Source organism: Salipiger sp. PrR003, from assembly GCF_010500785.1.
Lineage (GTDB): Bacteria > Pseudomonadota > Alphaproteobacteria > Rhodobacterales > Rhodobacteraceae > Salipiger > Salipiger pacificus_A.
The window spans coordinates 1-53,953 of sequence record NZ_JAAGOV010000065.1 but is presented as its reverse complement, the minus strand read 5'-3'; the positions used below and the strand labels follow the sequence as shown (position 1 = coordinate 53,953).

At 67.2% G+C, this 53,953-nt stretch carries 57 protein-coding genes, 1 tRNA gene and 2 pseudogenes (1 of these 60 cut by a window edge); 40 read left to right on the top strand and 20 right to left on the bottom strand.

Annotated elements, in window-relative coordinates:
- The 3 genes from ppk2 to G0D83_RS22715 all read left to right on the top strand — a co-directional run.
- A protein-coding gene (gene ppk2 / locus G0D83_RS22725; RefSeq protein WP_164196912.1) for a polyphosphate kinase 2 crosses the window boundary here: on the top strand, positions 1–539 show its 3' portion. Its footprint begins 331 nt before the window's first position; only the last 539 of its 870 coding nucleotides appear in the window; its start codon lies off the left edge, out of view; its stop codon occupies positions 537–539.
- On the top strand, positions 532–1,149 hold the full coding sequence (locus tag G0D83_RS22720) for a TetR/AcrR family transcriptional regulator (protein ID WP_108965857.1): 618 nt from the start codon (positions 532–534) through the stop codon (positions 1,147–1,149). Before ppk2 ends, G0D83_RS22720 begins: the two co-directional genes overlap by 8 nt.
- An 88-nt stretch (positions 1,150–1,237) precedes the next feature.
- The gene (locus G0D83_RS22715; protein ID WP_164196911.1) at positions 1,238–2,101 is read left to right on the top strand and encodes a sulfotransferase; all 864 of its coding nucleotides are present in this window, start codon (positions 1,238–1,240) and stop codon (positions 2,099–2,101) included.
- On the opposite strand, the gene G0D83_RS22710 is transcribed toward G0D83_RS22715, so the two are convergent.
- From G0D83_RS22710 to G0D83_RS22695, 4 genes are all read right to left on the bottom strand, one after another.
- Positions 2,088–3,122 carry a glycosyltransferase family 2 protein gene (locus G0D83_RS22710; RefSeq protein ID WP_164196910.1) on the bottom strand — a complete coding sequence of 345 codons (1,035 nt, stop codon included), beginning with the start codon at positions 3,120–3,122 and terminating at the stop codon, positions 2,088–2,090. The genes G0D83_RS22715 and G0D83_RS22710 overlap by 14 nt on opposite strands.
- A 155-nt stretch (positions 3,123–3,277) precedes the next feature.
- Complete coding sequence (gene rpsI / locus G0D83_RS22705; RefSeq protein ID WP_095883698.1) at positions 3,278–3,766, bottom strand: 30S ribosomal protein S9; 489 nt, start codon at positions 3,764–3,766, stop codon at positions 3,278–3,280.
- 2 nt (positions 3,767–3,768) lie between these two features.
- Positions 3,769–4,227 (bottom strand): 50S ribosomal protein L13, encoded by a 459-nt coding sequence (gene rplM, locus G0D83_RS22700; RefSeq protein ID WP_108965864.1) that lies wholly within the window; start codon positions 4,225–4,227, stop codon positions 3,769–3,771.
- 190 nt (positions 4,228–4,417) lie between these two features.
- On the bottom strand, positions 4,418–5,845 hold the full coding sequence (locus tag G0D83_RS22695; protein ID WP_164196909.1) for a PLP-dependent aminotransferase family protein: 1,428 nt from the start codon (positions 5,843–5,845) through the stop codon (positions 4,418–4,420).
- Positions 5,846–5,915: 70 nt separating this feature from the next.
- Between G0D83_RS22695 and G0D83_RS22690 the strand changes: the two genes are divergently transcribed.
- Positions 5,916–6,143 carry a DUF1127 domain-containing protein gene (locus G0D83_RS22690; RefSeq protein WP_108965868.1) on the top strand — a complete coding sequence of 76 codons (228 nt, stop codon included), beginning with the start codon at positions 5,916–5,918 and terminating at the stop codon, positions 6,141–6,143.
- Positions 6,144–6,338: 195 nt separating this feature from the next.
- Here the strand turns inward: G0D83_RS22690 and aroB are convergent, their stop codons facing one another.
- Both aroB and G0D83_RS22680 read right to left on the bottom strand, forming a co-directional pair.
- On the bottom strand, positions 6,339–7,469 hold the full coding sequence (gene aroB, locus G0D83_RS22685) for a 3-dehydroquinate synthase (protein WP_235939438.1): 1,131 nt from the start codon (positions 7,467–7,469) through the stop codon (positions 6,339–6,341).
- On the bottom strand, positions 7,469–8,038 hold the full coding sequence (locus G0D83_RS22680; protein ID WP_108965870.1) for a shikimate kinase: 570 nt from the start codon (positions 8,036–8,038) through the stop codon (positions 7,469–7,471). The genes aroB and G0D83_RS22680 overlap by 1 nt, the downstream gene beginning before the upstream one ends.
- 94 nt (positions 8,039–8,132) lie before the next feature.
- Here G0D83_RS22680 and G0D83_RS31940 point away from each other — a divergent pair, with 94 nt between their 5' ends.
- Genes G0D83_RS31940 through G0D83_RS22670 form a run of 3 tightly spaced genes read left to right on the top strand, consistent with a single transcriptional unit; the run spans position 8,133 to position 10,778 of the window.
- On the top strand, positions 8,133–8,282 hold the full coding sequence (locus G0D83_RS31940) for a hypothetical protein (RefSeq protein WP_176476714.1): 150 nt from the start codon (positions 8,133–8,135) through the stop codon (positions 8,280–8,282).
- A complete protein-coding gene (locus G0D83_RS22675; RefSeq protein ID WP_164196908.1) occupies positions 8,272–9,855 on the top strand; it encodes a hypothetical protein in 1,584 nt (527 codons plus the stop codon). The genes G0D83_RS31940 and G0D83_RS22675 overlap by 11 nt, the downstream gene beginning before the upstream one ends.
- The gene (locus G0D83_RS22670) at positions 9,852–10,778 is read left to right on the top strand and encodes a site-specific tyrosine recombinase XerD (protein WP_164196907.1); all 927 of its coding nucleotides are present in this window, start codon (positions 9,852–9,854) and stop codon (positions 10,776–10,778) included. Before G0D83_RS22675 ends, G0D83_RS22670 begins: the two co-directional genes overlap by 4 nt.
- Before the next feature lie 117 nt (positions 10,779–10,895).
- Here the strand turns inward: G0D83_RS22670 and pyrH are convergent, their stop codons facing one another.
- Positions 10,896–11,621, bottom strand: a complete 726-nt coding sequence (pyrH, locus tag G0D83_RS22665) for a UMP kinase (RefSeq protein ID WP_095883193.1) — start codon at positions 11,619–11,621, stop codon at positions 10,896–10,898.
- Between the two features lie 97 nt (positions 11,622–11,718).
- Here pyrH and miaA point away from each other — a divergent pair, with 97 nt between their 5' ends.
- From miaA to G0D83_RS22650, 3 genes are all read left to right on the top strand, one after another.
- Complete coding sequence (gene miaA / locus G0D83_RS22660) at positions 11,719–12,612, top strand: tRNA (adenosine(37)-N6)-dimethylallyltransferase MiaA (RefSeq protein ID WP_370457301.1); 894 nt, start codon at positions 11,719–11,721, stop codon at positions 12,610–12,612.
- 141 nt (positions 12,613–12,753) lie between these two features.
- Positions 12,754–14,424, top strand: a complete 1,671-nt coding sequence (locus G0D83_RS22655) for an ABC transporter substrate-binding protein (RefSeq protein WP_164196905.1) — start codon at positions 12,754–12,756, stop codon at positions 14,422–14,424.
- 112 nt (positions 14,425–14,536) lie between these two features.
- A complete protein-coding gene (locus G0D83_RS22650; RefSeq protein WP_164196904.1) occupies positions 14,537–15,136 on the top strand; it encodes a glutathione S-transferase family protein in 600 nt (199 codons plus the stop codon).
- Positions 15,137–15,140: 4 nt separating this feature from the next.
- Here the strand turns inward: G0D83_RS22650 and G0D83_RS22645 are convergent, their stop codons facing one another.
- Both G0D83_RS22645 and G0D83_RS22640 read right to left on the bottom strand, forming a co-directional pair.
- A complete protein-coding gene (locus G0D83_RS22645; protein ID WP_164196903.1) occupies positions 15,141–16,307 on the bottom strand; it encodes a cytochrome-c peroxidase in 1,167 nt (388 codons plus the stop codon).
- 179 nt (positions 16,308–16,486) lie between these two features.
- Positions 16,487–17,107, bottom strand: coding sequence for a lytic transglycosylase domain-containing protein (locus tag G0D83_RS22640; RefSeq protein ID WP_164196902.1), 621 nt, complete (start codon positions 17,105–17,107; stop codon positions 16,487–16,489).
- Between the two features lie 278 nt (positions 17,108–17,385).
- On the opposite strand from G0D83_RS22640, the gene ssb reads away from it, so the two are divergent.
- Positions 17,386–17,916: a single-stranded DNA-binding protein gene (gene ssb / locus G0D83_RS22635; protein WP_164196901.1), complete on the top strand. Its 531-nt coding sequence runs from the start codon at positions 17,386–17,388 to the stop codon at positions 17,914–17,916.
- A 117-nt stretch (positions 17,917–18,033) separates the two neighbouring features.
- Here the strand turns inward: ssb and G0D83_RS22630 are convergent, their stop codons facing one another.
- A complete protein-coding gene (locus tag G0D83_RS22630; protein ID WP_164196900.1) occupies positions 18,034–20,145 on the bottom strand; it encodes a PAS domain-containing sensor histidine kinase in 2,112 nt (703 codons plus the stop codon).
- Positions 20,146–20,445: 300 nt separating this feature from the next.
- Here G0D83_RS22630 and G0D83_RS22625 point away from each other — a divergent pair, with 300 nt between their 5' ends.
- Both G0D83_RS22625 and G0D83_RS22620 read left to right on the top strand, forming a co-directional pair.
- On the top strand, positions 20,446–20,754 hold the full coding sequence (locus tag G0D83_RS22625) for a hypothetical protein (protein ID WP_164196899.1): 309 nt from the start codon (positions 20,446–20,448) through the stop codon (positions 20,752–20,754).
- A 252-nt stretch (positions 20,755–21,006) separates the two neighbouring features.
- Complete coding sequence (locus G0D83_RS22620; protein WP_108965892.1) at positions 21,007–22,335, top strand: HlyC/CorC family transporter; 1,329 nt, start codon at positions 21,007–21,009, stop codon at positions 22,333–22,335.
- Here the strand turns inward: G0D83_RS22620 and G0D83_RS22615 are convergent.
- The gene (locus tag G0D83_RS22615) at positions 22,292–23,458 is read right to left on the bottom strand and encodes a histidine kinase dimerization/phosphoacceptor domain -containing protein (protein ID WP_164196898.1); all 1,167 of its coding nucleotides are present in this window, start codon (positions 23,456–23,458) and stop codon (positions 22,292–22,294) included. The two genes, G0D83_RS22620 and G0D83_RS22615, sit on opposite strands and share 44 nt — an antisense overlap.
- 316 nt (positions 23,459–23,774) lie before the next feature.
- Here G0D83_RS22615 and G0D83_RS22610 point away from each other — a divergent pair, with 316 nt between their 5' ends.
- Positions 23,775–24,389 (top strand): NTP transferase domain-containing protein, encoded by a 615-nt coding sequence (locus G0D83_RS22610; RefSeq protein WP_164196897.1) that lies wholly within the window; start codon positions 23,775–23,777, stop codon positions 24,387–24,389.
- Positions 24,390–24,539: 150 nt separating this feature from the next.
- Here the strand turns inward: G0D83_RS22610 and G0D83_RS22605 are convergent, their stop codons facing one another.
- The 4 genes from G0D83_RS22605 to purC all read right to left on the bottom strand — a co-directional run bounded on the left by G0D83_RS22605 (position 24,540) and on the right by purC (position 28,520).
- On the bottom strand, positions 24,540–26,051 hold the full coding sequence (locus tag G0D83_RS22605) for an Ig-like domain-containing protein (RefSeq protein ID WP_370457305.1): 1,512 nt from the start codon (positions 26,049–26,051) through the stop codon (positions 24,540–24,542).
- Positions 25,948–26,637, bottom strand: a complete 690-nt coding sequence (locus G0D83_RS32335; RefSeq protein WP_235958169.1) for a hypothetical protein — start codon at positions 26,635–26,637, stop codon at positions 25,948–25,950. Before G0D83_RS32335 ends, G0D83_RS22605 begins: the two co-directional genes overlap by 104 nt.
- Positions 26,638–27,439: 802 nt before the next feature.
- Positions 27,440–27,670: a phosphoribosylformylglycinamidine synthase subunit PurS gene (gene purS / locus G0D83_RS22600; RefSeq protein WP_095881779.1), complete on the bottom strand. Its 231-nt coding sequence runs from the start codon at positions 27,668–27,670 to the stop codon at positions 27,440–27,442.
- An 88-nt stretch (positions 27,671–27,758) separates the two neighbouring features.
- The gene (purC, locus tag G0D83_RS22595) at positions 27,759–28,520 is read right to left on the bottom strand and encodes a phosphoribosylaminoimidazolesuccinocarboxamide synthase (protein ID WP_108965900.1); all 762 of its coding nucleotides are present in this window, start codon (positions 28,518–28,520) and stop codon (positions 27,759–27,761) included.
- A gap of 162 nt (positions 28,521–28,682) precedes the next feature.
- On the opposite strand from purC, the gene G0D83_RS22590 reads away from it, so the two are divergent.
- Positions 28,683–28,994 carry a DUF1476 domain-containing protein gene (locus tag G0D83_RS22590; protein ID WP_108965902.1) on the top strand — a complete coding sequence of 104 codons (312 nt, stop codon included), beginning with the start codon at positions 28,683–28,685 and terminating at the stop codon, positions 28,992–28,994.
- A 46-nt stretch (positions 28,995–29,040) separates the two neighbouring features.
- Here G0D83_RS22590 and G0D83_RS22585 read toward each other — a convergent pair whose 3' ends face one another.
- On the bottom strand, positions 29,041–30,324 hold the full coding sequence (locus tag G0D83_RS22585; RefSeq protein WP_164196896.1) for an ATP-binding protein: 1,284 nt from the start codon (positions 30,322–30,324) through the stop codon (positions 29,041–29,043).
- 54 nt (positions 30,325–30,378) lie between these two features.
- On the opposite strand from G0D83_RS22585, the gene G0D83_RS22580 reads away from it, so the two are divergent.
- Positions 30,379–31,293 carry an MBL fold metallo-hydrolase gene (locus G0D83_RS22580; RefSeq protein ID WP_164196895.1) on the top strand — a complete coding sequence of 305 codons (915 nt, stop codon included), beginning with the start codon at positions 30,379–30,381 and terminating at the stop codon, positions 31,291–31,293.
- Between the two features lie 80 nt (positions 31,294–31,373).
- Positions 31,374–31,448: transfer RNA gene (locus tag G0D83_RS22575), tRNA-Asn, on the top strand.
- A 782-nt stretch (positions 31,449–32,230) separates the two neighbouring features.
- Here the strand turns inward: G0D83_RS22575 and G0D83_RS22570 are convergent.
- Complete coding sequence (locus tag G0D83_RS22570; protein WP_164196894.1) at positions 32,231–33,187, bottom strand: helix-turn-helix domain-containing protein; 957 nt, start codon at positions 33,185–33,187, stop codon at positions 32,231–32,233.
- 156 nt (positions 33,188–33,343) lie between these two features.
- On the opposite strand from G0D83_RS22570, the gene G0D83_RS22565 reads away from it, so the two are divergent.
- Positions 33,344–34,354, top strand: a complete 1,011-nt coding sequence (locus G0D83_RS22565; RefSeq protein WP_164196893.1) for a carbon-nitrogen hydrolase family protein — start codon at positions 33,344–33,346, stop codon at positions 34,352–34,354.
- A 460-nt stretch (positions 34,355–34,814) separates the two neighbouring features.
- Here the strand turns inward: G0D83_RS22565 and G0D83_RS22555 are convergent.
- The 3 genes and pseudogenes from G0D83_RS22555 to G0D83_RS22545 all read right to left on the bottom strand — a co-directional run.
- Positions 34,815–35,716, bottom strand: a pseudogene (locus tag G0D83_RS22555) (IS5 family transposase); the annotation flags it as partial.
- A 203-nt stretch (positions 35,717–35,919) separates the two neighbouring features.
- A complete protein-coding gene (locus G0D83_RS32330) occupies positions 35,920–36,675 on the bottom strand; it encodes a hypothetical protein (RefSeq protein WP_235939445.1) in 756 nt (251 codons plus the stop codon).
- On the bottom strand, positions 36,672–37,157 hold the full coding sequence (locus G0D83_RS22545) for a hypothetical protein (protein ID WP_164196892.1): 486 nt from the start codon (positions 37,155–37,157) through the stop codon (positions 36,672–36,674). Before G0D83_RS22545 ends, G0D83_RS32330 begins: the two co-directional genes overlap by 4 nt.
- A gap of 214 nt (positions 37,158–37,371) precedes the next feature.
- On the opposite strand from G0D83_RS22545, the gene G0D83_RS22540 reads away from it, so the two are divergent.
- The 22 genes and pseudogenes from G0D83_RS22540 (at position 37,372) to G0D83_RS22435 (ending at position 53,814) form a co-directional block, all read left to right on the top strand.
- On the top strand, positions 37,372–37,806 hold the full coding sequence (locus G0D83_RS22540; RefSeq protein ID WP_108965939.1) for a hypothetical protein: 435 nt from the start codon (positions 37,372–37,374) through the stop codon (positions 37,804–37,806).
- Positions 37,807–37,824: 18 nt separating this feature from the next.
- Positions 37,825–38,199 carry a photoactive yellow protein gene (gene pyp / locus G0D83_RS22535; protein WP_095880866.1) on the top strand — a complete coding sequence of 125 codons (375 nt, stop codon included), beginning with the start codon at positions 37,825–37,827 and terminating at the stop codon, positions 38,197–38,199.
- A gap of 646 nt (positions 38,200–38,845) precedes the next feature.
- Positions 38,846–39,334: a hypothetical protein gene (locus G0D83_RS22530; protein WP_164196891.1), complete on the top strand. Its 489-nt coding sequence runs from the start codon at positions 38,846–38,848 to the stop codon at positions 39,332–39,334.
- Between the two features lie 27 nt (positions 39,335–39,361).
- Positions 39,362–40,531: a 4-coumarate--CoA ligase gene (gene pcl, locus G0D83_RS22525; RefSeq protein ID WP_164196890.1), complete on the top strand. Its 1,170-nt coding sequence runs from the start codon at positions 39,362–39,364 to the stop codon at positions 40,529–40,531.
- 112 nt (positions 40,532–40,643) lie between these two features.
- Complete coding sequence (locus tag G0D83_RS22520; RefSeq protein ID WP_164196889.1) at positions 40,644–41,597, top strand: AAA family ATPase; 954 nt, start codon at positions 40,644–40,646, stop codon at positions 41,595–41,597.
- A complete protein-coding gene (locus G0D83_RS22515; RefSeq protein ID WP_164196888.1) occupies positions 41,594–41,839 on the top strand; it encodes a hypothetical protein in 246 nt (81 codons plus the stop codon). Before G0D83_RS22520 ends, G0D83_RS22515 begins: the two co-directional genes overlap by 4 nt.
- Positions 41,830–42,165, top strand: coding sequence for a gas vesicle protein GvpO (gvpO, locus tag G0D83_RS22510; protein WP_164196887.1), 336 nt, complete (start codon positions 41,830–41,832; stop codon positions 42,163–42,165). The genes G0D83_RS22515 and gvpO overlap by 10 nt, the downstream gene beginning before the upstream one ends.
- Before the next feature lie 26 nt (positions 42,166–42,191).
- A pseudogene (gene gvpJ, locus G0D83_RS32860) lies at positions 42,192–42,329 on the top strand (gas vesicle protein GvpJ); the annotation flags it as partial.
- 152 nt (positions 42,330–42,481) lie between these two features.
- A complete protein-coding gene (locus tag G0D83_RS22500) occupies positions 42,482–42,982 on the top strand; it encodes an Hsp20/alpha crystallin family protein (RefSeq protein ID WP_164196885.1) in 501 nt (166 codons plus the stop codon).
- Positions 42,979–43,752: a GvpL/GvpF family gas vesicle protein gene (locus G0D83_RS22495; protein ID WP_164196884.1), complete on the top strand. Its 774-nt coding sequence runs from the start codon at positions 42,979–42,981 to the stop codon at positions 43,750–43,752. Before G0D83_RS22500 ends, G0D83_RS22495 begins: the two co-directional genes overlap by 4 nt.
- The gene (locus tag G0D83_RS22490; protein WP_164196883.1) at positions 43,752–43,997 is read left to right on the top strand and encodes a gas vesicle protein GvpG; all 246 of its coding nucleotides are present in this window, start codon (positions 43,752–43,754) and stop codon (positions 43,995–43,997) included. The genes G0D83_RS22495 and G0D83_RS22490 overlap by 1 nt, the downstream gene beginning before the upstream one ends.
- A complete protein-coding gene (locus G0D83_RS22485; protein WP_164196882.1) occupies positions 43,994–44,905 on the top strand; it encodes a GvpL/GvpF family gas vesicle protein in 912 nt (303 codons plus the stop codon). The genes G0D83_RS22490 and G0D83_RS22485 overlap by 4 nt, the downstream gene beginning before the upstream one ends.
- The gene (locus G0D83_RS22480; protein WP_164196881.1) at positions 44,902–45,594 is read left to right on the top strand and encodes a GvpL/GvpF family gas vesicle protein; all 693 of its coding nucleotides are present in this window, start codon (positions 44,902–44,904) and stop codon (positions 45,592–45,594) included. Before G0D83_RS22485 ends, G0D83_RS22480 begins: the two co-directional genes overlap by 4 nt.
- The gene (locus tag G0D83_RS22475) at positions 45,587–45,790 is read left to right on the top strand and encodes a gas vesicle protein (RefSeq protein WP_164196880.1); all 204 of its coding nucleotides are present in this window, start codon (positions 45,587–45,589) and stop codon (positions 45,788–45,790) included. The genes G0D83_RS22480 and G0D83_RS22475 overlap by 8 nt, the downstream gene beginning before the upstream one ends.
- Complete coding sequence (locus tag G0D83_RS22470; protein WP_164196879.1) at positions 45,787–46,401, top strand: hypothetical protein; 615 nt, start codon at positions 45,787–45,789, stop codon at positions 46,399–46,401. Before G0D83_RS22475 ends, G0D83_RS22470 begins: the two co-directional genes overlap by 4 nt.
- Positions 46,401–46,730, top strand: a complete 330-nt coding sequence (locus G0D83_RS22465) for a gas vesicle protein K (RefSeq protein ID WP_108965971.1) — start codon at positions 46,401–46,403, stop codon at positions 46,728–46,730. The genes G0D83_RS22470 and G0D83_RS22465 overlap by 1 nt, the downstream gene beginning before the upstream one ends.
- Before the next feature lie 67 nt (positions 46,731–46,797).
- Complete coding sequence (locus tag G0D83_RS22460; protein ID WP_164196878.1) at positions 46,798–48,717, top strand: chemotaxis protein CheW; 1,920 nt, start codon at positions 46,798–46,800, stop codon at positions 48,715–48,717.
- Positions 48,714–49,628, top strand: a complete 915-nt coding sequence (locus tag G0D83_RS22455; protein ID WP_164196877.1) for a hypothetical protein — start codon at positions 48,714–48,716, stop codon at positions 49,626–49,628. The genes G0D83_RS22460 and G0D83_RS22455 overlap by 4 nt, the downstream gene beginning before the upstream one ends.
- 258 nt (positions 49,629–49,886) lie before the next feature.
- Entirely contained in the window at positions 49,887–50,099 is a 213-nt protein-coding gene (gene gvpA, locus G0D83_RS22450; protein WP_095882104.1) for a gas vesicle structural protein GvpA, read from the top strand.
- A gap of 163 nt (positions 50,100–50,262) precedes the next feature.
- The gene (locus tag G0D83_RS22445) at positions 50,263–53,013 is read left to right on the top strand and encodes a PAS domain-containing methyl-accepting chemotaxis protein (RefSeq protein WP_164196876.1); all 2,751 of its coding nucleotides are present in this window, start codon (positions 50,263–50,265) and stop codon (positions 53,011–53,013) included.
- Positions 53,003–53,440: a hypothetical protein gene (locus tag G0D83_RS22440; protein WP_164196875.1), complete on the top strand. Its 438-nt coding sequence runs from the start codon at positions 53,003–53,005 to the stop codon at positions 53,438–53,440. The genes G0D83_RS22445 and G0D83_RS22440 overlap by 11 nt, the downstream gene beginning before the upstream one ends.
- A complete protein-coding gene (locus tag G0D83_RS22435) occupies positions 53,437–53,814 on the top strand; it encodes a hypothetical protein (RefSeq protein ID WP_235940326.1) in 378 nt (125 codons plus the stop codon). Before G0D83_RS22440 ends, G0D83_RS22435 begins: the two co-directional genes overlap by 4 nt.
- Positions 53,815–53,953: the final 139 nt, after the last annotated feature.

Genomic DNA, 53,953 nt, shown 5'->3' with positions numbered 1-53,953 from the left:
CGGACACCGAGGCGACGCAATGGTACCTGCAGCGCTACATCGACCACCTGCCCTCTGGGGGCGAGATCGTCTTCTTCGACCGCAGCTGGTACAACCGCGGCGTGGTGGAAAAGGTCTTCGGCTTCTGCACCGAGGCGCAGCGCGAGCATTTCTTTGCCCAGGTGCCGGACTTCGAGAAGATGCTGGTCGAGGAGGGCATCAAGCTCTTCAAGTTTTGGCTCAACGTCGGCCGCGCCGAGCAGCTGCGGCGCTTCCTCGCGCGGGAAAAGGACCCGCTGAAGCAGTGGAAGCTCTCGTCGATCGATGTGGAGGGGCTGAAGCTCTGGGACGAGTACGGCGCGGCGATTCAGGAAACCCTGTCGCGCAGCCATACCGCCGCCGCCCCTTGGACGGTGATCCGCTCGGACGACAAGAAGCGCGCCCGGATCGAAGCGATCCGCCACGTGCTCACCGATCTCGACTACGACAGCAAGGACGAGCGCAACGTCGGCGCGCCCGATCCCAAGATCGCCGGAGGTCCCGAAGTCTGGGATGGCTAAACGCGGCTACCACCACGGCAATCTCCGTCAGGCGCTGGTCGAGGCGGCGCTTGAACTGATCGAGGAAAAGGGCCCCACGGGCTTTACCCTCTCGGAGGCGGCGAAACGCGCCGGGGTCACCCCGGCCGCGGTCTACCGGCATTTCTCGGGGCGCGAGGATCTGATCGCCGAGGCGGCGCGGCAGGGCTACGAGATCTTCGGCGATCTCATGCAGTTCGCCTACGACAGCGGCCAGCCCTCGGCGCTCGCGGCCTTCGAGGCCACGGGCCGCGCCTACCTCGCCTTCGCCCGCCGCTATCCGGGCCACTACATCGCGATGTTCGAAAGCGGCGTGTCGGTGAACCATTCGCCCGAGCTTGCCAGCGCCTCGCGCCATGCCCGCGGCGTGCTCGAGAAAGCCGCCTCGGACCTCTCCCAGCACATCCCTCCGGAAAAGCGGCCACCCGCCGCGATGTTCTCGGCCCATATCTGGGCAATGAGCCACGGCGTCGTGGAGCTCTTCGCGCGCAACTCGCCCGGCACGCAGTCGCCCTTCCCCGCCGACGAACTGCTGGAAAGCGGCATCGGCATTTACCTGCGCGGCCTCGGCCTCATCCCGCCCGACGCCTGAGCATATTTCGAGCCAGAAACATCCGGGGGATCCGCGCTGTGCGCGGTAGGGGCAGCGCCGCCTCTCATCCCGCCTCAAGGACCGCGACATGACCCAAAAGACCTTTTACCTCGGCCTCGGCGGCCAGAAATGCGGCTCGACCTGGATCCAGGCTTACCTGAACCGGCAAGAGGGCAGCGACTTCGGCCGGCTCGGCGAGTACCAGGTCTGGGAGCCCCAGCTTGGCGGCGTCTTCGCCCGCTACAAGGTGCCCACGCCGCCGCTGAAGGAGCGGCTGCGGGCGCGGCTCAAGACCGCCGTGGGCGCCGACGAGCCGGCGCAGCATCTGCGCTGGCGGCTGCAGTCCGACCCCGAGGCGTATTTCGACTATTTTGCCGGGCTGCTGGCGCGTCCCGGCATCGTCTGCACCGGCGACATCACCCCCTCCTACGCCGCGCTGCCGCCCGAAAGGCTGGCGCGCATCCGCGAGGCGTTCGCCGAACGCGGCATCGCAGTGAAGGCAATCTTCTCGATGCGCGATCCGGTGGACCGGCTGCGCTCACACATGCGCATGGAAATGGCCAAGGACCGGCTTTCGGCGGAAGAGACCAACGCCGCACCGCTGCGGGCCTTCTATGCCACCGAAGAGGCCGAGGCCCGCAGCCGCTACGACCGCACGATCGCCGCGATCGAGCAGGTCTTCGCCCCCGAGGATCGCTTCCTGTGCCTCTTCGAGGATCTCTTTACCCCCGAGGGGATCGCCGCGCTGTCGGATTTCGCGCAGGTCCCGTCCGATCCATCGCAGGGCGGACAAGCGGTCAACGCGCGGGCCAAGGGCTCGGGCAGCCTCCCCGAGGATCTTCTGGCCGAGATCGCGGCGCATTACCGGCCTGCCTACGAGGCCGCGGCCGAGCGCCTGCCGCGGGTACGCGCGCTCTGGCCTTCGGCCCCCTACGCGCTCACCAGCGCATGAGGCCAAGCTCGACGAGCTGCTCCGGCCCCTCGTAGCGCACGGAATTCTCGTCGAGAAAGCCGTCCTCCACCCCGTCCATCTTCTCCAGAAGCTCGGCGTAGTAGCGATACTTGGCGGCGCCATTGGCATGTGCCCCCCAGGAGATTGCCCGCTCGATCTTTGCCGCGAATTCTGACGTATAGACAAAATGTGCCAGCGTCAGCAGGACGGTCTGCGAGGGCGGCTGGTTGGCGTTGTGGGTGTCGATCATGCCGCTGTGCTTGCTGCGCAGGACCATCGGGGTCTTGTGCCGGGCAGCCTTCTGGAAGCTCTGCGCCTTGCGCACCCGCGAGGGCATGTAGATGCGGTGCCAGCCGCGCCGCTCGACTTTCGGCTTGACCGAGTAGCGCTCGAACAACCGGGCGGTCTTGCTCTCGCCGACCAACTCCGCGCCCTGCGGCGACAGCTCCACCAGGCGCTCCGCCTGGAAATAGGGATAGGCCTCGAGCAGCCCGGCGAAGCTCTGCGGCAAAGGCCCCGCGAGCCCGCCCACCGAAGCCGGAAAGAACTCCACCACCGAGGCCACCGCCGCGGCCGCGCCCTCGGCCTTCAGCCGCGCGGCGATCTCCTGCAGCGAGCTCACCCCCGGAGGCAGGAAGAGGAACTCGTCGGCGTCGACATAGGTGACATAGCCGCCGTCCATCCACAGGTGCGGCAGGGCGATCTTGTAGAAGGTGCCGGCGCGCTGCATCCGCGGCGCCGCCCCCTCGAGCTGGATTTCGATCTCGTCGCCATAGGGCAGCCACATGCTCACGACGCAGCAGTCGGGCTGCGCCTCGAGCCACGCGTGCGTGCCGTCGTCGGAGCGGTCGTCGATGATCAGGAACTGCTCGGCCCCGATGCTGCGGTAATAGTCGAAGAACGCCGGGCAGAGGGCCATCTCGTTGCGGACGATCGAGAAGATCGTCAGCTTGTCCGGATCGACCGGGCGCGAGACGCTCTCCACCAGCTCGGCCACGCGATCGATTGTGTATGGCACCATGTCGAGCCCCCTCTTGCCGAGATCATCCGCAGCGCGCCGGCCCGCGGTGAGCGGCCCGCCTGCGCATCCGGGTCAGCCCAGTCCTAACGCCTGCCCCGCAAAAGCAAAAGGCCGCTCCGGAGAGCGGCCTTCGCAAAATCGTATCGAGACGCGGATCAGCGCTTCGAGAACTGGAAGCTGCGGCGTGCCTTGCGCTTACCGAACTTCTTACGCTCGACGACGCGGCTGTCGCGGGTCAGGAAGCCTGCGGCTTTCAGAGCGCTGCGCAGCGACGGATCGTAGAGCTGCAGGGCTTTCGAGATGCCGTGCTTGACTGCACCGGCCTGACCCGAGAGACCGCCGCCCTTGACGGTGGCGTAGACGTCGAACTGGTCTTCGACACCTGCGATGGTGAAGGGCTGGCGCAGGATCATCTGCAGCACGGGGCGGGCGAAGTACTTCGACTGCTCCTTGCCGTTCACCACGACCTTGCCGGAGCCCGGCTTGATCCAGACGCGGGCAACCGCGTCCTTCCGCTTGCCGGTCGCATAGGAACGGCCAAGCTCGTCACGGACGGGCTCGCGCGGGGTTTCAACGACTGCGGGTGCAGCTTCGATGCCGGCTGCGGCGCCGAGCTCTTCCAGGGAGTTGATCTGTTCGGCCATGATTACACCCGGGTGTTTTTCTTGTTCATCGACTTGACGTCCAGCACTTCAGGCGATTGCGCCTCGTGCGGGTGCGCCGCGCCTGCGTAGATGCGCAGGTTGGTCAGTTGCTTGCGCGACAGGCGGTTGCCCGGGAGCATACGCTTGACGGCCTGGAACACGACGCGCTCGGGGTGTGCACCCTCGAGGATCTGGGCCTTGGTGCGGGACTTGATGCCGCCCGGGTGGCCGGTGTGCCAGTAGAAGTTCTCTTCACGCTTCTTGCCGGTCATCTGCACCTTGTCGGCGTTGATGACGATGACATTGTCGCCCATGTCCATGTGCGGGGTGAAGGTTGCCATGTGCTTGCCGCGCAGACGCATGGCGATGATCGAGGCGAGACGGCCGAGAACGACGCCTTCCGCGTCGATCACGATCCACTTCTTCTCGATGTCTGCAGGAGTCGCAGAGAAGGTTTTCATCGTGGGTGCCCTTGAGCTGTTCAAATGGGGCCCGCCTGGGGGGCCCGAATTCCGATGGGCGGGTTATAAGCACGCCCGCGGCACAGTCAAGCACCATGGTTTTGCATTTATTTATTAATTTCAATCACTTGCAAAAACGGTATCATAATACCCCAAAGAATTCGACGCCGCGCCGGCCTCCCGCCCCGTTTCACACGAGGATTTGCTCCGGCGGATCGTCCAGCAATCGCCGCAGCCGCAGAATCGCCTGCTCGAATTCCGCCAGCGGCACCTGCCCGTTCATCCCGATGCGCACCGCATGCGGGGCAAAGGCATCGCGCAGGGCAAAATCTTCCGCCGCCCGCACCTGCACCCCCTTGGCCTCGGCCGCCATGCAAAAGGCGGCCGCCCGCCAGCCCGGCGGCAACCGCAGCCAGACAAAGGGCGCCTCCTCGCTCCAGCGCAGCTCATGGCCGCCGAGGATGTTGACGGTGCTGCGCACGTAGAGCGCGTTGCGCTCGCGCACCGCGCGGACGATCTGCCGGGTCTCCTGTCGCGACAGCAGATCGGCCACGAGGTCCGCAAGCGGCAGCGCGAGCCCGAAGAACCCGTATTCCGCCGCCCGCCGCAGGTCGGCGCGCCGGGCGCGCGGGGCGATCGCAAACCCCACCCGCAGCCCCGGCGTCAGCGTCTTGGAGATCGACGAGACGAACCAGCCCAGCTCGGGCAGCATCGCCCGGTAGGTCTCGCAGCGCGCCTGGCCGAGAAAGGTGCTGTCATCCTCAAGGATGTGCAGACCGCAGCCGCGCGCCACGTCGGCGATCTCGCGCCGCCGCTCGGGCGGGGTGACGATGGTGGTGGGGTTGTGCAGCGCCGGCGAGGTGCACAGCAGCTGCGCCTCATGCCTGCGCGCCAGGTCGCGCAGCGCATCGGGGCGGATGCCCTTCTCGTCCATCGGCACCGGCACCGGCTCGGCACGCAGCAGTTCGGCGGCGCGGCGGAACCCCGGATAGCAAAGCTCCTCGACAAGCACGACCGGCCGGCGCCCGCGCAGCACCGCCTGCATCACCAGCGAAATGCCGTTCTGCGCGCCGTGGCTGAGCACCAGGTCCTCGTGGTGAACCTGTCCCAGCGGCACATCCGACAGCCAGTCCAGCGCCACCTGCCGGGCCGGGGCGAAGGCGCGGCTGGTGGGGTAGTCCATCAGCCCCGGAGCCGGGCGCGCTGCGATACGCGCCAGGGCCTCACGCACCAGCCCTACCTGCCCGAGATCGGGAATGCGCCCGGTGAAAAGGCTCACCATACGGTCGCCGTTCTCGGCAACCTCGCGCGGACCGCTCTCGATCAGCAGCGGCGCGGCGCTCTCGGCCTCGCCGCGCACAAATGTGCCGCGGCCGACCTCGGCCAGCAGCGCATTCTCGTCGGTGAGGATTGTATAGGCCCGCGCCACCGTGCCGGGGGTCATGCCAAGGCGCCATCCCAGCTCGCGCACCGGCGGCAGCCGTGTCCCCGGCGGCAGTTTCCCCTGCGTGATGCCATCCCGCAAAGCGCTTGCGAGTACACGATATTTCGGGCCCGATGCCTGTTTCTCGAACAGATCGAAAATTGTATCGGTAACAATGTTTTGCTCGACGGTCATTTTTCCACAATGTATCAATTGGAGCATGAGATCAACATAATTGTACCGATACAAAACTGGAGACACACCGATGGCAGCCGCCGCACACGCCCCGCTCATTGCCTATCTCGACGCGCAGAAACCGCTGCCGCCGTTTGCAGCACTGGCGCTCCGCGTGGCGGTGGTTACCGCGCAGTGGTCGGAGCGTCGCCGCACACGCCGTGCGCTGATAGACCTCGACGACCACCTGCTGCGCGACGTCGGGCTCGAACGGCACGTCGCCCTGAGGGAGGCGCGTCGCAAGTTCTGGCAGGGCTGATCCCCGGACCTGACGGAACCTCTTCCCCTGGGCGCGAGGCATTCCCTCGCGCCTTTTTTATGCGCGCCCGGCGAGCGCCGCACTTACGGCGCTGCCGGACATGCGTATTTTCAGAAAGAAGAAGCCCGGAGGTCATCGCGAACCTCCGGGCTTCTTCTCTTTTTCAGGTACACCTCAGGGGCAGCAATGTGCCGCTCAGTGCCCGGCCAGGGCCTCGCGCAGCAGCGCCAGAACCGTCTCGCCCGGCACGTCGGCGGTGACAAAGGCGCGGCCGATGCCGCGGGCCAGGACAAAGCGGATGGCGCCGTCGAGCACCTTCTTGTCCTGCCCCATCAGATCGTAGAGCACTTCGGCCGAAGGCAGATCGCCGGGGATGTCCGACAGGTCGCGCTTCATACCCATCTCGGCGAGATGCGCGCGCAGCCGCGACGGATCCTCCTGCGGGCAGAGCCCGAGCCGCGCCGAGAGCTCGAAAGCCAGCGCGCAGCCGATCGCCACGCCCTCGCCGTGCAGCAGCCGGTCCGAATAGCCGGTCGCCGCCTCGAGCGCGTGGCAGAAGGTGTGCCCGAGGTTGAGCAGCGCCCGGTCGCCCTGCTCGGTCTCGTCGCGCACCACGATCTCGGCCTTCATCTCCACCGAGCGGGTCACCGCATGTTCCAGCGCCGCAGGGCGGCGGGCCAGCAGATCCTCGGCGCCCGCCTCGAGCCAGGTGAAGAACGTCGCGTCGCCGAGCAGGCCGTATTTGACCACTTCGCCGTAGCCCGCGAGAAAGTCGCGCGGCGTCAGCGTCTGCAGCACATCGATGTCCGCCAGCACCAGCGAGGGCTGGTGGAAGGCGCCGATGAGGTTCTTGCCCGCGGGCGAGTTGATCCCGGTTTTGCCACCGACCGAGCTGTCGACCTGCGCCAGCAAGGAGGTCGGGATCTGCGCGAAGCGCACGCCGCGGCGCAGGATGGCGGCGGCAAACCCCACGAGATCCCCAATGACCCCACCGCCGAGCGCCACCACGATGTCGCGCCGCTCGACCTTCTGCGCCAGCAGCCACTCGGTGACCCGCTCGAGCTGGGCCCAGCATTTGGTCGCCTCGCCCGGGGGCAGAAGCAGCGCCTCGCAGCTGATCCCAGCGGCGGCGAGCCCCGCCTTCAGCGCCGGCAGATGCGCCGCGGCAACGGTCTCGTCGCTGACCACGACGATCCGCTTGCGGGTGCCCAGCAGCGGCGCGATCTCTGACCCGGCGCGCCCCAGCAGCCCGCTGCCGATGCGCACATCATAGGCCCGCGCCCCCAGATCCACATGCACGGTCCCCGCCTGCATCGCCTCGTTCATCAGCTTTCCTCCAGCACGTCCGGGCGTGTCTTCAACGTCTCGATCACCTTGCGGGCCATGGCATCGATCGACAGGCCCTGCTCCGATTTCACCGCAAGATCCGCCAGCGCGTAAACCGGCACGCGCCGGTCGTAGATCTCGCTCAGGGTGGCCAGCGGATCGGGGGTACGCAGCAGCGGCCGGGTGTCCTTGTGGCGCACCCGCCCCCAGAGCACCTTGAGGTCGGCATCGAGCCAGACGGCAACGCCCTTCTCGGTGATCATGCTGCGGTTGCCCTCGGCCATATAGGCACCGCCCCCGGTCGAAAGCACCGCCGGGCGGGCGTCGAGCAGCCGCTCGATCACCTGGGATTCCTTGCGCCGGAAGAAGGCCTCGCCGTCGCGGGCGAAGATCTCGGCGATGGTCATGTTGGCCGCCTTCTCGATCTCGGCATCCGAATCGCGAAACGGCACATTCAGGGCAGAAGCCAAGGCCCGGCCGACCGCCGATTTCCCCGCCCCCATCATGCCCACAAGCACAACTGTCTTTTTCAACTTCGGGTTCAATCCCCTTGTTTCTCGGCCTTGCATCGCCAATTCTGCCTCCTGAGGCCGTGAATGACGTGTCACTGCCAAAAAGGCTAGGTATAAGTGACAAAAAACATGAGGCAGGACTACTGAGCATATGGGACGACTGTTCAAACCCCTTCTGATCCTTCTTCTCCTCGCGGCAATCGCGCTGGTGGCCTACGCCTATGTCGGGCCCTATTTCGGCGCGGACTTCTCGCCGCCACAAACGGAGATCCGCCAGCCCGTGGAGCTTGATGCGAACTAGGTTCCTCCTTTGCACGCTCGCTCTGGGCGTGCCGACGGCCCTCGCCGCCGAGGCCCCGCTTGCCGCCATCGACTGGCTCAAGCGCGACCCGGGGATGAGCGCGGCCCTGCCCCTGCCCGATCCCCGGCCGCAGGGCGGACGGGCCGTGCCGCACGCCGAGCGCCCGCGCCGCGACGAGCCCCCCGTGGCCGCCTCGGGCGGCACGCCCGACGTCGAGAGCGCGCCGCTCGAGGCCCCCAGCGCCGAGTCGGCGGGGCTCCTGTCGAGCGCGCTGACCGGGCTGCCGCGGACGCTCTGGTCGGGCTCCGACGCAGCCCAGCTCGCCGCGCTCATCGCGCAGACGGAACCCGCGGTGCCCGCGCTCTCGGCGCAGCTTCTGACGCTGCTGCTGGCCGAGGCGGATGCGCCCGCGGGCAATGGCTCGCTGCTGGTGGCGCGGATCGACCGGCTGATGGAGGAAGGCGCGGTCGATGCCGCGCTGGCGCTGGTCGAGCAGGCCGGCGGCAGTTCCAACCCCGAGATCTTCGCCCGCTGGCTCGACCTGTCGCTGCTCGCGGGCAACGACGACGAGGCCTGCCGCACCCTGGCGCGCAAGCCCTATCTCACCATGGACATCGCCACCCGCATCTACTGCGACGCGCGGATCGGCAACTGGGAACATGCGGTCACCGTTTACGGCTCTGCCGGGGCGCTGGGGCAGATCGGCGCGCGCGATGCAGAGCTGCTGGCGCGCTTCCTCGACCCCGAACTGGTCGATGCCTCCGAACCGCTCAACCCGCCAGCGCGGCCGACGCCGCTGGAATTTCACCTCTTCGAGGCCGTGGGCGAAGCGCTGCCCACCCAGCCGCTTCCGCGCATGTTCGCCGCCGCGGACCTGTCGGGCAACAGCGGCTGGCGGGCACAGATCCTCGCCGCAGAACGCCTTGCGCGGCGCGGCACGCTTTCCGAGAACCGCCTGCTGGGCATCTATACCGACCGCGAGCCCGCTGCCTCGGGCGGGGTCTGGGACCGCGTCGCGGCGGTGCAGGATCTCGAGGCCGCGCTGAACGCCGGGCGCGGCGATCTGATCGGCCCCGCCCTGCTCGCCGCCTGGCCGCAGATGCGCAGCGCCGGGCTGCTGGTGCCCTTCTCCGAGCTTTACGCGGCGCGGCTGCAGGGGCTCGACCTCGATCCGCGCGCCGCGGCGCTGGCGCAACGCGCCGCGCTGCTGTCGCCGGACTACGAGGAGGCTGCCCGCCGCCTGCCTGCGCGCAGCGGGCTGATCCGCGCGGTGCACGCCGTGGCGCAAGGCGAGATGCCCGACACCGTCCCCCTCGCCCCCGCCGCCCAGGCCATTGTCGAGGCCTGGCGCCCGGATGCCGAGGTGCCGCCGGAGCTGGCCAGCCTGCTGCGTGACGGCAAGTTGGGCGAGGCGATCCTGCGGGCCATCGCGCTTTTCCAGTCCGGTGCCGAAGGCAACCACGCCGATCTCACCGGTGCGCTGGCGACGCTGCGCCGGGTGGGGCTCGAGGACACGGCGCGCCGCGCCGCCATCCAGCAGATCCTGCTTTCGGACGAAGGCGCACCGCTGTGAGCGCCGCCAACTGGGTTTCGGCCTTCCTCGAGGCGCAGGCCGCCGAGCGCGGCGCCGCGGACAACACGCAGGCCGCCTACGCCCGCGATCTCGCGTCCTTCACCGGCTGGCTGGCGGCGCGCAAGCGCGACCTTGCCAGCGCACAGCGCGGCGACGTCGAGGACTACCTGGTCGCCTGCGAAGCCGAGGGGCTTGCGGTCTCGACCCGCGCGCGTCGGCTCTCGGCGATCAAACAGCTCTACCGCTTCGCCTTCGAAGAGGGGCTGAGGGCCGACAACCCGGCAGTGCAGATCGCCGGTCCGGGCCGCCCCAAACGCCTGCCCAAAACGCTCTCGACCGAAGAGGTCGACCGGCTGCTCGAGGCCGCCGAGTCTCATGGCCGCAGCGCCGACGACCGGATGCGCAACACCTGCCTGATGCAACTGCTCTATGCCACCGGCATGCGGGTGAGCGAGCTGGTCACGCTGCCGCTCTCGGCGGCACGGGGCGATCCGCGCATGCTGCTGATCCGTGGCAAGGGCGGCAAGGAGCGCATGGTGCCGCTCTCGCCGCCGGCGCGCGTGGCGCTGGCCGAGTGGCTGAACCGGCGCGATGCGCAGGAAACGCTCAAGAAGACCGAGGGCAAGCCCGCCTCGAGCTTCCTCTTCCCGTCGCGCGGCAAGGCCGGGCATCTGACCCGCCATGCCTTCTACATCATGATCAAGGATATTGCCGTGGCGGCGGGCGTCTCGCCGGCCAAGGTCACCCCGCACACGCTGCGCCACGCCTTCGCGACGCATCTTCTGGCCAATGGCGCCGATCTGCGCGCCATCCAGACCTTCCTCGGTCATGCCGATGTGGCGACCACCGAGATCTATACCCATGTTCTCGAAGAGCGTCTGCGCGAGCTTGTGCTCGACCATCACCCGCTCGCCCGGGACTGACGCCGCCGCAGCGCGCTTCGCCATGTCTCTACGATAGGAGCCCGCCGCGCCCTTGCTTCCAGGCGGGAATATCCCGGGTGTGCGGGGGCCGAGCCCCCGCTTGCCGAACCTCTGGGATCAGGCGTGCACCTCGGTGTAGGTGCCTTCGCCAGCCAAGATGCCCCGGAAGCCGCCCGGCTCGTTCAGCGAGAAGACGATCAGCGGCATCTTGTTGTCGCGCGCCAGCGCGATGGCCGAGGCGTCCATCACCTTGAGGTTGTCGCGCAGCACATCGTCGTAGGAGATGCGGTCATAGCGCTTGGCCTCGGGGTTGGTCTTGGGATCGCAGTCGTAGATGCCGTCGACGTTCTTGCCCATGAAGATCGCCTCGCAGGCCATTTCGTTGGCGCGCAGCGACGAGGCGGTGTCGGTGGTGAAATAGGGGTTGCCGGTGCCCGCGGCAAAGATGCAGACCCGCTTCTTTTCGAGGTGGCGCACGGCCCGGCGGCGGATGTAGGGCTCGGCCACCTCGTCCATGCGGATCGCCGAGATCACCCGGGTGAAGACGCCCAGTTCCTCGAGCGCCGACTGCATGGCGAGCGCGTTCATCACCGTTGCCAGCATGCCCATGTAGTCGGCGGTGGTGCGCTCCATGCCCTGCGCCGAGCCGGCGAGGCCGCGGAAGATGTTGCCGCCACCGATCACCATGCAGATTTCGACACCCATGTCGTGCACCGACTTCACTTCGCGCGCGATGCGCTCGACGGTCGGCGGGTGCAGACCGTAGCCCTGGTCGCCCATGAGCGCCTCACCCGAGATTTTCAGCATCACACGCTTGAAGGTGGTTTGGGGCTGCTCGGTCATGTTGCGCTCCGTCTGTGCACGATCCAAATTGCGGCTATATGTGACCGAAAACATCCGCGCCTGCAATGCTGAGCGCCCCCGCAAGAAAGGATCGCCGGTGGCTGATCTGGTGAAACAATATGCGCCCGATCCGAGCCTTCCGGTGCTGATCGCGGGGCCCACCGCCAGCGGCAAGTCCGCGCTGGCGCTTGAAATCGCCGAATCTGCGGGGGGCGTCATAATCAATGCCGACGCGATCCAGGTCTTCGACGACTGGCGCGTGCTGACCGCTCGTCCCCCGGTAGAAGATGAGGCGCGAGTGCCGCACCTGCTCTATGGTCACGTGCCGGGCAGTCATGCCTATTCGGTGGGCGACTGGCTGCGCGATCTGCAACCGCTCCTTGGCGGGGCGCGGCCGATTATCGTCGGCGGCACGGGGCTTTACTTCTCGGCGCTGACCGAGGGCTTGGCGGCGATTCCCGAGACCCCGTCCGAGGTCCGCGCCCGCGCCATGGCCCGGCTGGAGGCCGGGGAGCTGCAGGCCATGGTTGCAGAGCTTGATCCCGAGAGCCGCGACCGCATCGATTGCCACAACCCGATGCGGGTGCAGCGCGCTTGGGAGGTGCTGACCGCCACCGGGCGCGGAATCGCGGCCTGGCAGGCCGAGACGCCGCCACCGCTGCTGCCGCTGGCGCAGGTTCAGCCGATCCTTTTCGACGTGCCGAAGGATTGGCTGAACGCGCGCATCGCGCGGCGCTTCCGGCTGATGGTCGAGGGCGGCGCCCTCGACGAGGCCCGGGCCAACCAGGAGAGCTGGCACCCCGCCCTTCCCTCGGCCAAGGCCATCGGCGCGGCCGAACTGATCGGGCACCTGCGGGGCGAGCTGAGCTTGGACGAGGCGGTGGAGCGCGGCGCGATCCTCACCCGGCAATTCGCCAAGCGCCAGCGCACCTGGTTCCGCGCACGGATGAAGGACTGGCCACGCCACTGCCCCGCGGAGGCGCTGGCATGACACCGCGACGCAGCGGCGGACCGGCCTGCCGGAACCTCGGGTTTCACTGCGCAGCGATCGCGTTAGTCGATTGACGTAGCGTTGCAATTGATGCGCAATGGGCGGGCAGATGACCGCAGAACGAGCGAAGGGGAAACGCAGATGAGCCGAGGCCGCAACGCGCAGTGCATCCACCCCGCGGTGCGGCAGGAGCTTTGCGATTTCCGGCAGGGCCTCGTGACGCGAAGAGAGTTTCTCACCCGGGCAACGGCGCTCGGCACCTCGGCCGTGATCGCGCGCGGCATGGTCGGCATGGCCGCCGCTGAAGAGACCCCCTCCGAGGCACCGCCGGGCAGTACGCTGCGCATCCAGATGGAGGTGCGCCCGCTCAAGGATCCGCGCACCTACGACTGGTCCGAAATCGCCAATATCTCGCGCGGGTGGCTCGAATACCTCGTCGAATATAACCGCGATGGCAGCCTTCGCGGCATGCTGCTCGAGAGCTGGGAGGCCAGCGAGGACGCCGCGCAGTACCTGCTGCATGTCCGCCCCGGCGTGACCTGGACCACCGGCGAGCCCTTCACCTCGGGCGACGTGGCGCGGCTCATGGGCTATTGGTGCGACCGCAGCGTCGAGGGCAACTCGATGGCCGGGCGGCTTGCCGCCCTTGGCGATCCGCAGACCGAGCGGCTGGCCGAAGGCGCGGTGGAAGTCCTCGACGATCTGACCCTGCGCCTCAACCTCGCCTATCCGGACGTGGCGATCATGGCGGGCCTGTCGGACTATCCCGCCGCCTGCGTCCACGCGCGGCACGATCCGGCGACCATGCTCACCGACCCCATCGGCACCGGCCCCTACCTGCCCGAGGAGCTGGTCCCCACCCAGCGCGCCGTGCTGGTGCGTAACAAGGCCCATGCCTGGTGGGGGACCGAGGCCGACGGCTGGGGCGGCGCCACGCTCGAGCGGATCGAGTTCCTCGACTATGGCACCGATCCGGCCTCTTGGCTCGCCGCGGCCGAAAGCGGCGAGATCGACATGCTCTACGAGAACGTCGGCACCTTCATCGAAGTGGCGGATCTTCTGGGCTGGCAGCGCTCCGAGGTGGTCACCGGCGCGACAGTGGTGCTGCGCGGCAACCAGCAGGCGCTGGTGGACGGCCGCGCTGCCTATGCCGACAAGCGCATGCGCAAGGCGCTCCAGCTTGCCATCGCCAACGATATCGCGCTGGAACTCGGACACGCCGGGCTTGGCACTGTGGCCGAGAACCACCACGTCGCGCCGATCCATCCAGATTATGCCGAGGTCGGCCCCACCGAGTACGACCCCGCCCTCGCCCTGCCGCTGGCGCAGGAGGCGGGCTTCGGCGATCTCGAGCACGAGCTGGTCACGCTCGACGACGGCTTCACCCGGCGCACCGGTGACGCCTGCGCCGCCATGCTGCGCGACGCAGGGTTCAAGGTGAGCCGCAAGGTGCTGCCCGGTTCGGCCTTCTGGCAGGAGTGGAAGGACTACCCGCTGTCGATCACCGAGTGGAACCACCGTCCCCTGGGCATCCAGGTGCTGGCGCTGGCCTACCGCAGCGGCGAAGCCTGGAACGAGACCGGATACGCCGATGCCGAATTCGACGCCATGGTGGCCGAGGCGCTGACCATCGCCGATGCCGAGGCCCGCAAGGAGATCATGGCCCGCATCGAGCGCAAGCTGCAGCAGGACGCGGTGATCGTGCAGCCGTTCTGGCGCTCGCTCTACCGCCACGTCCGGCCCGGCGTGCTCGGGGCCGAGATGCATCCCTCGTTCGAAATCCACCTCTACAAGCTCGCGCTGGAGGTCTGAAGCTCGGCGGAGGGTTGCCAAGCGCCGCTGCCAAAGATGACAGCCGCGCGCTTCTCCGGCAGGCTACCGCCCGGAGGCAAGGCCGCATTTCAGCCCCTGGGAGGACACCTGCATGCTGACGCTCTACCATGCGCCGCGCTCGCGCTCGACGCGCATTGTTCAATTGATCCGCGACATGAGCATCGAAGAGGATGTCGACCTCCGGATCGTGCAGATCCCGCGCCAGGACGGTTCGGGCGGGCGCGACCCCGACAATCCCCACCCCGAGGGCAAGGTGCCGACGCTGGTGCACGACGGTGCGCTCATCCGCGAGAGCAACGCGGTGATGCTCTATCTGACCGACCTCTATCCCGAGAGCCCCATGGGCCGCCCCGTCGGCCACCCGTCGCGCGGCGCCTACCTGTCCTGGTTGGCCTGGTACGGCAATGTCTTCGAGCCGGTCTACGTGCTGCAGGTCGCCGGGGTCTCGCATCCGATCACCCAGGTCACCTTCCGCGACGTGCCCGAGGCGGTGGCGCGGCTCTCGGAGGCCTTGGCCGAAAAGGACTGGCTGGTGGACGACCAGATCAGTGCGGCGGATCTTCTGGTGGCCTCGACCTATGGCTGGTTCCACGACCTCGTCCCCGACGATCCACGCATCAAGGACTGGGTCGCGCGCTGCCTGTCCCGCCCGGCCGTGACCTCGGTCATCGAAGAGGAGATGGCGCGCTGAGGGGTCAGTCCTCGAGCAGGTCCTCGTAGCGCGCGTCGGTCAGCGTCTTGAGGAAGGCCACCAGCGCATCCACGCGCTTGTCGTCGAGCGCGGGCCCGTCGGTCAGCTCGGGCGCAAGGTTCTCTGCGACCTCGGGGGGACCGAAGGGCGCGCCGGTCTCGGGGTTGATCTTCCGCGCTTCGTTGCGGGTGTTGTAGCTGTTGTAGAAGAGGATCACCGTCCGCAAATCCTCGAAGACCCCGTTGTGCATATAGGGCGCGGTGACCGCGACGTTGCGCAGCGTCGGCGTGCGGAAGGCGCCCCGCAGGGTCTCGTCCGCCGGGCCGCCATCTTCGGTCAGATGCGCGTTCTGCAGCAGCCCGCCGTCGATGAAGCCGTCCTCGGAGCCGTTCGACCCCCGCAGCGCGCTGTTCGCCGGAACGCCAAGGTTGTGGAAGCGGTAATCCGAGAAGGTCTCGGCAGGGTCCACAGCGCTGCGCCGAAGCTGGTGGCACTGGTTGCAGTTGGTGAACTGCTGCGAGAAGAACAGCAGCCGTCCGAGCTCTTCCTGCTTAGTCAGTTCGGCCTCGCCGCGCAGGAAGCGGTCGTATTTGGAATCGAAAGGCGCGAACTCGGGCCGCCGCTCGAATTCGGCGATGGCGTGGGTCATGGCGGCATAGCCCGCCTCGGGATCGTCCAGCGTGCCGGGACCGAAGAGCGCGCCGAAGGCGGCCACGTAGTCCGGGTTCTCGCGCAGGCGTGCCACCACCTCGGACTTGTCCCCCATGCCCATCTCGGCGGGGTTGAGCGGCGGGCCGCCCGCCTGCTCCTCCAGCGTCACCGCGCGCCCGTCGTGGAAGAGACCGCCGCGCCAGCGGCCGTCCTCGTCACGCGCCAGTTCGGGCACATGCGCGGCATAGCTCACCGTGGGCGCATTGCGGTCGCCGAGCGAGGCGCCATCATCGCCGATGGAGGCGGCGCCGCGCGGGTCGGCAAAGGCATAGGCCGGATCGTGGCACGTGGCGCAGCTCTGCGAGCGAGTCTTCGACAGGTTCGCGTCGAAGAAGAGCGCCTCGCCGAGCGCATCCATGCTGTCGAACCCGGACGAGGCCGCGGACACGCAGGCCAAACCCAGCCCGCCCACACCAAGCGCAAGAACGGTGGCGGACGCAAGAATGGCGGCATGACGCATAAGGAACTCTCCTGTGGACCTGTCAGCGGGGCTCGGCGGTGTCGATCCGACCAGTCTGGCCCTGCGCCAAGCGCAGTTCCATGATCGGGATCAAATCCCTAGCCTTTATGTCAGGCATATCAGGCAAAGGCCTCCCTGCGTCAAGGGAGGCGGAGGTCACCGGGGCCTGCCGGATAGGGTTACCGGCCCCAGATCACCTTCACGTAGTTCATCGTCTCGCGGTACGGCGGGATGCCCCCATGCTTCTCGACGGCGCCCGGCCCGGCATTGTAGGCCGCCAGCGCCAGCTGCCAGGAGCCGAACTTGCGGTATTGCTGGATCAGGTAGCGCGCCCCGCCCTCGAGGTTCTGGGCCGGGTCATGCGGATCGACCCCGAGCTTGCGCGCGGTGAACGGCATGAGCTGCGCGAGGCCGATGGCCCCTTTGTGCGACAGCGCCTTCGGATTGAATCCGGATTCCTGCTGGACGAGGCGCAGGAAGAGGTCCTCGGGCACGCCGTGCCGCCGCGCCGCCTGTCGGGCGAGATCGGCGTAGGGGCCACGATAGCTGCCCCGATAGCTCGGCACCGCGCCCTCGTTGCCGCCCATGGGGCCCCATTTCGTCGGGGTCACCACACGGCTCGGCTGCAGTCGCACCGAGCTGTTGTATTGCTGAGACGCGCGCCCATCGAGCACGTTGGTCTGCTTGGAGAAGAGCCGTACCCGGCTCTTGGATGAAAGCACCTCTGCCGAGACCGAAGTCCCCGACAACACCAGAGCACACACCACTCCGGCCAGCGCCCGCGTTGCGTAATTGCGCATCACGTCCCTGTCCCGCTTCACTGTTCCCTTGTCGCCCGACTATACAGATAAATTGACCCTAGGCCAGCTTGCCGGACACCCTCCTACCGGCGGATTTCCGCGCGACATTGAGCGCTTGGGCACATCGGGCCCGTGGTGTAGACCTGTGCAAACACTCCGCCTGCGGGGATTCGCAGACGTGCGAAAATCCCTGTCAGGCACAGGAAATCGCGCCGTCTGGGCAACAGGCGGCGACCAGACAAACGACCAGACGAAACGACCAAGAATAAGGGGATGACATGGCCGGCTCCGTGAACAAGGTGATCCTGGTAGGCAATCTCGGTGCGGACCCCGAGGTGCGCACCTTCCAGAACGGCGGCAAGGTCTGCAACCTGCGCATCGCCACCTCAGAGAACTGGAAAGACCGCAACACCGGCGAGCGCCGCGAGCGCACCGAGTGGCATTCGGTCGCGATCTTCAGCGAGCCGCTTGCGCGGATCGCCGAGCAGTACCTTCGCAAGGGCTCCAAGGTCTATATCGAGGGCAAGCTCGAGACCCGCAAGTGGCAGGACCAGTCCGGCCAGGACCGCTACACCACCGAGATCGTGCTGCGCCCCTTCGGCGGCGAGCTGACCTTGCTCGACAGCCGCCAGGGTGGCGGCGGCGGTGACTTCGGCGGCGGCTCGGGTGGCAGCTACGGCGGTGGCTCGGGCGGCGGTGGCTATGGCGGCGGCAACGAGGGCGGCTACGGCGGCGGTTCGGGCGGCGGCTACGGCGGCGGCGCGGGGGGTGGCGGCTCGCGCGACATCGACGACGAGATCCCGTTCTGAGGCGTGTTTCCCACGGATGCGATCTCGCATCCGGGACACCGGAAATACGAAAGGGCTGGCCTGCGCCAGCCCTTTCTCTTTTGCATAAGGCCCCTCGGACCTTTGCGAGCCTGCGGCCTACACCGGGTTGATCAGCTCACCGACCCTTCCAATGAGCACATCCAGATCGAAGGGCTTCTGCACGATCTCGACGTCCGCCGCAGGCAGCTCGCCCCCGAGCGCCGCGCTCTCGTCATAGCCGGTGACGAAGACGACCTTGAGCCCCGGCAGCTCGGCGCGGGCGGCCTCGGCCAGCTGGCGCCCGTTCATCCCGCGCGGCAGCCCCACATCGGTGAGCAGCAGATCGACCTGAGGCGTCCGCGCGAGCGCCTCCAGCGCCTCGGCCGCCGTGCCGGCCTCGAGCACGGAGTACCCCCGGTCCCGCAGCGCATCCACGACCACCATCCGCACCAGGACCTCGTCCTCGACCACGAGCACCGTCTTTTCCGGCGCCGCGGCCAGCGCGGTATCGCCGCGTTCTTCGGCGTCCTGCTCCACCTCGACAGCCTCGAAGCTCCTCGGCAGGTAGAGGCTCACCACCGTACCCGCGCCAACCTCCGAAGTGATCTCGGCCGCGCCGCCGGACTGCTGGGCAAACCCGTAGACCATGGACAGGCCCAGCCCCGTGCCCTCGCCCATCGGCTTGGTGGTGAAGAAAGGCTCGAAAGCCCGGTCGATCTGCTCGGCGGTCATGCCGCTGCCGGTGTCAGACACGCTGATGCGCAGGTAGTCCCCCGCCTCGAGACCCATGCTCTTTGCCTTGGTGCGCGCCATGCTCTGGTTCGAGAGGTGGATCGTCAGGCTGCCGCCCTCGGGCATGGCGTCGCGGGCGTTGATGCAGAGGTTCAGCAGCGCGTTCTCGAGCTGGTTCTGATCGACGAGCGACAGCCAGGGGTTCGCGTCGGCGGTTGTCCTCAGCTCGATGTGCGGCCCGACCGTGCGCTGCACCAGGTCGACCATACCGGCGCAGAGCTGCACCACATCGGTCGGCCTGGGGGCGAGGGTCTGCTTGCGGGCGAAGGCCATGAGCCGCTGCGTGAGGTTCGCTGCGCGACTCGCCGCGTTCCGGGCCGCCGACAGATATCGCCCGATCTCGTCGAGGCGCCGTTCTGACAGCCGCGCACCGGCCATCTCGACCGAGCCGGCGACCGCCGCCAGAAGATTGTTGAAGTCATGCGCCAGCCCGCCGGTGAGCTGGCCGACCGCCTCCATCTTCTGGGCGTGGCGCAGCTCTTCCTCCCGCGCCATCAGCGCGGCGGTCTGTTCCGACACCCGGCGTTCAAGGGTCTCGTTGAGTCGGAAAAGCTCGGCCGTCACCCGGTCGCGCTCGGCCTCGACCTCGCGCCGGCGGCTGACATCCATCAGCACCCCGGAAAAGGACTCGGACTTGCCGTGAGCATTGAGCTCGACCCGCCCGCTCGCTTCGATCCAATGATACTTGCGGTCCTCGCGCAGAACACGGAATTGATCGAAATAGGACCCACCCTCGCGCAGCGCCGCCTCGATATCCGAGATCAGCCGCGGCTTGTCCTCGGGATGAACGTTCTCGACCAGGTCGTCGAGCTTGAGATCGCCAAGCTCGGTGACCTCGCGCAGCCCCATGGCCGAGGCGAGCGCCGCGTCGACGGTGAAGACGTCCCGGGGGACATCCCAGACCCAGGTGCCGACGATCGCCCCGGCCTCGAGCGCGAGGCCGACGCGGCGTTCGCTCTCGCGCGCGAGCTTCTCGCTGGCCCGGATCTCCGCCTCGGCACGTTTGCGGTTGGTGACGTCACGAAAGAGCACCGCGACCTGCCCGAGGCTCTTGGGCTCGACCCGCCGCGCCGAGACCTCGATGAACCGCCCAACCTCGGAGAAACTTCTTTCGAACCGGATTGGCGCGCCATGTTCCAGCACGTCGCCGTAGATCTTCACCCATTGCCGCCCGTCGTCGGGTGCAACATCAAAGACGGTTTTCCCGACGATCCCCTTGATGCCGGTATGACGCTCGTAACCCGAATTCGCTTCGATATGCATGTAGTCCGACAGTGGCCCATCCGGCCCGTCGATGAACTGGATGATGCAGAAGCCGTCGTCTATCATCTCGAAGAGCGCCTGGCGACCGGCCTCGCGCGCGTCACCCTGGGTCGGCGCCCTCTCCGGCTCGAGAACCGGTGCCGGCTTTCTACTCTTGATAAACGGCAGGCGCATCGCGGTGTCCGACATGTCAGGGAATATACCTCTTGCAATATAGAGGGGGTCCCTGCCGCGCAAAGGCCGCCCACGGGCAAACCTGGCCCGAACGTCATGAAATCCGTGGCTGACTTCGGGGAAACGCGACGACACCGCGCCCCAGTCGGGCGGGCGATTGCGATGGAAAGGTAAGACGCGGCGAAGCGCGGATGTCCCGGCGCCCCTGCCAGAGCCCGAAGTTATCCTAACGGTATCTCGCGACCTGAGCTACCATGGCGTGATCTATTGATTGATTTAGCAACTTGGGGGACCGCATTCATGGAAGGTATTGCAGCAATAATCGTTCAGGCGATCGCGGGTATGGTCGGAGGCGGCGTGGCCGGTCAGCTCGTGAAGACCGTCGGCATGGCGGTGCTTCCAAAGCTCCTTTCCGGCGCCATCGGCGGCATCCTCGGCGGTTCCGCCATCGGTGCGATCCTCGGTGGCGGCGATCCGACCGCGGCCGCCGATGCGGCCACCGCCGCGGGCGGCCTCGACATCGGCGCGCTGATCAGCCAGCTTCTGGGGGGCGCCGCCGGGGGCGGTGTTCTGACCGCGATCGTCGGCCAATTCCTCGGCAAAAAGTAAGTCGCATCGAGGCGCGGGTCCGGCACGGCAGACGGGTCCGCGCCGAGGCGCAGAGGCTCCACCGCAGGCGCAGATCCACGCGCAGACACGGCCGCAGACAGGGACTGCGAGACCGCAGAGCGCGCCGGCACGGGCGCAAGGCCGGAACGACGCAGGCGATCCCTTTTGCCGCGGATCCGGCCAGAGCCTTGAAGACCAAGGCCGCGCGCCCCATAACTCTCTGAACACTCTTGAACATGAAAAGACGGACGTATGGACGCCCCTGCCACCGGAACACTCGACGCGGCCTTCTGGATGACCTCCGCCGCGATCCTGCTGCTCATTCTCTTCTCGGCTTTCTTCTCCGGCTCCGAGACCGCGCTGACCGCCGCCTCGCGCGGGAAACTGCGCGCCGCCATGGACCGGGGCTCGCGCGGCGCCGCGCTGGCGCTGAAGATCACCGAGGACAACGAGCGGCTGATCGGCTCGGTGCTGCTGGGCAACAACCTGGTCAACATCCTTGCCACCTCCCTCGCCACGGCGCTGTTCACCCGGCTGCTCGGCGATGGCGGCGTGGCGATGGCGACGCTGATCATGACCTTCCTCGTGCTGATCTTCGCCGAGGTGCTGCCCAAGACCTACGCCATCACCAACCCCGAGGCCGCGGCCGCCACCGTGGCCCCGCCGATCCGTCTGGTCATCCTGATCTTCTCGCCCGTGGTGGCGGCGATCCGTGCGCTGGTGCGGGTGCTGCTCAAGCTCATCGGCGTACAGACCGACCCCGACAGCCAGATCCTCGCCGTGCGCGAGGAGATCGCCGGGGCGCTGCAGCTCGGCCACTCGGAAGGCGTGGTGGAAAAGGAAGACCGCGACCGCATTCTCGGCGCGCTCGATCTGGCCGAGCGCACGGTCGAGGAGATCATGCTGCACCGCTCGGGGATCGAGAGCATCGACGCCGAAGCCGAGCCGCGGGCGATCCTGCAGCAGTGCCTCGACAGCAACCACACCCGCCTGCCCGTCTACCGCGGCGAGCCCGAGAACATCATCGGCATGGTGCACGCCAAGGACCTGCTGCGCGCCATGTATGACACCATGGCGCAGGCTGGCGAGCGCGGCTTCGCGGCGCTCGACGACTTCCGCATCACCGAGGTGATGATGAAGCCCTACTTCGTGCCCGACACCACCACGCTCGCCGACCAGATGCGCAACTTCCTGCGCCGCCGCACGCACTTCGCGCTGGTCGTGGATGAATATGGCTCGCTCGAGGGGCTGATCACCCTCGAGGATATCCTCGAAGAGATCGTTGGCGAGATCGCCGACGAGCACGATCCCGACGCCGAGCATCAGGTCAGCGCCGGCGAAGATGGCTGGTTCTGGCTCGATGGCGCGATGACCATCCGCGATCTCAACCGGGCCGCCGACTGGTCGCTGCCCGACGACGAGGCGAACACCATCGCCGGCCTCGTCATTCACGAGGCGCAGATGATCCCCACCGTCGGCCAGCGCTTCAGCTTCCACGGCTTCCGCTTCGAGGTTATGGAGCGCGAGAACAACCGGATCACCCGGCTGCGGGTGCGGCCCGTGGAGCCTCTGCCGGCGTGACCGGCACATCGGCGGCAGGGTCGATCGGCAGCTCGGCCTCGAGCACGTAGCCGCCCGGCTCGCGCCGCTCGAGCACCGTGCCGCCCACCTGGCTCACCGCCGCCTCGAGCAACCGCGCGCCGAGCGCGGACGAGGCCAGCGCGTCGAGGGTGGAGCCCGGCTCGGGGCCGGTGCCGTTGTCGCGGCAGGTGAAGAGGATCCGGTTCACCCCGGCCGGGCGCATCTCGAAGCGGACCACCGGCGCGGCGTCGCTGTCATGAAAGGCATATTTCATCGCATTGGCGGCGAACTCGTTGGCGACCACGCCAATCGAGGCGGCAACCCGCGATTCCACCTCGATGCGGGGCACGTCGACCTCGAAACGCACCTCTGAAGGCGCATGACGCTGCAGCAGCGTGGCGACGCGCGAGAGGTACGTGTCAAGCCGCACGAAATGCATCTTGGACGTCAGGTTCAACTCGGCATGCAACTGCGAGACCGAATCCACCCGCCGCGCGATGGCGTCGAGCGCGTCGCGGGTCTCGGGCTCGGCCGAGCGGGCGCGGTAGAGCCGGATGGTCGAGGCCACGGTCTGCAGCGAGTTCTTCACCCTGTGGTCGATCTCCTCGCGCAGGATCTCCTTGTTGTGCAGGGCGCGTTGCAGGTCGAGTTGACGCATGACCTGCCCGGCCATGACCTTGAGCAGCTTGCGCTGCTGGGCGGTCAGTTGGCGCGGCCTGTGGTCGAGCACGCAGAGCGTTCCGATGGTATGGCCGCTGCGGGTCACCAGCGGCGCCCCGGCGTAGAAGCGCATGGACGAAATCGGCCCGCAGCAAAGCGGGTTGTCGGCACTGCGCAGGTCGAGCAACGTGTCCTCGATCTCGAGGATCTCCTCCGACAGGATCGCATGGGAACAGATCGATTGCTCGAGCGGCGTCTGGCCCGGATCCATTCCGAAACGCGCCTTGAACCATTGCCGGTGCTCATCGACGAGGCTGATCAGAGCGACCGGCACCTCGAGCAGCGAGGCAAGCAGTTCCACCACCTCGTCGAAGGCCGGATCGGGAGCGCTGTCGAGCACGCCAAAGCTGCGCAGCTCGGCAAGACGTTCGAGCTCATCATCCGATTTCCGTGCGAGTACCATTGTCCGAAATTGCCCCTTTTCACCGGAACCTGCGAGGCGCTGGGGGCGCGTGCCGCAGGCAGTCTCTCAGACATAGTAGCAGGCAAGGTACCGCCAAGGCCATTGTGCCTCCCGTTCGTCCATCACGCCGCCAGAACCGCGCATTCCCCGGCGAGTTTACACATTTTTTGTGAATTTGTTGCTTAAGCTTGCGCGTCAGACCACCCCGCTTCACCCGTTTCCCCGCCCGCCGACCGCGCCTGCGGGATCACGCCGGACCTGCCGGACCGCCGAGAAAGCCCGTCGGGGTATCTGGCTTTGCTGTATAAGGAGTTCCATGGGAGGAATCGCTGTTTTGATTCCCGCCGCCGGCGCAAGCAGTCGGATGCGCGGGGCCGACAAGCTGCTGAAGCAGGTCGGCGGCCGGGCGCTTCTGCGCCGTCAGGCCGAGGAAGCGCTGCGCGCGGCCAACCACGTGACGGTCACCCTGCCCGATCACGACCATCCGCGCGCCGCCGCGCTGGCAGGTCTGCCAGTGCAACTTGTTGCCGTCCCGGATGCCTGCCACGGCATGTCCGCCTCGCTGCGGCGCGGGGTCGGCATGCTGCCACCCGGGATCGACGCGCTGATCGTCTTGCCCGCCGACATGCCCGAGCTGACGTCCGAGGATATCCTCAAGCTCGTGCGGGGCTTTCGCGCCATGCCGCAGCCAACGCTGCAGCAGGGCTGTGCGGAAGATGGCACGCCGGGGCACCCGGTGCTGTTCCCGGCCGATTGCTTCTCGGCGATGCAGATGCTGGACGGGGACGAGGGCGCGCGCAGCGTGCTCGCCGCCAACCGCAACCGGCTGCGCCGCGTGGCCCTGCCGGGGAACCGCGCGCTGATCGACCTCGACACGCCAGAGGCATGGCGGGACTGGGAACAACGCCAGGACGCGCTTGACCCCTGCTGAGCCGCGGCCTCCGCCCAATGCGCAAGAAAGAACCCCGGGACGCGCCGCGCCCCGGGGTCTGTGGTACGCCGCAGCGCCGCCCCACCAGCGACGCCGCGACGAGCTGCATCCTTTGCGGCCTCCCGTTCAGCCGACCTGTCAGACGACCAGTCAGCCGACCAGCAGTTGCGCCTCGTGCTTCTTCAGCGAGCGACGGGCTGCGCCATAGGCCTGCAGGCCCTCGGCATGCTCAAGCTCCGGGAAGAGTGCAAAAATCTCTTCGCGTTGCGCGTCGCCTATGCCCTTGAGCGTGTAGTCGCCGGGCTGGAAGCTCTCGGTCCAGGCGCCGTTCGACAGCACCACCTCGTGCTGGTCGAACATGAAGTGGATGTAGGCGACGCCCGTGGTGTCGACCTCGTCCACGCCCTTGAGCCCGGTCAGATGCTTGGCGGCCGCGAGAACCTCGCGCTCTTCGAAGTAAAGCGCAGTGCGGTCATTGGCGACCAGAACGCGGTGGTTCGGCGAGACCAGCAGGTCATGCTCCGGAAGGTTCTTGCCGAGCGCACCTTTCTGGATCAGCACCGGGCGCAGATGCGGCTGGCGGGCCAGTTCGAAGCCGGTGAGTTCCTTGCGGCCGACCCAGCGGATCTCCTGGATGCCGTTGTCGCGGGTGATGACGCGGTCGCCGACCTTGAGGTCCTCGACCAGGCGCTCGCCCTGCGGCGTGGCGATCAGCGTGCCCGGGGTGAAGCAGGGCATCACCTCGACCGTGACATAGGCGGTGTCGGTGCCGCCGTGGCCATCGTCGATGGTGTAGGAGAAGGCATCGTAGCCGGTGAAGCCCTCTTCGGCGGTGTAGGACACGGTGCCGTCATCGTTGAGCGTGGCGGTGCCGTTGGTCGGCTCGCCGATGCTGGTGACGGTCAGCGTATCGCCATCGGCGTCGCTGTCGTTCTCGGTCGGGTCGAAGGTCGCCGTCGCGCTGCCGGTGGTGTGGTAAAGATCGTTCAGCGCGTCGGGCGGGGTGTTCTCGCCATCGGTCGGCGTGGTCGGGATCCCGGTGTTGACCGTGACGGTGCCGGTGTCGGTGCCGCCCTGGCCATCGTCGATGGTGTAGGCGAAGCTATCCTCGCCGGAATGCCCTTCGTTCGGCGTATAGGTGACAGTGCCATCGGCATTCAGCGTCACCGTGCCATTGCTGGCATCGCCCACGCCGGTGATGGTCAGATCATCGCCATCCACATCGGTGTCATTCACGGTCGGATCGAGCGTGACCGGGGTGTTGCTGCCGGTGGTGACAAAGTCATCTTCGGCCACGGGATCGTCGTTCACCGGGTAGACGGTGATCGCCACATGGCCAGTGGCGGAATTGCCCGAGGGATCCTCGACCGTATAGGTGATCTCGGCGTCGCCATTGTAATCGGCGTCGGGGGTGAAAGTCAGGGTGCCGTCGCCATTGTTCACGACCGTTCCATGCGTGGCGGTGGCAGAGGTGACGGTCAGCGGATCTCCGTCGGGATCGCTGTCATTGGCCAGCACGTCGATGGTGACGGCAACGTCCTCGTCGGTCTCGGCGGCGTCATCCTCGGCCACCGGGCCGCTGTCCGCGACGTCGCAGGTCGAGAAGCTCACGTCCGAAATCAGCACGCCCTGCGTCGAGTCTCCGCCGTTCCCGTAGACCACCTCGATGCGCGACACCGGACCGGCGATCGAGACAAGCACGCTGCCGTCCTGCTCGGCGAAGCCAGTAATGTCCTCGCCGGTGGCGGTGCCGCCGCTGGTGCTGGTGCTGCCGCCAAGCGCGGTCAGGGTGACCTCGACTGGGGCGCAAGGCAAGGATCGTGACATTGTCCTGGAAGTCGATGCCGCCCGGCGTGAGGGTCGCGTCGCCGGCCAGGTCCCCGAGGTCGGAGCCCGCGCCGCCATCCACGTCGTTGAGCACGAAGGAGACGTTCTGCACCTCGTCGGTGTAGAGTTCGTTCGAGGAACTGAAATCGAGCACCGTGGTCGAGGTCGCCGAGACAGTGCCGCCATCCCCGCCTTCGCCGAAGAGCTTCAGGTGCGAATTGGGATTGATCGAGGAGCCTTCGGGCACGTAGCCGTCGTATGCGGCGGTGAAAGCCTCGGCCCCCGTGTCCTGCGCCTCGAAGGAGATGGCGACGTTGACGCCGCCGGTATCGACGGTGGTCGCGGAGCCACCGGTCGACGTGTCCGCCAGCGTGGTTCCCATCGCACCAAGCGATACCCAGTTCAGAAACAAGTCAGCCATCGTTACACCCTTCAACTCCAGAACGGGACTTCCCCGCGCCGCGGCAGCGGCATCCGGCGCAACTGCGCCGCATCGCCCCGTCTCCGTCCTCTCCGCGTGTCCGGTGGCCTGCATGCCGGGCAGCGGCAAAAGCAGTCCGACTGGTGCCGGCCACATCTGCCCCACACCATCGGTCACATCCTCAGCGGATGACTTGAGATCGGCGGCCGCCCCCGGCCTGTCTTTCGTCGCCCCCCAGTCGGGCTTAACAAACTACTTAGAGCCAGGCCGCGCGTTAACAAAGTCAAAAGTGGCGGTCAGGTGGCGATAGATGTCCAAATATGGGCCGGTTTCGGCTGATCGTCGAGAAATCTGCCGCAAATGTGTCGAAATATTGTTTCCAATTTATTCTTCCCCGGAGACGCCGAAAGCTGCGTTTTCCCGCCATTGCCGCAGGGCCCGCCGGGAAGGCCGCTCTGCGTTGTTCCCAAGGTGGAAACAGATGTAGCGCCCAAACCCGCAGTCCACGCCTGCCCGTAGTCCGTCAAAATTACGGCACATCTGTCCCGGCAGACGAACCAATCTTACTCAAATTGAAAGATTGCCCCGGTGACCCCTGATTGAAGCGCCGATTTCTCCGAATCAAACCTGGGAATGTGACCGCAATCCGGCAGCTGACCCATGACCAATCGGGGCACCCCCTGCCGTCGCCATATCCACGCCTCATTGCGCAGCCCACCCGCCAAACGCAAAACGCCCCCGGCCGGAGGCCGGGGGCGTCTGCGTCTCAGGATGGGCTTTTCGGCCGATCCGCCAGAGCGGATCAGAGCATTTCGATCTGGTAGCTCTCGATCACGGTGTTGGCGAGCAGCTTCTCGCACATCTCCTTGACCGTCGCCTCGCCGGTGCCTTCGGCCAGTTCCAGGTCGATCACCTTGCCTTGACGCACGGCGCCCACGCCTTCGAAGCCGAGCCCGCCAAGCGCGTGGCGCACGGCCTCGCCCTGCGGGTCGAGCACGCCCTCTTTCAGCATCACATGCACACGTGCCTTCATGGCCATCTCTCCGTTCTTCGCAAAGGGGCTTTGCCCCTCATCGTTCCCAAATCAGGTAAATCGCAGCGCCGCCTCCGGCGTTACGCTTTCAATTGATCAGCTTCGGCTTCGACACGTGGGTGGCCTGCTTCGGCATCACGCCCAGACGGCGCGCCACCTCGGTGTAGGCGTCGGTCAGCGAGCCGAGATCGCGGCGGAACACGTCCTTGTCGAGCTTCTGGCCTGTCTCGATGTCCCAAAGGCGCATCGAGTCGGGCGAAATCTCGTCGGCGACGATCAGCCGCTGGAAGTCGCCGTCATAGACGCGGCCGATCTCGATCTTGAAGTCGACGAGGCGAATGCCGACGCCGTACATCAGGCCCGAGAGATAATCGTTCACCCGCAGCGACAGGCTCAGGATGTCATCCATGTCCTGCTGCCCGGCCCAGCCGAAGGCGGCGATATGCTCTTCGGTGACCAGCGGGTCGCCCAGCTTGTCGTCCTTGTAGCAATATTCGACGATCGGGCGCGGCAGCGCGGTGCCCTCTTCGAGACCCAGGCGCTTGGCCAGCGAACCCGCGGCGTAGTTGCGCACGATCACTTCCAGCGGGATGATCTCGCAGGCGCGGACGAGTTGCTCGCGCATGTTCAGCCGCTTGAGGAAGTGGGTCGGCACGCCGATGTTGTTGAGGCCGGTCATGAAGAACTCGGACAGGCGGTTGTTCAGCACGCCCTTGCCCTCGATCACGTCCTTCTTCTGCGCGTTGAAGGCGGTGGCGTCGTCCTTGAAGTACTGGACGATGGTGCCCGGCTCGGGGCCTTCGTACAGAATCTTTGCCTTGCCTTCGTAGATCTTCTTGCGCCGTGCCATGGGAATCCTTTCGCCCGGGGCCGCGTATCGGCCGCTGCGTCTTGTCCGCCCTCATAAATCAAGGCTGCCCTTGCCGCAAGCGGCCTGCTTTCACTTGAGCCAGCGCAATATCCAATACACCCGATCCGCGCTATAGTTGGGCATTCTCAGGAGGGGTTTCCAATGACGACTTTCGACAATCGAGAACAGGCGTTCGAGAACAAGTTTGCCCGCGACGCGGAGCTGCACTTCCAGGCCGAGATGCGCTGCAACAGGAAGCTCGCCCTCTGGGCCGCGGAATTGCTCGGGAAATCAGAGCCCGAGGCCGGTGACTACGTGGCGCAGCTCATCAAGGCCGAACTCGACGCGGCGGGCCATGCCGGAATCGCCCGGGTCGCGGGCGATCTCGGCGACAAGGCCAGCGCCGAGGAGATCGCCCGCAAGCGCGCGGCTCTGCTGGCCGAGGCGCGCCAGGAAATCCTCGACGAAGGCTGACATTTGGGGCGGGGCGCGCCATGTCCGGCGCGCCGCCCCTGCGCCATCAGCGCGCGATGACGATGTCCGCGCGCAGACCGCCAAGCGTGTCGCTCTCACCCAGCCGCAGCACGCCGCCATGGGCGCGCGCGACATCCGCCGCGATCGCCAGCCCCAGCCCGACGCCGGTGCCGCGGTCCTGGTTGCGCGCCGGGTCGAGCCGGGTGAAGGGCTTCATCGCCTCCTCGCGCCGCTCCGGCGCAATCCCCGGCCCGTCGTCCTCGACCCGGATCCGCAGCGACTTGTCCGTGAGGGTCACCGAAACCTCGCAGCGGGTGCCATAGCGCACCGCGTTTCCAACAAGGTTCTCCAGCGCCCGGCGCAGCGCCACAGGGCGCACGCTCACCTCGCCCGCCCCCTCAATCTGCCCCAGGCTCACCGCCTTGCCGCTGCGCTGCGCATCGGCCACCACCGAGGCGGCCAGCGCCACCGGATCCACCGGCTCGGCCACCCCGTCCTGCGAATTGCCGCGGGCGAAGTCGAGGAAGGCGTCGATGAGCCGCTGCATGTCGTCAACGTCGCGCTCGAGCGGCTCGCGGTCCGCGTCGTCAAGCATCGACAGGCCGAGCCGCAGCCGGGTGATCGGCGTGCGCAGGTCATGGCTGACCCCCGAGAGCATCATCGTCCGCTGCTCGATCTGCCGCTCGATCCGGTTGCGCATGTCGAGAAAGGCATTGCCCGCCGCCCGCACCTCGACCGCCCCGCCCGGCTGATAGGGCACATGCCGACCGCGGCCAAAGGCCTCGGCGGCCTCGGCCAGCCGGGTGATCGGGCGCAGCTGGTTGCGCAGGTAGAAAAAGGCGATCAGCGTCATCAGGATGCCGAAGACCATCATGTTGACCAAGAGCTGGTGCGGGTTCGAGGCCGAGGCGCGCTGGCGCGAGAACTCCACCTTGTAAAGCGTGCCGCGCGAGCCGCGCAGATAGAGCTCGACGTCATTGTCATTGGGCAGCATCACCCGCAGCACGCCGGGCACGAAACCGCGCAGCGTCTCGGCAACCACGATGCCCGAGAAGTCGAACCAGCGCCGCTGGTCAGCCGGGGGCAGCGCCGCCTCGCCCACCTCCCGCATCTTCAGCCCGAGCGGCGCAGCCGCCGCCGGCGCGTGCAGCGCATAGCGCACGTCGCGCGCCACGCCGCGCGTCATCTGCTGCGAGACACCCTCGAAATGGCGTTGCACAAACACCACCGAGACCACCAACTGAATGGTGAAGACCGGCAGGATGAGGATCAGCGCCGCACGCGCGTAGATGCCGCGCGGCATGTAACGTTTGAGCCACTGGAAGAACATGCGCTAACCCTAGCCGAGGCGCCGAGGCGCCACCATCTGCAAACGAGAGCCAAGATGATCGATCCCCAGCCCGACTTCCAGCCTGTTCCGGGCCACGCCGAGGCGCTTGCGCCCGGGCTGCGCCGGGTGCTAGCGCCGAACCCCTCGCCGATGACCTTTCGCGGCACCAATACATATGTGCTCGGCACGGGCGCGCTGGCGGTGATCGATCCCGGCCCGTGCTCCGAGCCGCATCTCGAGGCCATCCTCGCGGCGGTCGGACCGGGCCAGCACATCAGCCATATTCTCGTCACCCACGCGCATCTCGACCATTCCCCCCTCGCCCGCCCGCTCGCCGAGGCCACCGGCGCGCCGGTGCTGGCCTTCGGAGACGCCCGCGCCGGACGCAGCGAGATGATGCAGCGGCTTGCCGAGACGGGCCTCGCCGGCGGCGGCGAAGGCGTCGATGCGGGCTTCGCGCCTGATGAAGAGCTGCCCGACGGCGCGGTGATCGCCGCGGAGGGCTGGCGCCTCGAAGTGATTCACACCCCGGGCCATTTCGGCAACCATCTGAGCTTTGCCTGGGGAGACGTTCTGTTCTCGGGGGATCTGGTGATGGGCTGGGCAAGTTCGCTGGTCTCGCCCCCCGATGGCGACCTCGGCGCCTTCATGAACTCGCTGGAACGGCTGCGCCGCACTCGCTGGTCTCGGCTTCACCCCGGCCATGGTGCCCCGGTCGAGGCCCCCCTCGAACGGATCGACGCGCTGCGCGCCCATCGCCGCGCCCGCGAAGCGGCGATCCTCACCGCGCTCGCCGACGGCCCCGCCGATGCCGCGAGTCTCGCGACCGTCATCTATCACGACACAAACCCCGCGCTTTTGCCCGCCGCAGCGCGCAATGTGCTGGCGCACCTCATCGACCTCACCCAGCGTAAAGCCGTGATTCCGCTAGGCAATCTCGAAAAGAACTGCGTCTTTTCAAGGGCATGAAAGAAAATTCACGCCGGAGCGAAAAAACTTCAAAAAGCCTCTGGACGCCCGGAGTCGCCATTGCTAAACACCCCCCACGTTCCGGCGTAGCTCAGCGGTAGAGCAGTTGACTGTTAATCAATTGGTCGTAGGTTCGATCCCTACCGCCGGAGCCAAACTTCTCGCAAGAGCTTGAAGTTTCGGCAGAAAACCCCCGGGTCTCGGCAGAGGCCTGGGGGTTTTGCGTTTCGCTTTGCACAATGTGGTGCACAAGCGTTTGCACAAGCCTCCCGGAGCCTGCGCGGCACCTCCACCTCAGGAGGCCCAGAGTTGGCAACTGCTCAACCCCATCTCGAGCACCGCGCCACCGGCTTCGACTGGCGTCGGCGCGTCCCTGCCCGCGCCCGAAGCCGGTTCGAACCGGATTTTTTCTGATTTCCATTGCGCACTCACGTTCCCCGCGAAACCGCAGAACGGGCCCGGCGCCTGACCGCCATCAGCGGGTTCTGCTTCAACGCGGAGCCGGACGTGTCGCCCGACGTCACGACCAATATCCTGGTGACCTATGCGCGGATCGAAATTGATTTATGCGATCGCCTGCGCGCCCCGGCGGAGGCCGCCATAAACTGGAGGCGGCGTCACGCGTGTCGCTCCGCGGCGCGATCTTCCGCTGCGACCACCCCCCTGCACTGAACCCGATCCGGGCCGTCGCACCAAGATTGGCAGATGCCTGATCAAAGCCATTTCGTCCTCGCGACCGGCCGACCGCTGATGAGTCAGCCAGCCGTTCTCAAGCACTTATATCCGTCCGAAGACGTTCTCGTTCATTCAGGTGGCCGGTCGCATCCCTCCAAGCCGCTTCCGCCAGCGGCAAGAGATCTTCCGCGCGACACAGACCATATGGATCGCATCAACAGGGCACATATCATGGTCTCGGACAAACGCCCCCCTACTGGCGTCAGGACCGTGAAGCGAGCTCCGACCGGAAGTCTGACGGTGTCTGGCCGAAGCGTTTGCGGAACATGCGCGAAAAGCTCTGAAAGTTCACGATTCCACGGTGATAGGCGATCTCACTGATCGAGCGATGGGACAGCTGACTGTTGGCGAGATCTGCCGCGATCCTATTCAGCCGAGCTGTTGCGATCTCGCGGGAAATGGAACTGCCCTCGATTTGGAACAACTCGTTAAGCCGGCGCACCGAAAGCCCCGTTTCCCCTGCGACCGCCGTCCGGTCCAGATCCGGGTTGCCCAGGTGCTGAGAGATGAAGGCACGCGCCCGCAACAGGATCAGTTGATCGTAAGAATGGAGGTCGGCAACCGCAGGCTGCATCGTGGCAAATACCGCTACGAGGAGGTCCATGATCGCATTCTGGCTTTGCGCCTGCGCACAGTCCGGCGTCTCGTCCAGTGATGCCACCAATCGGGGAAGGATCTCTGCGGCCAGCTTGCCGAACCCGCTGAGCGTCGGGGCCTTGATCGCGGTCAGCGCTTCAGCACAGGGCAGGCGGTCAAGGAAATCCGCCTTCGGAAACTGAAGGACGACCTGCGAGAAATCGTCTGGCAGCGTCAGCCGGTAGCTGCTCGAACTGCAATAAAGCGCAAAATTGCCCGGCTCGAGCCGAGCCAGTCGCCCAGCCTGTTCCACGAACCCCGTCTTCTGCAGCTGCAAGCTGACGAGAAAGGTCTCTTCGCCGCTTCGGGATACATGGGTCTGGCTCCGGGTTACGGTCTGGTTGCTGCCCTTCACGTAGGATGTGGAGAGATGCGCGCGCCGCTTGAGGTCGATCTGACCGTGAAAGGACCGAGGTGTCGCCGTGGCGCAATCGAGTTCGACATAGCTATCGCAGACCGCCTCGCGCCAATAGGCGAACCGATCCGTGGGGCGTGCATCCTGCGTCGTGAATCGCTTTTCCATAACGGGATCTTAACAGAGGCCTAGCGAAACCGAAAAAAAGACCTCTCTCCTCCGCTCAAAAATACACCACCTTCCGCCCAGGTGGACACGCGCGGCGATACGAGACGTGTCTATCCTCTCTTCATAACAACAAGACGCCAACAGAGAGATAGCACCATGACCGGACCCACCAAAGTCGCTGCCGTTCAGGCCGCCCCCATCTTCATGAACCTCGATGCCAGTATCGACAAAGCCATCGGCCTGATCGAAGAGGCTGCCGCCCAAGGCGTCAAACTGATCGCCTTTCCGGAAACCTACCTGCCGGGCTATCCGTGGTATATCTGGCTCGACGCTCCGGCGATGACTATGCACAATGTGCCGGTATATGCGGCGAATTCTATCACCGAGGGCAGCCCGCAGGACAAACGGCTGGCCGAAGCCGCCCGGGCGAACAAGATCCACGTGGTCATGGGCCTGTCGTGGAACCGCAACGGCACGCTCTACATCGCGCAGTGGCACTACGGCCCCGACGGGCAGGTCATTTCCCGCCGGCGGAAGCTGAAAGCAACCCATGTCGAGCGCACGGTCTATGGCGAAGGCGATGGCAGCGACATGAAGGTTTATGACACCGACATTGGCCGCGTCGGCGCGCTGTGTTGCTGGGAACACCTGCATCCGCTGAACAAATACGCCATGTTCGCGCAAAACGAGCAGATCCATATCGGCGCCTGGCCAAGCTTCTCGGTCTACGAGGGCGGGGCCTATGCGCTCGGGCCGGAGGTGAACACATCCGCCAGCCGCATGTACGCGGTCGAGGGTCAGTGCTTTGTCATCGCCCCCTGCGCCACCGTCTCGGACGAGATGATCGAGGCGCTCTGCGACACGCCGGTGAAGCAGCAGCTGCTGAAGAAGGGGGGAGGCTATGCCCGCATCTTTGCCCCCGACGGCTCGCCCATGGGCGAAAACCTCGCCCCGGACGAAGAGGGTCTGGTGATCGCCGACATCGACCTCAACATGATCGCCATCGGCAAGGCCGCCGCCGATCCCTGTGGGCATTATTCGCGCCCGGACGTGTTCCGGCTGATGGTCAACAACAAGCCCGCTCCTGTCGTCATGGCCTTTAGCAACGAATACGCACAGCCGGTCGAGACGGCCGACAGCGAAACCGACGACGCGCTGGCCGAGTAGTCGGTCTGGCGCCCGGCTTCGGTCGGGCGCCGCAATCCTGAGCGAAGACCCGGAGCTTCTGGCTGCCTTCCCCGGTGCCAACCTTGTGGTGCGGGTTGAAGTGACCGGCTGTTTCCTTAACTGCGCGCGCTACATCCACAAACACGTCCGCGTTTCCGAAAGCCCCTATGTGCCAGATGCCGCGGGCCAGCAGCCTTTCCCGTCGTGGAAACGCATTGACATGCTGCAAGACGTCCTGCCCCCTTGGGACAAGGGCCGGACCGAAGCTGAAGGTGGCGAGATCACCTTCGACGACTATATGGGCAAGGTTATGGATGGCACGTCGTGAAGTTGGCGACGCACCCATGATCGGCCCATTTAGACGTTGCAGGTGACAGCGAAGAATGTCGCAGCCGGGCAGGCAAAACAGGTCGAAGCGCAGAGCGAGGCCAGTGTCGTCTCGGAGCCTTTCGCAACGACACTCCGCGCCCTGACGGTCGAAGTTTCGGGCGGACAGGAGTTGCCGCAAGAGCTTGATGCAGTGCATCTTGATCTCGGCGCGGCTTCGGCGGTGATAGCCGCTCCATCGTCGCCTGATCGACCGGCCAACACGCTTCATTGTCCGCAGGATTTCGTTCCGAGCGAGGGCTCCTGCGGTGTCAGGCTTGCATGGTTTGGCGTGCTTGCGGTGTGGGGTGATCGCGGCAGCTCCACGGGCGGCGATGGCGTCCTGACACTTGCGGGTATCGAAAACCCCGTCGGCAGTGACGCTGGCGATCTCCCGCACCGGCGGTATCTGGTCAAGCAGTTCGGGTAGCATCGGGGCGTCGCCGATCTCGCTGGAGGTGAACTCCGCCGCCCGGATTTCCAGCGTCTGCTCGTCGATCCCGATGTGGATCTTCCGCCAGACGCGCTGCTTGGAACCGCCATGCTTGCGGGCGTTCCCCTCGCCGTCACCCTCGACCTTGATGCCGGTGCCGTCCACTGCCCGGCAGGGCATTGCAAAGCAATGTCCCGAGAGGGGATCAGCAGGTGCAGTGGGCCGTTCGATCCAGAATAGGGAATGTTGACCTTCAGGGTCTTCTGGCACCGCGACAACGTGCTGAAGTCTGGCACGGCCCAGTCCAAGCCGATCAGTCGCTGCAGACTCTCGCCGAACCTTGTTGTCTGTCGAAGCGCCATGCCGAACAGCACCTTCATCGTCGGGCAGGTCTGGATAGAGGCATCACCATAGGCGGGATGCCGTCCGCGCTTGCCGGTCGGCGCGGCTTCCGAGGTCATGGCGGGGTCGAACCAGATCGTCAAAGAGCCGCGGCGCTTTAACGCTTCGTTGTAGCTCGGCCAGTTCCGGGCCTTCTAGGTCGGGGGTGTCGGTCTGCTCATGCAGCCCAGCTACAACTCTGTATTCACGATATAAATCTCTCACGGTATTTGTGCAAAAGAGCCTCTACGCGGCTTCCAATGCGGCGAAGGATAAGGCTCCTGCCGCGATGGCCCGGCGATGATCGCTATCACGGCGCGAGGCTTCGATCTAAGGGCAGTCAATAGCCGACGGGTCGCAGAGGCGCCCCCGAGCCGATTGGGCGTTACAGGGGCGCGAGCGGAGTCTGGCCGTCGGGCCCGCCGAGCTCGCTCTTCGCGAAATCGATCCAGTCCTGAACGTCGACGAGTTGCCCCACCAGACCCAATCCCTGCGTCAGCCTGACGGCGTCGGCTGTGGTCAGCTGCTCAAGCGAGCCGATCCCATTCGCATGAAGCAGCCATACGAGCCCGATCCCGGCGCCGGGGAGGCGATTCAATGAGCTGGCACGCAGCTCCGCCTCCGTCCAGCACAGCGTGCTGTCCGGCGCTTCGCCTGTCTCGCTGGACACATCCGCGCAGGGAGCCTCTGGCGACGTCGGCGCCATGGCCGGGGCTAGCGGGGCTTCCTGATCAGCCTGTTCCCCCGTCGACTCCGCATCGCCGGGAAGTTGCTGCGGATCCGCGTCACCCCCGGTCGGTCGCGCCTCACTGGTCTCGCCCTGGTGCTGCATGGGCTCGGCCCCTGCCCCATCCCCCGCCGCATCCCCTGCCCCATCCCCTGTCACATCGGCGGCCTCAGGCGCCTGCGATGCGGCAGCGGGCAGCGGGTCGCCCGCCTCTGAGCGCACCATGTCAGCCGTCTGACGGGAGACCAAAATCGGAAGCTCCTCTGGAAGGACTCCCTGCGGAGACCCCGCCACTGCGGCGCGCCCCGGAGAACTGCGCCGCGCGAGCCGGTCTTGGCGCAGCGACCGCAGACTGCGCCTTGCTTCGGCACGGACGGAGCGCACCCAGTCCGCGTAGGTTTCGTGATCGCTCATGCGCGCTCCTTTCGCCCGATCCCATCTCGAAGGCCGATCCACTGCGGCAGCGCCAAACCGGCAAGGCGGCGCAACCGCTCGGCCCGACGCGCCTCGCACAGCCAGGTTTCAAGCTGCTCGAGCAGCGCCCGGGCATCTTGGGGATGAGTTGCATCGCGGCGTTGCGGCCGGCACGCCGCCTCAATCCAGTCAAGGGCCGCGCCGAGATCGGCAACAACGGCCGCGTCGTCTTTCCCATCAAGCCGCAGCGATATCGCCAGCCGCCCATCGGTGCGCGCCCAGAGCGCCAGTTCGTCCGGCGGAGCCCCTGCCCCTGCCCCTGCTCCGGTGCACCAGACCGTGCGGCTGGCTTTGCGCCCCATGAAATTCAGCGGTTTGCGACCGGCCCGAGGCAGGATCACGCGCCGCGGATCACCAGCATCGGGCAGCCTGGCAGGGTCCGGGCACGCCTCGGGTGCGGTCAGGGCCTTGGCCGAGGTCATTCCTCGTCCCCTCCTTTCAATGACATGCCGGGGCGAGCCTGAGGGAAATACGCTAACCGAAAGTGAAGAAAAAAACTTTGGCGATTCTAGCAATGAAAGGGAAACCACTTAAGAATTGTTCGTTTGGAAATCCTGCACGCGTCGCTTACTCCGAAGCCACGGAAAAGTTCACGATAGAGCAGTCTACTAAGCGGCTGAAAGGAGCGTTCCGAGTATGGAAACGATTGGATACCTGAAGGAAAGCGGAGGTCGCTTCGAATTCCACTCAGATCAGTTCGGCCTTGTCGTCCGCGGAAATTATCCCGAGTGGGTTCTCGCCGCCGCAGCCGAGATCATTCGTGACAACACGAAACTCGAAGCCGACAGCCGGATGGAGGAATTGACTGCCCTGGTGGAATTCGGCGAGGCGAGCGAGATCGATATAGACGCGCATAAAGTCGACATGAAGTTCCGCTACGAGGTGCTTCCGCAATGCGTCGTGACCATGGGCACGATGGATTATCGCTGGGCGGACCAGGAGGGGCGCGAGAAGCTGACCGAGTTCGACGGTCACACGATGCGCCGGCTGCATGACATGTCCCTGACCCGCAACGACAGCTTTCTCGACGACGAGGACGGCGTGGACAAGAGCTCCGACGGAGCGGCGTGAACGAGCGAGGATCGATACATGGAAATCATTCCCTTTGGCAGCCAGGACATCGACAACATCCTGAGCCGCGAGCCCCAGCGGGCCGAATACCTTCCCTTCGGCGCCGTCCTGCTTGATCGCATGGGCAAGATCATCAAGTACAACAAGGCCGAAGGCCTGATCTCCAACCGGGTTCCCGCCGAGGTGATCGGGATGGATTTCTTCAACCAGATCGCCCCCTGCGCCAAGGGCAAGCGGTTCCACGGGGAGTTCATCAAGTTCCATCGCAGCGGCCAGGTGAACGTCATGTTCGACTATAAGTTCGCCTACAAGGGCACGGACGTGAACGTGAAGATCCACATGAAGTCGCAGCCGGACGGACAGTCCTGCTGGCTCTTCGTCAAAAGGGTCTGAGCACGGGGGCGAGCATGGTGGCCGAACAGAAATTCCTGATCCGGATCAAGCCGGAGCTGCGGCAGCTTCGCGCGAGGGCCGAGGCGGCGCCTCCGCTTCCTCTGCCGGCCGCCGCACCCGCCCGGCTTGTCCAGGGCGCCAGCCCCTCCGCGATCGTCACCGCCGGCGGCGATGCGTCCGCGAGGGCGGGAACCCGGCCGCCTCCCCGCCCGATCAGGTTGCGCAGGGATGGCCTGCGACCGCTGTGTGTCGAGGCAGTGCCCGTGCTCGTGCTCCCTCTCGAGCCAGGGCCTGGTTCGCCCGGCCGCGGCGAGGAGGGGCGCGAGGCGACCTCGGTTGGGTGTTCCGTCGGTCCGCAGGAGCGCGGGCACTTGGCGCTCTACCTCGATCCCGAGGACCGCCTCGTCGCCCACATCAGAGAGCCGCGGGACGACACCAGGCGCCCGGCCTTCCGCGCCGCCTGGATCACCAATCAGTCTGATCTTCGAGCCCTTCTTGGGACGGCCCGCCCCGACGGATGCGCCACACTGCCCGCCGGTCCGCGCGGGCCGGAAGACGCGCGACCCCGGACCCGCCCATGGGACTCCGGTCCCGACCCTGTCACTCGAGCCCGAGCAGCCGGACCCACCCGGCAAGAGGAGTAGCGATGCCCTACATGACAGACCGACAGCCGACCGACCATGTCCTGCCCCTCCACGACGCCCCGTCCGACACCCACCCCGCCGACGCATTGACCTATTGCCTGCGGCGGGTCGGGGCTCGCCCGCTCGAGTTCACCGGCGTGGAGTTGGGCATGGCGATGAGCTTCAATCCCGAGTTGCCCTGGTGGTACGAGTTCAACATCTTCCGCAGCGACTCTGGCTTCGTGGTGAGCATTAAGCGGTTCCACGTGTCAGAGGACGAGACCGACTATTGCCGGGCCTGGCACTTTTCCGATCTCGACGCCGCCATGTCTGCGCTCGAAAGCTATGACGCTGCGCAGGATGTCCCGGTGGGTCGGCACATGCCCCCGGCTGATGCGACCGCAGCCGAGTTGGCCGCCAAGGCCGTCCAGCTGCGGGCCGAGATCGCCGAGACCCGCGCGCATTTCGCCAGCCTCGTGGGCGAGTTCCTGCACGATCTGGACGAGACCTGAGGCCGGAGGGCCACGCCGGAGGGCGCCATGATCCGCCGCAACGATGCCCTGCGCTTGTGCAAGTCCGTAATCTTCGAGGAGCTTCAGCGGCTAGACCCGTCGCGCGCCCGGCGCATGCCGGCGGCGCTCTGGACGGATGAGACGCGCATCGACGAAGACGGTCTCGGCTTCGACAGCCTCTCGAGGATCGATCTCGTGTCGGCAATGACCGCAAGATTCGCGCTGCATCGCTCGGGGGTCGAGGATTACATGCTGCTGCATCCCGAGCTGGGAACCTGGGCGCAGCTTCTCGAGTCGCATTTTCAGAGCGCGGCCCCGGATCTGTCCCTGGCCTTCCACAGTTCCGGCAGCACTGGCACGCCCAAGGTCGTGCAGCACCCTCTGGAGCTCCTGGTCGAGGAAGTCGAGGCACATGCGGCACGCAGCCTTGTCGAAAGGCCCGGTCGGGTTGTCGCGCTGGTGCCGCCGCATCACATCTTCGGCTTTCTGTTCACCGTGCTCCTGCCCGCGCGGCTGGGGGTGCCGGTGCTCGATCTCGCCAGCAGGGGGCCTGGCGCGCTGTCCCGGGAGCTGCAGGACGGCGATCTGATCGTCGGCACGCCGCACATCTTCGGCCGGGTGTTGACGCTGCTTTCGGGCAAGCCCGTCGCAGCCCATGCGCTAAGCTCCACCGCCCCGGCCCCGCCGGAGCTCTGGACCGCGGTCACCCGGGCGGGCCTGGGCGCGCTGACCGAGATCTTCGGCGCCTCCGAGACGGGGGGCGTCGGGCACCGCGCCGACCCCGACGCGCCCTTCCGCCTCATGCCCTATCTCGAACCGGGCAATCCGCCACGGCGCCGGGGCGCCGCCATCGCCCTGCAGGATCACCTCCGCTGGTCGGAGGACGGACGGGCCTTCACCATTCACGGCCGCCACGACCGGAGCGTGCAGATTGCCGGTCACACTGTCTCGTTGCACGCCGTGGTCGCGGCGTTGGAGGCGCAACCCGAGGTCGCCCATGCCTGCGTCCGGCAGGACGGCGATCGACTCAAATGCTACATCGTGCCCTGCGCCGGAGCCGATGCCGCCGCGCTGGAGGAGCGGTTGCGCGCGGAGATGGCGGCGCGCCACGCGCCGGCCGCACGCCCGCTTAGCTACACATTCGGTCCGCAACTGCCGCGAGATCCCATGGGAAAGCTGGCCGACTGGCAGTCTTGAGTGCGCCATCCCGCAAAAAACTCCGCCCGCGATTAAGACCGGATTCACCACCATCGCGCTAAGACAAGACCAGAGACCGTCCCGCGTTCGATGTCGAGGAAAGGAGTTCGCCATGGCCCAGCCCGAGTGCCCTGCAGATTTCCGGCTGCCCATGCAAGAACGCCCGCTGTTCGAAGATGACGAGATCGTCTCGCTGCAGAGCCGCGCCATGGCCTACCTTGCCGCGGATGTCCCGGTGCACCTACGTGGCCCTGCCGGCATGGGAAAGACCACCCTGGCGCTGCGCATCGCCGGCCGTCTCGGGCGACCTGTCTCCTTTCTCACCGGCGATCGCTGGCTGACGCGCGAGGATCTCGTCGGCCGCGAGATCGGTCGCATCTCGCGCCAGACGGTGGATGCCTACGTCAGCCGGGTCCGGCGTACCGAGACCCAGGAGCGGACGGACTGGCAAGACGCGATCCTGGCCGACGCCATGCGCCTGGGGCACACGCTGGTCTACGACGAGTTCACCCGTGCCCCGCCGACGGCCAATGCCGTGCTTCTGCCGGTGCTCGAGGAGCGTGTCCTGGTGTTCCACGACGCCCGCGCGGGGCGGCAGCGCCTCGAGGCGCATCCCGACTTCCGCATGCTGCTGACGTCCAATCCGCACGAATATGTCGGGGTTGAGCATCCGCCGGACGCGCTGATCGACCGGGTGGTGACCTTCGATCTCGACGGCATGCCGGCCGAGACCGAAAGCGGCATCGTCGCGGCGCGCACCGGGCTCGACAGGGCCAAGGCGGCGCAGCTGGTCACGCTTGTGCGATCCCTGCGCCGGATTTTGCCCGGCACCCCCGCCTCGCTGCGCACGGCCCTGCTGCTCGGGCGCCTCCTCGCCGCCCAGAAGGTGGAGGTCGACGCGCGAGACAGCCGTTTCGTGCAGATCTGCGTCGATGTTCTGCGCAGCCGCTCAGTGCGTGGATCGGGTTCGGCCGATGGCTTCGAAGCCGCCCTGAAGACCGCGCTGGACGGGCTGCGCGCCGGCGACGCGCCCGCCTCCGACGCCCCCATGCAGGTGGCTTCATGAGACGCCCGCCCGCATGCCCTCCGCGGCGCCCGAACTCCGCTCTGCGCCGCCCGCCCCGCACCCGAACCGAAGCCGCGGTGGAACTGGTGAAGGTGGAGTTCAAGCGCGATCGCCTCCGCCGGGAGCTTGAGGCCATGAAACGCCGCGCCGGTCTTTCCGCGACCGAACTTCGCGCCCACGCGCTTCGGGCGCAGCGGCTGCTGGCCCGGCTGGCCTCGCCGGAGGAGGATCCGTGGCCGTGACCGCCCGCAAGAGACCCGCCCCCCCGGCCCCGGCAACGGCCCCGGCCGCGCAAACAAGTGATCCGGGCCGCCCGATCTCCCTGCAGCAGGCGATGGACAGGGCGCGCGCCGCGCTGCAGGACATCACCCCGTTGCCGATCGAGGGCATCGCAAGTTCCGAGCGGGACCCCGGCGGATGGCGCATCGTCGCCGAGGTGCTCGAGGCACCGGCCCGCATGGGCGACAACGACCTCCTGGCTGCCTACGAACTCGCGCTTGACCCCACCGGCGAGTTGACCGGCTTCCGCCGACTGCGCCGCTACCATCGAGAGGATCGCGAAGAATGACCCACAGCAGCCATCACGGGCAGTCCATGCAGCCGGACGGGCTCGCTGACATCCTCGAGCGCATTCTCGACAAGGGCATCGTCGTCGCCGGCGATGTCTCGGTCTCGCTGGTCGGGATCGAGCTGCTGTCGATCCGGCTCAGGCTGCTGGTCGCCACCGTCGACAAGGCCAAGGAGCTGGGCATCAACTGGTGGGAAAGCGACCCCCACCTTTCGGCGGAGGCACGCCGCCTGGAGCAGGAGAACGCGGCCCTGCTTGAGCGGGTGAGCGCCCTCGAATCCCGGCTGGAGCAGCTGCCAATACCGGGAGCGCGCGCATGAGTCCCCGAAACCTCGGAACGGGTCCGGCGGACGATACCGGTCAAGAGCCGCCCTCGGACGGGTCCCCCGAGGCAGCCGCGCGGATCGAGGCGCTCGACCTGCGTCTGCGCGGGCTGATCGGCGCGTTTGCAGAGAGTTTGCAGAGGATCGGCGAGAGCCTGCCTCCGCGTTCCGAAACCGCCATTGCCGAGGTTTCGCGCAACGTCCGTCTCGGCACCCTCGCGGATTTCCTGGAAGCCTCCTCGCACCGGGACCGCAGCGTGCCGGAGCACCGCATCGTGCAAGACGCCACCGCCTGGACGCTCGAGGCGCATCTTCCCGGCGTCCCCCTGCACGAACTCCGCATCGAGGTGCATCGGGGCCGCCTGACCCTCACCTCGCCTGGGCACCAGCTCCGCTGCTCGCTTCCCCAAGACCTGCGGGAAGGCGTGCTCTGGATGCGCTTTCAAGGGGGCTGGCTGACGGTGGAAGCCTCGCGCGCGGGGACCTCGGCATGACTGCGGCCTACCTCTACGGGTTGCTGCGCTGCGACACGCTGGGCGCCCGGCTGGCCCGCCATCCGATCGACGGCGCTTTCGGCCCGGTGCAGGCCCTGGCGATGGACGGTGCGGTGCTCGCAATGACGCCGCACGACGGGCAGCCGGTGCCGCAACGCCGGCGCTATCTCATGGCGCATGCCCGCGTGCTCGAGGTGCTGATGTCTCACGGCCCGGTGCTGCCGTTCCGCTTCGGTCATGTGGTGCGCGACACCGCGCACCTCAGCGGGATGCTGCGCGCGGCAAAGGCGCAGATCACCCGGAATTTCACCCGGATCGAGGGCCATGCCGAGGTCGGTCTGCGGGTCGAGTTCGACCGCACCGCCGCGCTGCAGGCAACGCTCGCGGCCGCGCCGGGCCTTGCCCGGCAGCGTGACGCGCTGCTCGCGCGCGGCGGGGGCGGGCGCCTCGCCCAGATTGAGCTCGGGCGCCGGGTCGCCGAGGCGCTGGAGGCGCGGCGCACCGTCTGCCAGCACGCTTTGCTCCGGCGCCTCGCGCCCCTCGCCCGCGCCCATGTGCTCCATCCTCCCGAGGACGATGTGCAGGTGCTGCGTGCGGCCTTTCTCTTGCCCGAAACGGCGGTCGAGGCCTTTTCCCAGGCCGCGGACCAGGCCGCCTCGTCCTGCGATTTCGCCGGCGCGCCCCCGCACCTGCGCCTCGTTCATCCCACGCCGCCCTTCAACTTCGTCTCCTTCTCCCTGGCGGCGGAGCCGGACCCCGAGGTGGTCTGATGGGCCTCTTGCGCAAGCTTCTCTGCGTCCCGGTGACCGCGCCTTTCTCGGGCGCACTTTGGGTCACCGCGCAACTCGCGCAGGCGGCAGAGGCCGAATTCTACGACCCGGTCCGCATCCGGCGCGAGATCGAGGCGCTGGCCCGCGCGGCCGATCGCGGCGATCTCGACGAAGCAAGTTACGACGCGGAAGAAGAGGTGCTGATGGCGCGCCTGGCCGAAGCCGCGCGGCGGGGCGCGCCATGATGGCGCCGCTCGCCATCTTGCGGCGTGACGCACCGATGCCGCTGCCGGCGGGTCTCTCGGCCGAGCCCTGCGGCGCGCTCCTGCTCGTGCGCGCGCCTGACATGCCGGGTCACAGGGTGACCTTCGGCAAGGGACGCCGCGCGGTCCTGCAGCGCGCCGGACACCGCCAGGCGCAGCTTGAGTCCCTTCTGCCGCTGGGGCCGGTTCTCGCGATTCAGGCCGGATCTCGGCTCACGCGTGGCGACCTGTCCCCCTCCCAGGCGGAACTGGCCGAGTGGTGCGATCGGCTTGCCGGCCGGATCCAGTTCCAGCTGACCGCCGCCTGGGACGGCCACGCGCCGCGCCCACCGGCGCCTGCCTCGGCCGCGCTGAAATCTTGGATGGAAGAGCGGCTGTCGCACCTGGCGCGCGACAGCATCGAGCTGCCGCTTGGCGGCGGCGATACGCTGGTCAATCGAATCCTGCTCATCGACAGCAGCGACGCAGACCGGCTCGACACGCTGCTGGCAGAGATCGACGCGCGCTGCCCGGACCGGCTGCGCCTGCGGCTCGTCGGGCCGAGCCCCGCGGTGTCCTTCGCGCTCGCGTCGCTGCATCGGGTCTCCGGTACGGATGTGTGCGCCGCGGCAGCCGCGCTTGGCCTGGCCCTTCCCACACCACCAACCGGCGCGGCGCTCGCCGCATTGGCCCCCCTGCTCCCCGAGCGCCGCAGGCAGGCGCTCATGCAAGGCTGCAGCACCGAGCACAGCCGTCTTCTGGCCCGGGTCTGTGCGCTCACCCTGCCCTCGGGGCCGGTGGACGACGTGCCGATCCTCGCCGTCAGGCGCGAGGGATGCGCCGCTCCGGTCGGGCCACGCAGCCTTCCGGGGCCGAGCGCCGCGCCACGACACCAGGGGACAGGCCGATGAGGGTGCTTCAGCTGCATGGGCTGATCAGCCCGGGCGGTCCCGCCCCCGCCCCTGCCGCACCGCCGCACCGGCAGCTTCCGCTTGGCCCGGTGAGCGCCATCGTGACCGAGGGCGCCCTCGCACCGACGGAGCAATCCGCCCTCGACAGCTTGCTGGCGCATGACCGGCTGCTCTCGTGCTACCTCGTGCGGGGCCCCGTGATGCCCGTGCGTTTCGGAACCTGGTTTTCCGGCCCGCGCGCCCTGCAGGCGGCGCTGACCGAGCGTCTCGACGAATGCGCAGCCCGGCTCGAGGCGCTGCGCGGCCACGCGGAATACGCGCTGACGGTCGAGCCCGGGGAGGCGGCCCAGGCGGTCGATGCCGCGCCCTCTCCGAAGACCGGGCGGGATTTCCTGTGGCGCCGCAAACTGCGGCGAGACGCAAGGCTCGAGGCATCCGGGGCGCGGGGCCTGGCGCTGCGCACGCTCGGCCAACGCGCGGCCGAGCTCGCCGCCGAAGCCGAGCCACGCCCGGCCCGGGCGCCTCGCCTCTCGGAGCTATCGCTGCTGATGACCTCCGCGAAGGCCGCGCATCTTCGCCGGCCTCTGCCTGGCTGGGGCGCCGAACACGGCCTGGTCGCGCGCCTCGCCGGCCCTTTCCCGCCCTACAGCTTTGCCCACGTCAGCATGGAGACGCCCACCGATGTCTGATCCGTTTCTCATTTCCCCCGCCGCCGCCGCCCGCAGCGACACCCCGGCGCTGGTCGACCTCGTCGACCGGGTGCTCGACCGGGGCTGCGTCATCGAGGGCGAACTCTGGCTGACGGTGGCCGATGTCGATCTGCTCTATCTCGGGCTCAAGGCCGTCTTGACGACACCGGAGCGCCTGTCCCGGAGCGGCGGATGAGGGTGCTGGGCCTCTGCCGGGTCGAAGAGAGCGGCGCGCTGCCGCATCTGCGCGCCGGCCCGCTGGCGCTGCTGACCGCCGATGGGCCGGCGCAGGCCCGGCTCGGGCTGTGCCTGTCGGCGCATCGCGCGCTGCCCGCCTTCCTGCCGTTCGCGGTGAGGTCCGCGCCCGAACCCGGGGTCGCCCGGTCCTGGGCCGCGGCGCGCAGCAGCCTGTTGCTCGAGGTGCTGGAGCGTCTCCGGGGGCAGTCCGAGATGATCCTCACCCTGTCGCAGCCCGAGCGCCAGACCGCCGCACCCGTCAATGGCCGCGCCTATCTGCGGGCGCGGCTGGAGAGGATCGAGGCGCAGCACCGGCTCGGCACCCAACTTGCGGCTCTGGCGCCGCGGGCGCTGGGTCTGCGCGGGGACAGGGGCGCGGCGCGGGCCGAGTCGGCCTTGCTGCTGCCCGATGGCGAGATGAGGGTGCAGGCCCGGAGTCTTGCCGCCGCCTGCCCGTCCGAGCTTCGCCTCAGCCTGAGCGGACCTTGGCCCGCCTTCCTTCACGGCGCGCGGCTCTGCAAGGCGGCCGATCGGACGGGCGACGCAGCCAGCGCCAAGGAGTCCGCGTGATGTCAGACCCGTCCGCCCCCCACGATGATGCCCGCGACGACCCATTGGCCGACGCGCTGCCCGACATGACAAGGCTCCGCATCGACCCCGAGCGGGTGGAGCAGGACCTGGCGCGGCTTGTTCTGGGACTGATGGCCTTCCTGCGCCAATTGATGGAGCTGCAGGCGGTCCGCCGGATGGAGGCGGGCAGCCTGACGCCCGAGCAGGAAGAGCGGCTTGGAACAACCTTGATGCGCGCGGAAGAAGCGCTGCACCGTCTGGCGGCGCAGTTCGGCCTCTCGCCCGAGGATCTCTCGCTCGACCTCGGCGCGCTGGGGCGCACGATCTGACGGCACTTAACCCCCTGTTAGCCCTCCCCATCTAGGATCGGACTCACCGATGACGGGAGACTGGCTCTTGGCTTCTGCACACGCGAATGAGCAGGTGATCACGGCTCTGGACGATGTGTCTGCGCCCGCTGCGCCTGCGACGGTCGATGCCGCCGAAGGCCGCGCGACCCGCGACGGCGGCGCAGCCGCTCAACATGCGCCTTCAGAGCACGAGCCCCGTGCGACCCCGGTGGAGCAGCGGTCGCCCGAGCCGCCGTCCACCGGCCCCGCCTCGGACGCGGCGTCGGTCGTGGTCGCGATGGCGCAGGCCGAATTGGACCGCCTGCCCGACGAGGACGGCTCCGCCGAAGCCCCGGTGACCCACGGCGAGGAGACTGAAAGGCCGGGGGCCGAACGCTGCGAGACCGCGCTCACCGAAGGACCTGGGCTGCCACTTTCATCCCGGGCCGAGAGTCCGGAGGCTCCTGCTCCACCGCGTCCCGGTCCGTCCGAAGCCGAGCCAGCGCCGCAACCGGGGGCGGCGGCCGAACCGGCCAAGGTGGACCCGCACGCCGCGACGGACGGACCGTCCAGGCGTCAGCCGAGCGAGATCTTCGGGCTCATCGACGTAGGTGGCTGCCGCCTGGCCATTCCGGCCCAAAGTGTCCGCGAGGCAGTGCCCTTCCCCACGACCCTCAGCACGCTGGCGGCGCCCCTTCCGGGGCTGTTGGGGGCGATGGTGCTGCGCCGCGACACGATCCCGCTGGTCGATCTCGGGATCCTCCTCGGCCTCCCGTCGCCCCTATCGCCGCAGGAACGCGTTGTGGTCATTCTCATCAGCCCCGGGACCGAGCGGCTGGTCGGGCTCGTGGTCGACAGCCTCGAGGGCATGACCGCACTCGAGCCCGGGCGGATCACCCGCATGGGAATTTCCGGGCACAGCGATCTCTTGGCCGGCGCGCGCAGCTTCGTGCGGGACGGCGTGGTGGTTGGGCTTCTCGATCCGCAGCGGCTCTTCGACCTGCCCGAGCTCCCCTACGCCCTGCCGCGCGACAGGGGCGCCGCAGCCGCGGCGGGCCCGGCGCGGGATGCCCTGGCCGTCCTGCTCTGCAGCTACGCCGGCCAGAGCATTGCCTTTCCCGTGGCCGAGATCCAGGCCACCATTCCCATGCACCCCCTGTTGCCGAGCCCCATGGCCCATGCGCCCTGCGATGGCGTGATCGAACACCATGGCCGAGAAATCCCGATCCTCGACAGCCTGCATCTCTTGGGGTTCGGAGGCAACTTCTCCCGCCCCGAAAGGTCGGCCTCGGTGGCGATGCGGGTCCCTGGGGGCGGGCTGATCTGCGTCGAGATCGATCGCTTCTTCGACATCACGCATGTGCCGCGCGACGCGCTTCTCGCGCTGCCGCCGGCGATATCGCAGCGCAGTGACCTCTTCACCGGGGTCTACATGCACGGCGACGGCACGCACTTCATGGTCATCGACAGTGCGGCCCTGCTCTCGGAGGAGGTGGTGGTGCAACTCGCCGGCACGACGATTGCCGCCAGCGCCGGTACCGGCGCCGATCCCGCCATGGACCACGGTGCGCAGGGTGCGGATCCGTGCCTCATCTACCACGCGGCGCAGCGCCGGATGGGATGCCGACTGACCGACATCGTCGAGATCCTGCACCTGCCCGAAGAGCTGCTCTACGCCGAGGTCCGGCACGACGCCTACATGGGCTGCCTCCATCACCGCAGCCAGGTCATCCCGATATTTTCCGTGGCGCATGTCTTCGGCGAATTCGCCTTCTTCGAAGAGGGCAAGGCCTGCGTGCTGCTCTTCCGCATCGGTCCGAACCTGGTCGGCGCGGTGGCGGAAGGACTTCTCGAAGTGGCGCAGTGCTGCCGGGCCGGAACCGCCGCCGACAAAATGCTGCGCAAGACCGACACCGGCGAGTTCATTCCCTTTTTTGATGTCCTTCGGGACCTGCCGGTCGCCGCGATCATCGGAGGGCCGACGTGACCTGCAACGACGAGCCGACCCCACCGGAGCCGGACGACAGGCCCGAGGCTGGCTCCGCCATCGCGTTTCCCGACGTCGCGGGCCTGATCCAGGGCACAGAGGCAGAACTCAACCGGCGGTTCGACGACATGGAACTGGTGCTGATGGAATTGACCCAGCAACTGGCGAGCCCCGACCCCGAAGTGTCTCCCGACGCCCTGCCCCTCCGGTTGCAGGCGGGCTTCGAGCGGTTGGCCAAGGCGCTGGAAGAGGTCCGCTCGGACCGCGCCGAAGTGGTTGCGCGCGTCGAAACCATGCAGTCCGACCTGCTGCGCGGCTTGGAACGCCTGGGCCGCAAGGTGACCGGCAGCGCCGCAGCGCGCAGGAAGGAGCAGGCCCTGCTCACGAGGCTGGAGGAGGCGCTCGAGCTGCGCGCCCCCGCCGGACCGCCGCCAGACCAGGCCGAGCGGATCGACACGCTCGCTGCCAATGTCCAGCAGATCTCGGCCATCCTGCCAGACACGCTGGCGGAGATTCGGCGCGGGCTTGACCGGCTGAAGGGAGGACATGCGCCGGACCTCGATCCGCTGCGCGGAGAGGTCGGGCGCGGCTTCGATCGTCTGGCCAGCGCCCTTGGCAGCAGCGACAAGCGCCTCGCTGCCGAGCGCAAGGCTCTCGGCCAGTATCTGGGGGGCCTCGAGACGCTGATCCGCCGCCTCGAGGCGACCGCTCAACGACTCGAAGCCGCCTCCCCCCGACAGGCGGAGGCTGCGGACCCGGGGATGGGAGTCCGTCTCGGCCAACTTGAGACGCGGCTTCTTGGTCAGCAGGCCAGCTCTGCCGAGGCGCTACGCGACCTGACGATGATCGTCGCGGAATGGATGGCGCGGCAGGAGCGGCTGATCTCCGAAGAGCGCCGCGGCTCCGGATGAGGGGCGATGAGAATTTTAACCACATGAATTTGGGGCATTCACCCGGGATTATGGTTTCGGCGCTATCCGTCGTTCTGGGCGATCCATGGCGTTTCGCAACGCGAAGCGACATCGGCCAGATCAACGGGGGCCATTGGACCTCGCTCTTTGAAACGGGCCGCATGACACGGGCCTACTGAAAACGGGCTTCTGAAAGACGGGCCACCGGAAAACAGGCCAGAAGAAAACGGGCCAGAAAACCACAGGAAAGGGTATCCCATGGCAGTTGAGAAAACTTTGGCATCCACCAGCCTCACCGAGGTGGTGGATCGCGTTCTGGACAAGGGGATCGTCGTCGATGCCTTCGTGCGAGTGTCGCTCGTCGGGATCGAGTTGCTTTCGATCGAGGTGCGTGCGGTCATCGCCTCGGTCGAAACCTGGCTCAAATACGCGGAGGCCATCGGGCTCACGGTCGATCCGCAAGCCGCCTGAGGCTGGCGCGACCCGGGCAAGACAGGGTGCCATCAGGGCTCCCTCCCGTCTGCCCCAACGCGCGCGCCCGCGGTCCGCTGGTACCGCGGGTTGAGCACCCGTTCTGCGGGGGGCTTTGCGGCGAGCGACCTTGCTGCGACTTCTCTGAAAAGGAACCCGGACCGTGACCGATCTCACGCGCGGCCTGTCTCTTTCCGACCTGTGCCAGGACATCCTCAATTCAGGCTTCACGGCGCGCCTGCGGCTGTCCGACGGGATGGTCCTCGCGCTCTCGCCCGACGCCCGCAAGAGCCTGGCCACGAAGACCCGGCTGCCCTGCCCGCCGAGCGAGCTTTTCGCCAGCGCCGCGCCGCTGCTGGACGCGTTCAAGAGCCTTGCGGCCCCGCAGGAGCTCGCGCTGACGCTCCGCGACGACCAGCGTCTCGCCGCCCGGATGATCGCCGTGCCGGACACGGAACCGGCCGAGGTGCTGCTGATCGGCACGCGGTCCGGGCCTGCGCGCCGAAGCCGCTTTTTCGACGCGATCAACGCCACCCAGGGCCTGCTCGAGTTGACCGCGGATTTGACGATCCTGTCGTGCAATCCCCGCGCGCTCGCCATGCTGGCCAGACCGGAGAGCGCGGTTGTCGGCCTCGCGCTGGCAGAGCTCAGCGCCACGCCCGACCAGACCGCGCCGCTCCTGCGCAGCATCGCGGCACGCCGGAGCGACTGCCACCGCCTGGATTTTCCCCTCGGCGACGGCAGCTGCAGACATGTCACCAGTAGCCTGGTGCCGCTGCTCGGCCAGTCGGGCCAGGTGGAACGCGTCTTTCTGGTGCTGCGCGACGCCACCGAGGAAACCACCGAGACCCGGCGCGCCCAGAGCATCGCCTCCGCCGTGGAAGAGACAATGTCAGTGGTGGAATTCGATTCCATCGGGACGATTCTGGAAGTGAACCCCTGCTACCTTGCGCTGACGGGCTACGCCGCAGAGGAACTCCTGGGGCAGAACCAGAGCATCCTCTGCGCGCCCTCTCAAACCGAGGATGCGGCGCAGGCCGAGTTGTGGCGCCGGCTCACCGCCGGCGAGATCGTCACCGGCACCTACAAGCGGCGCACCAAGGACGGTGGCACGATCTGGATCGCGGCCTCTTACACCCCCGTGCCGGACCGCGAGGGAAAGCTCGACCGGGTCATCAAGGTCGCCCAGGACATCACCGAGAGTATCCTCCGGAGCGCCGATCTTCGCGCGATGCAGAGCGCGCTCGACCGTTCGAGCGCCCTTGCGGAATTCGATTCATCGGGTGTGATCCTGCACGCCAACGACAACTTTCTGGCGGCGCTCGGCTACGAGTTCGAAGAGGTCGTCGGGCGGCGGCACCGCGACCTTTTCCCCGCCCGAGTGGCGCAGGGCCCGGATCAGCGCGACTTGTGGAACAAGCTGAAGGCCGGCAGCCCGCAGTCGAGGGTCTTGGAGCACCTGGGCAAGGACGGCGCAAGCGTCTGGCTGCGCGCCAGCTATACGCCCGTGCGCGATGGCGAGGGCAAGGTCGCCAAGGTGCTGCAGATCGCCTATGACATCACCGCCGCGATGCAGGAGCAGGCCGAGGTCAGCGGCAAGCTGGCGGCGATCGATCGAAGCCAGGCGGTGATCGAGTTCGCGCTCGACGGCACGGTGCTCGGCGCCAACCGGAATTTCCTCGACCTGATGGGCTACGCGGAGACCGAGATCTCCGGCAAGCACCATCGGATCTTCTGCGAGCCGGACTACGCCAAGACCAACAGCTATGCCGAGTTCTGGAAGGCGCTGTCGGAGGGCGACTACCACCAGGGCGAGTACAAGCGGCTAAGCAAGGAGGGTCGCGAAGTCTGGATCCAGGCCACCTACAACCCGATCCTCGATGCCTCCGGCCATCCGGTGAAGGTGGTGAAATTCGCCATGGATGTCACCGCCCGCAAGCGTCACGAACTGGACGCCCAGAACCAGCTGCGCGCCATCGACCGAAGCCAGGCAATGATCCAGTTCGACATGGAAGGCCACGTGATCACCGCGAATGATACCTTCCTGCGGACAATGGGCTATTCGCTGCGCGAGGTGCAGCACCAGCATCATTCGATGTTTTGCGACCAGGACATGATCCGATCCGAGGAATACCGCGACTTCTGGGCCGACCTGCGCTCGGGGAAATTCCAGACCGGCCGCTATAGGCGGCTCGGGAAATTCGGCCGCGAGGTGTGGATCCTCGCGACCTATTCGCCCCTGCTCGACAGCCGCAATCGGCCGGTGGGCGTGGTGAAATGTGCCCAGGACATCACCCAGCAGGTGACGCTCGAGCAAGAGATCCAGAGGCAGGCTGACCGGATGAACGGCATCGTCGCCGAGCTCTCCGCCTCGATCAACAAGATCTCCGAGGCCACCCGCGCCTCGCTCGACGCCTCCGATTCCACCACGCGGACCGCCAGCGATGGGCTGGAGTTCCTCAACGCGGCGATCGAAGCGATCGAGCTCATCGAGAAATCCTCGTCCGAGATTGCCGAGATCACCCGGGTGATCTCGGAGATTGCCAACCAGACGAACCTTCTTGCCTTCAACGCCGCGATTGAGGCGGCGCGCGCCGGCGAGCACGGCGTGGGCTTCTCGGTCGTGGCCGACGAAGTGCGCAAGCTGGCCGAGCGCAGTTCCAAGGCGGCCCAGGAGATCGGCAAGCTCATCATCATCTCGGGCGAGCGGGTCAACCAGGGCACGGCGCGCTCGCGCAGCGCCCTGCAGAGCTTCGAGCAGATCGTGAATTCCTTGGGCCACACCGCGGAGTCGATCCGGACGATCGCGGACTGCGCAAGCTCTCAGGAAAACGTGTCGAGCGTCGTTGTTAGGATGATCGCGGATCTGAACAAGGCCGTGATCGCCAGATCGGGAAAATCCGATGGCGCGTGACGCCACCACGCGGTTGGCAGGGCGCCGGATGCCCGCCGCACTCGAGATACTCTCGAATGCGGCGGCGTCCGCAAATTCGGCAGGGACAGCGCTGGGCGCCGTCCGCCCAGATGTACCGCCCCCGCGCGCCCATTTGGCCGATGCGCGCGGGGGGCGCCTGACCGGCGCCTGGGGGCCGCCTGTTGTTCGATCTGGCGCAATCGCGCTCTACGCCCCGTCCGACGTGCCGATCTACGCGGCGCTTGGCGCTCTTGCTGGCGGTGCCGCCGTTCTGGATCTCCTACGGAATGCGCTCCTTCTGGGCGCTGTGCTGGGAGAGAAGGGCGTGGTGATGAACATCTTCGTCGGGCTTGGCCTGCTGGCGGAACCGGTTCAGGTTCGGCCGCAACCCGGCGGTCCTGGTCCCGAGACGAAGGCCGCCGCATGACCCGCGCGCCACGCCGCATCCCGCCCAAGGGCGGGTACCGCCAACGCCCTGTCGGCACCGGCATTACCTGGATTGACGAGCGCTTCATCCAGGACTTCCACCGCTACAACATCTGGCCCCTGCGCGGGCGGGAGCGGGATGTCATGGTCGACAGCGCCATGGGCGTGCTGCTCTCGGGCGACATCGTCTTTGACGGCCCGTTGACCGAAGACACCCCTCACGCCAAGGCAGATGCCTACATCCGTTCGATGCAACGCCGCGCGGCTGCCGGTGCGGATCGTGCACAGCGGACATTTCCCGTCGGTCTCCGGCGAGCGGCTGACCGAGATCTTCCCCGACTGGCTCAGGGACACGCGCGTATAGAGGGCGTCTAGAAGGCGTCTAGAGCGCCCCACCCGGATTGAGCGGCGGCAAGGCGGCCTGCCGCGCGCCGCGCGCTTCGCGGGGGCGGGCCGCCTCGAGTGCGCCGCGCAGGCCGGTCCAGGCCGTGTCCCCCGCCCCGGTCTCCTGCCC

Excerpts from the sequence above, each read along its gene's own strand:
- G0D83_RS22720 (WP_108965857.1), top strand. The coding sequence starts at position 532 with ATGGCTAAACGCGGCTACCACCACGGCAATCTCCGTCAGGCGCTGGTC.
- G0D83_RS22715 (WP_164196911.1), top strand. The coding sequence starts at position 1,238 with ATGACCCAAAAGACCTTTTACCTCGGCCTCGGCGGCCAGAAATGCGGC.
- G0D83_RS22710 (WP_164196910.1), bottom strand. The coding sequence starts at position 3,122 with ATGGTGCCATACACAATCGATCGCGTGGCCGAGCTGGTGGAGAGCGTC.
- rpsI (WP_095883698.1), bottom strand. The coding sequence starts at position 3,766 with ATGGCCGAACAGATCAACTCCCTGGAAGAGCTCGGCGCCGCAGCCGGC.
- rplM (WP_108965864.1), bottom strand. The coding sequence starts at position 4,227 with ATGAAAACCTTCTCTGCGACTCCTGCAGACATCGAGAAGAAGTGGATC.
- G0D83_RS22695 (WP_164196909.1), bottom strand. The coding sequence starts at position 5,845 with ATGACCGTCGAGCAAAACATTGTTACCGATACAATTTTCGATCTGTTC.
- G0D83_RS22690 (WP_108965868.1), top strand. The coding sequence starts at position 5,916 with ATGGCAGCCGCCGCACACGCCCCGCTCATTGCCTATCTCGACGCGCAG.
- aroB (WP_235939438.1), bottom strand. The coding sequence starts at position 7,469 with ATGAACGAGGCGATGCAGGCGGGGACCGTGCATGTGGATCTGGGGGCG.
- G0D83_RS22680 (WP_108965870.1), bottom strand. The coding sequence starts at position 8,038 with ATGCAAGGCCGAGAAACAAGGGGATTGAACCCGAAGTTGAAAAAGACA.
- G0D83_RS31940 (WP_176476714.1), top strand. The coding sequence starts at position 8,133 with ATGGGACGACTGTTCAAACCCCTTCTGATCCTTCTTCTCCTCGCGGCA.
- G0D83_RS22675 (WP_164196908.1), top strand. The coding sequence starts at position 8,272 with ATGCGAACTAGGTTCCTCCTTTGCACGCTCGCTCTGGGCGTGCCGACG.
- pyrH (WP_095883193.1), bottom strand. The coding sequence starts at position 11,621 with ATGACCGAGCAGCCCCAAACCACCTTCAAGCGTGTGATGCTGAAAATC.
- G0D83_RS22655 (WP_164196905.1), top strand. The coding sequence starts at position 12,754 with ATGAGCCGAGGCCGCAACGCGCAGTGCATCCACCCCGCGGTGCGGCAG.
- G0D83_RS22650 (WP_164196904.1), top strand. The coding sequence starts at position 14,537 with ATGCTGACGCTCTACCATGCGCCGCGCTCGCGCTCGACGCGCATTGTT.
- G0D83_RS22645 (WP_164196903.1), bottom strand. The coding sequence starts at position 16,307 with ATGCGTCATGCCGCCATTCTTGCGTCCGCCACCGTTCTTGCGCTTGGT.
- G0D83_RS22640 (WP_164196902.1), bottom strand. The coding sequence starts at position 17,107 with ATGCGCAATTACGCAACGCGGGCGCTGGCCGGAGTGGTGTGTGCTCTG.
- ssb (WP_164196901.1), top strand. The coding sequence starts at position 17,386 with ATGGCCGGCTCCGTGAACAAGGTGATCCTGGTAGGCAATCTCGGTGCG.
- G0D83_RS22630 (WP_164196900.1), bottom strand. The coding sequence starts at position 20,145 with ATGCGCCTGCCGTTTATCAAGAGTAGAAAGCCGGCACCGGTTCTCGAG.
- G0D83_RS22625 (WP_164196899.1), top strand. The coding sequence starts at position 20,446 with ATGGAAGGTATTGCAGCAATAATCGTTCAGGCGATCGCGGGTATGGTC.
- G0D83_RS22620 (WP_108965892.1), top strand. The coding sequence starts at position 21,007 with ATGGACGCCCCTGCCACCGGAACACTCGACGCGGCCTTCTGGATGACC.
- G0D83_RS22615 (WP_164196898.1), bottom strand. The coding sequence starts at position 23,458 with ATGGTACTCGCACGGAAATCGGATGATGAGCTCGAACGTCTTGCCGAG.
- G0D83_RS22610 (WP_164196897.1), top strand. The coding sequence starts at position 23,775 with ATGGGAGGAATCGCTGTTTTGATTCCCGCCGCCGGCGCAAGCAGTCGG.
- G0D83_RS32335 (WP_235958169.1), bottom strand. The coding sequence starts at position 26,637 with ATGGCTGACTTGTTTCTGAACTGGGTATCGCTTGGTGCGATGGGAACC.
- purS (WP_095881779.1), bottom strand. The coding sequence starts at position 27,670 with ATGAAGGCACGTGTGCATGTGATGCTGAAAGAGGGCGTGCTCGACCCG.
- purC (WP_108965900.1), bottom strand. The coding sequence starts at position 28,520 with ATGGCACGGCGCAAGAAGATCTACGAAGGCAAGGCAAAGATTCTGTAC.
- G0D83_RS22590 (WP_108965902.1), top strand. The coding sequence starts at position 28,683 with ATGACGACTTTCGACAATCGAGAACAGGCGTTCGAGAACAAGTTTGCC.
- G0D83_RS22585 (WP_164196896.1), bottom strand. The coding sequence starts at position 30,324 with ATGTTCTTCCAGTGGCTCAAACGTTACATGCCGCGCGGCATCTACGCG.
- G0D83_RS22580 (WP_164196895.1), top strand. The coding sequence starts at position 30,379 with ATGATCGATCCCCAGCCCGACTTCCAGCCTGTTCCGGGCCACGCCGAG.
- G0D83_RS22570 (WP_164196894.1), bottom strand. The coding sequence starts at position 33,187 with ATGGAAAAGCGATTCACGACGCAGGATGCACGCCCCACGGATCGGTTC.
- G0D83_RS22565 (WP_164196893.1), top strand. The coding sequence starts at position 33,344 with ATGACCGGACCCACCAAAGTCGCTGCCGTTCAGGCCGCCCCCATCTTC.
- G0D83_RS32330 (WP_235939445.1), bottom strand. The coding sequence starts at position 36,675 with ATGAGCGATCACGAAACCTACGCGGACTGGGTGCGCTCCGTCCGTGCC.
- G0D83_RS22545 (WP_164196892.1), bottom strand. The coding sequence starts at position 37,157 with ATGACCTCGGCCAAGGCCCTGACCGCACCCGAGGCGTGCCCGGACCCT.
- G0D83_RS22540 (WP_108965939.1), top strand. The coding sequence starts at position 37,372 with ATGGAAACGATTGGATACCTGAAGGAAAGCGGAGGTCGCTTCGAATTC.
- pyp (WP_095880866.1), top strand. The coding sequence starts at position 37,825 with ATGGAAATCATTCCCTTTGGCAGCCAGGACATCGACAACATCCTGAGC.
- G0D83_RS22530 (WP_164196891.1), top strand. The coding sequence starts at position 38,846 with ATGCCCTACATGACAGACCGACAGCCGACCGACCATGTCCTGCCCCTC.
- pcl (WP_164196890.1), top strand. The coding sequence starts at position 39,362 with ATGATCCGCCGCAACGATGCCCTGCGCTTGTGCAAGTCCGTAATCTTC.
- G0D83_RS22520 (WP_164196889.1), top strand. The coding sequence starts at position 40,644 with ATGGCCCAGCCCGAGTGCCCTGCAGATTTCCGGCTGCCCATGCAAGAA.
- G0D83_RS22515 (WP_164196888.1), top strand. The coding sequence starts at position 41,594 with ATGAGACGCCCGCCCGCATGCCCTCCGCGGCGCCCGAACTCCGCTCTG.
- G0D83_RS22500 (WP_164196885.1), top strand. The coding sequence starts at position 42,482 with ATGAGTCCCCGAAACCTCGGAACGGGTCCGGCGGACGATACCGGTCAA.
- G0D83_RS22495 (WP_164196884.1), top strand. The coding sequence starts at position 42,979 with ATGACTGCGGCCTACCTCTACGGGTTGCTGCGCTGCGACACGCTGGGC.
- G0D83_RS22490 (WP_164196883.1), top strand. The coding sequence starts at position 43,752 with ATGGGCCTCTTGCGCAAGCTTCTCTGCGTCCCGGTGACCGCGCCTTTC.
- G0D83_RS22485 (WP_164196882.1), top strand. The coding sequence starts at position 43,994 with ATGATGGCGCCGCTCGCCATCTTGCGGCGTGACGCACCGATGCCGCTG.
- G0D83_RS22480 (WP_164196881.1), top strand. The coding sequence starts at position 44,902 with ATGAGGGTGCTTCAGCTGCATGGGCTGATCAGCCCGGGCGGTCCCGCC.
- G0D83_RS22475 (WP_164196880.1), top strand. The coding sequence starts at position 45,587 with ATGTCTGATCCGTTTCTCATTTCCCCCGCCGCCGCCGCCCGCAGCGAC.
- G0D83_RS22470 (WP_164196879.1), top strand. The coding sequence starts at position 45,787 with ATGAGGGTGCTGGGCCTCTGCCGGGTCGAAGAGAGCGGCGCGCTGCCG.
- G0D83_RS22465 (WP_108965971.1), top strand. The coding sequence starts at position 46,401 with ATGTCAGACCCGTCCGCCCCCCACGATGATGCCCGCGACGACCCATTG.
- gvpA (WP_095882104.1), top strand. The coding sequence starts at position 49,887 with ATGGCAGTTGAGAAAACTTTGGCATCCACCAGCCTCACCGAGGTGGTG.
- G0D83_RS22440 (WP_164196875.1), top strand. The coding sequence starts at position 53,003 with ATGGCGCGTGACGCCACCACGCGGTTGGCAGGGCGCCGGATGCCCGCC.
- G0D83_RS22435 (WP_235940326.1), top strand. The coding sequence starts at position 53,437 with ATGACCCGCGCGCCACGCCGCATCCCGCCCAAGGGCGGGTACCGCCAA.